The sequence below is a fragment of the Nocardioides conyzicola genome (genome assembly GCF_039543825.1).
Lineage (GTDB): Bacteria > Actinomycetota > Actinomycetes > Propionibacteriales > Nocardioidaceae > Nocardioides > Nocardioides conyzicola.
The window spans coordinates 1,750,075-1,806,560 of sequence record NZ_BAABKM010000002.1; the positions used below are offsets into that span (position 1 = coordinate 1,750,075).

The 56,486-nt window shown below is 71.1% G+C and carries 53 protein-coding genes and 3 tRNA genes (2 of these 56 only partly in view); 27 read left to right on the forward strand and 29 right to left on the reverse strand.

Features of this window, described 5'->3' with window-relative positions; translation table 11 throughout:
* The 4 genes from ABEA34_RS11570 to ABEA34_RS11585 all read left to right on the forward strand — a co-directional run.
* Positions 1 to 1,210, forward strand: the 3' portion of a protein-coding gene (locus tag ABEA34_RS11570; protein ID WP_345521412.1) for a LuxR C-terminal-related transcriptional regulator. 1,424 nt of this gene lie to the left of the window's left edge; the window shows 1,210 of its 2,634 coding nt (coding positions 1,425-2,634); its start codon lies off the left edge, out of view; it ends in the stop codon at positions 1,208 to 1,210.
* Between the two features lie 136 nt (positions 1,211 to 1,346).
* Positions 1,347 to 3,938: a helix-turn-helix transcriptional regulator gene (locus tag ABEA34_RS11575; protein WP_345521413.1), complete on the forward strand. Its 2,592-nt coding sequence runs from the start codon at positions 1,347 to 1,349 to the stop codon at positions 3,936 to 3,938.
* 54 nt (positions 3,939 to 3,992) lie between these two features.
* A complete protein-coding gene (locus tag ABEA34_RS11580) occupies positions 3,993 to 4,589 on the forward strand; it encodes an HdeD family acid-resistance protein (protein ID WP_345521414.1) in 597 nt (198 codons plus the stop codon).
* A 10-nt stretch (positions 4,590 to 4,599) separates the two neighbouring features.
* Entirely contained in the window at positions 4,600 to 5,925 is a 1,326-nt protein-coding gene (locus ABEA34_RS11585) for a hypothetical protein (protein WP_345521415.1), read from the forward strand.
* Here the strand turns inward: ABEA34_RS11585 and ABEA34_RS11590 are convergent.
* Positions 5,834 to 6,757, reverse strand: a complete 924-nt coding sequence (locus ABEA34_RS11590) for a YhjD/YihY/BrkB family envelope integrity protein (protein WP_345521416.1) — start codon at positions 6,755 to 6,757, stop codon at positions 5,834 to 5,836. The two genes, ABEA34_RS11585 and ABEA34_RS11590, sit on opposite strands and share 92 nt — an antisense overlap.
* A gap of 125 nt (positions 6,758 to 6,882) precedes the next feature.
* Between ABEA34_RS11590 and ABEA34_RS11595 the strand changes: the two genes are divergently transcribed.
* Complete coding sequence (locus ABEA34_RS11595; RefSeq protein WP_345521417.1) at positions 6,883 to 7,452, forward strand: potassium channel family protein; 570 nt, start codon at positions 6,883 to 6,885, stop codon at positions 7,450 to 7,452.
* Here ABEA34_RS11595 and ABEA34_RS11600 read toward each other — a convergent pair.
* From ABEA34_RS11600 to ABEA34_RS11610, 3 genes are read right to left on the reverse strand one after another with little or no spacing between them, the layout of a single operon-like run.
* The gene (locus ABEA34_RS11600; RefSeq protein WP_345521418.1) at positions 7,419 to 8,336 is read right to left on the reverse strand and encodes a formylglycine-generating enzyme family protein; all 918 of its coding nucleotides are present in this window, start codon (positions 8,334 to 8,336) and stop codon (positions 7,419 to 7,421) included. The two genes, ABEA34_RS11595 and ABEA34_RS11600, sit on opposite strands and share 34 nt — an antisense overlap.
* A gap of 18 nt (positions 8,337 to 8,354) precedes the next feature.
* The gene (locus ABEA34_RS11605) at positions 8,355 to 9,038 is read right to left on the reverse strand and encodes a GAP family protein (protein WP_345521419.1); all 684 of its coding nucleotides are present in this window, start codon (positions 9,036 to 9,038) and stop codon (positions 8,355 to 8,357) included.
* Between the two features lie 6 nt (positions 9,039 to 9,044).
* Positions 9,045 to 11,369: an arylsulfatase gene (locus ABEA34_RS11610; RefSeq protein WP_345521420.1), complete on the reverse strand. Its 2,325-nt coding sequence runs from the start codon at positions 11,367 to 11,369 to the stop codon at positions 9,045 to 9,047.
* Between the two features lie 111 nt (positions 11,370 to 11,480).
* On the opposite strand from ABEA34_RS11610, the gene ABEA34_RS11615 reads away from it, so the two are divergent.
* Entirely contained in the window at positions 11,481 to 13,148 is a 1,668-nt protein-coding gene (locus tag ABEA34_RS11615; protein WP_345521421.1) for a SulP family inorganic anion transporter, read from the forward strand.
* 37 nt (positions 13,149 to 13,185) lie between these two features.
* Here the strand turns inward: ABEA34_RS11615 and ABEA34_RS11620 are convergent, their stop codons facing one another.
* Both ABEA34_RS11620 and ABEA34_RS11625 read right to left on the reverse strand, forming a co-directional pair.
* Positions 13,186 to 15,396 carry a SpoIIE family protein phosphatase gene (locus tag ABEA34_RS11620; protein ID WP_345521422.1) on the reverse strand — a complete coding sequence of 737 codons (2,211 nt, stop codon included), beginning with the start codon at positions 15,394 to 15,396 and terminating at the stop codon, positions 13,186 to 13,188.
* Positions 15,375 to 16,616, reverse strand: a complete 1,242-nt coding sequence (locus ABEA34_RS11625; protein ID WP_345521423.1) for a D-arabinono-1,4-lactone oxidase — start codon at positions 16,614 to 16,616, stop codon at positions 15,375 to 15,377. Before ABEA34_RS11625 ends, ABEA34_RS11620 begins: the two co-directional genes overlap by 22 nt.
* A 68-nt stretch (positions 16,617 to 16,684) precedes the next feature.
* Here ABEA34_RS11625 and ABEA34_RS11630 point away from each other — a divergent pair, with 68 nt between their 5' ends.
* Entirely contained in the window at positions 16,685 to 17,083 is a 399-nt protein-coding gene (locus ABEA34_RS11630; protein WP_345521424.1) for a DUF7144 family membrane protein, read from the forward strand.
* Between the two features lies 1 nt (position 17,084).
* Here ABEA34_RS11630 and ABEA34_RS11635 read toward each other — a convergent pair whose 3' ends face one another.
* From ABEA34_RS11635 to ABEA34_RS11645, 3 genes are all read right to left on the reverse strand, one after another.
* The gene (locus ABEA34_RS11635) at positions 17,085 to 18,578 is read right to left on the reverse strand and encodes a sulfatase family protein (RefSeq protein ID WP_345521425.1); all 1,494 of its coding nucleotides are present in this window, start codon (positions 18,576 to 18,578) and stop codon (positions 17,085 to 17,087) included.
* A 70-nt stretch (positions 18,579 to 18,648) separates the two neighbouring features.
* Positions 18,649 to 19,299 (reverse strand): hypothetical protein, encoded by a 651-nt coding sequence (locus ABEA34_RS11640; RefSeq protein ID WP_345521426.1) that lies wholly within the window; start codon positions 19,297 to 19,299, stop codon positions 18,649 to 18,651.
* A gap of 112 nt (positions 19,300 to 19,411) precedes the next feature.
* The gene (locus tag ABEA34_RS11645; RefSeq protein ID WP_345521427.1) at positions 19,412 to 19,645 is read right to left on the reverse strand and encodes a hypothetical protein; all 234 of its coding nucleotides are present in this window, start codon (positions 19,643 to 19,645) and stop codon (positions 19,412 to 19,414) included.
* 84 nt (positions 19,646 to 19,729) lie between these two features.
* On the opposite strand from ABEA34_RS11645, the gene ABEA34_RS11650 reads away from it, so the two are divergent.
* From ABEA34_RS11650 to ABEA34_RS11660, 3 genes are all read left to right on the forward strand, one after another.
* A complete protein-coding gene (locus ABEA34_RS11650; protein ID WP_345521428.1) occupies positions 19,730 to 20,110 on the forward strand; it encodes a helix-turn-helix domain-containing protein in 381 nt (126 codons plus the stop codon).
* A gap of 118 nt (positions 20,111 to 20,228) precedes the next feature.
* Positions 20,229 to 20,633: a M78 family metallopeptidase domain-containing protein gene (locus tag ABEA34_RS11655; protein ID WP_345521429.1), complete on the forward strand. Its 405-nt coding sequence runs from the start codon at positions 20,229 to 20,231 to the stop codon at positions 20,631 to 20,633.
* Positions 20,634 to 20,735: 102 nt separating this feature from the next.
* Positions 20,736 to 22,307, forward strand: a complete 1,572-nt coding sequence (locus ABEA34_RS11660; protein WP_345521430.1) for a hypothetical protein — start codon at positions 20,736 to 20,738, stop codon at positions 22,305 to 22,307.
* 40 nt (positions 22,308 to 22,347) lie between these two features.
* Here the strand turns inward: ABEA34_RS11660 and ABEA34_RS11665 are convergent, their stop codons facing one another.
* Together ABEA34_RS11665 and ABEA34_RS11670 are read right to left on the reverse strand one after the other, a co-directional pair.
* Positions 22,348 to 23,478, reverse strand: a complete 1,131-nt coding sequence (locus ABEA34_RS11665; protein ID WP_345521431.1) for an RNA polymerase sigma factor — start codon at positions 23,476 to 23,478, stop codon at positions 22,348 to 22,350.
* A 5-nt stretch (positions 23,479 to 23,483) separates the two neighbouring features.
* The gene (locus ABEA34_RS11670) at positions 23,484 to 23,894 is read right to left on the reverse strand and encodes a YciI family protein (RefSeq protein WP_345521432.1); all 411 of its coding nucleotides are present in this window, start codon (positions 23,892 to 23,894) and stop codon (positions 23,484 to 23,486) included.
* A 195-nt stretch (positions 23,895 to 24,089) separates the two neighbouring features.
* Here ABEA34_RS11670 and ABEA34_RS11675 point away from each other — a divergent pair, with 195 nt between their 5' ends.
* Both ABEA34_RS11675 and ABEA34_RS11680 read left to right on the forward strand, forming a co-directional pair.
* On the forward strand, positions 24,090 to 25,655 hold the full coding sequence (locus tag ABEA34_RS11675) for a T9SS type B sorting domain-containing protein (protein WP_345521433.1): 1,566 nt from the start codon (positions 24,090 to 24,092) through the stop codon (positions 25,653 to 25,655).
* 293 nt (positions 25,656 to 25,948) lie between these two features.
* The gene (locus ABEA34_RS11680; protein ID WP_345521434.1) at positions 25,949 to 27,127 is read left to right on the forward strand and encodes a DUF4062 domain-containing protein; all 1,179 of its coding nucleotides are present in this window, start codon (positions 25,949 to 25,951) and stop codon (positions 27,125 to 27,127) included.
* A gap of 55 nt (positions 27,128 to 27,182) precedes the next feature.
* On the opposite strand, the gene ABEA34_RS11685 is transcribed toward ABEA34_RS11680, so the two are convergent.
* Positions 27,183 to 27,686 (reverse strand): hypothetical protein, encoded by a 504-nt coding sequence (locus ABEA34_RS11685; RefSeq protein WP_345521435.1) that lies wholly within the window; start codon positions 27,684 to 27,686, stop codon positions 27,183 to 27,185.
* A 199-nt stretch (positions 27,687 to 27,885) separates the two neighbouring features.
* A complete protein-coding gene (locus tag ABEA34_RS11690; RefSeq protein WP_345521436.1) occupies positions 27,886 to 28,200 on the reverse strand; it encodes a hypothetical protein in 315 nt (104 codons plus the stop codon).
* Positions 28,201 to 28,835: 635 nt separating this feature from the next.
* Here ABEA34_RS11690 and ABEA34_RS11695 point away from each other — a divergent pair.
* Complete coding sequence (locus tag ABEA34_RS11695) at positions 28,836 to 29,270, forward strand: hypothetical protein (RefSeq protein ID WP_345521437.1); 435 nt, start codon at positions 28,836 to 28,838, stop codon at positions 29,268 to 29,270.
* Positions 29,271 to 29,572: 302 nt separating this feature from the next.
* The gene (locus tag ABEA34_RS11700) at positions 29,573 to 30,298 is read left to right on the forward strand and encodes a YfbU family protein (RefSeq protein ID WP_345521438.1); all 726 of its coding nucleotides are present in this window, start codon (positions 29,573 to 29,575) and stop codon (positions 30,296 to 30,298) included.
* A 217-nt stretch (positions 30,299 to 30,515) separates the two neighbouring features.
* Here ABEA34_RS11700 and ABEA34_RS11705 read toward each other — a convergent pair.
* Positions 30,516 to 30,598 (reverse strand) — tRNA-Leu (locus ABEA34_RS11705).
* A 141-nt stretch (positions 30,599 to 30,739) separates the two neighbouring features.
* Between ABEA34_RS11705 and ABEA34_RS11710 the strand changes: the two genes are divergently transcribed.
* From ABEA34_RS11710 to pknB, 7 genes are read left to right on the forward strand one after another with little or no spacing between them, the layout of a single operon-like run.
* Positions 30,740 to 31,447, forward strand: a complete 708-nt coding sequence (locus tag ABEA34_RS11710) for an FHA domain-containing protein (protein WP_345521439.1) — start codon at positions 30,740 to 30,742, stop codon at positions 31,445 to 31,447.
* A 13-nt stretch (positions 31,448 to 31,460) separates the two neighbouring features.
* Positions 31,461 to 31,937 carry an FHA domain-containing protein FhaB/FipA gene (locus ABEA34_RS11715; RefSeq protein WP_345521440.1) on the forward strand — a complete coding sequence of 159 codons (477 nt, stop codon included), beginning with the start codon at positions 31,461 to 31,463 and terminating at the stop codon, positions 31,935 to 31,937.
* Positions 31,938 to 31,943: 6 nt separating this feature from the next.
* Positions 31,944 to 33,248 (forward strand): PP2C family protein-serine/threonine phosphatase, encoded by a 1,305-nt coding sequence (locus tag ABEA34_RS11720; protein ID WP_345521441.1) that lies wholly within the window; start codon positions 31,944 to 31,946, stop codon positions 33,246 to 33,248.
* A 1-nt stretch (position 33,249) separates the two neighbouring features.
* Complete coding sequence (locus tag ABEA34_RS11725) at positions 33,250 to 34,677, forward strand: FtsW/RodA/SpoVE family cell cycle protein (RefSeq protein ID WP_345521442.1); 1,428 nt, start codon at positions 33,250 to 33,252, stop codon at positions 34,675 to 34,677.
* A complete protein-coding gene (locus ABEA34_RS11730; protein WP_345521443.1) occupies positions 34,674 to 36,149 on the forward strand; it encodes a peptidoglycan D,D-transpeptidase FtsI family protein in 1,476 nt (491 codons plus the stop codon). The genes ABEA34_RS11725 and ABEA34_RS11730 overlap by 4 nt, the downstream gene beginning before the upstream one ends.
* Positions 36,146 to 37,573 (forward strand): serine/threonine-protein kinase, encoded by a 1,428-nt coding sequence (locus ABEA34_RS11735; RefSeq protein WP_345521444.1) that lies wholly within the window; start codon positions 36,146 to 36,148, stop codon positions 37,571 to 37,573. The genes ABEA34_RS11730 and ABEA34_RS11735 overlap by 4 nt, the downstream gene beginning before the upstream one ends.
* Before the next feature lie 12 nt (positions 37,574 to 37,585).
* Entirely contained in the window at positions 37,586 to 39,337 is a 1,752-nt protein-coding gene (pknB, locus tag ABEA34_RS11740; RefSeq protein ID WP_345521445.1) for a Stk1 family PASTA domain-containing Ser/Thr kinase, read from the forward strand.
* Here pknB and ABEA34_RS11745 read toward each other — a convergent pair.
* Positions 39,334 to 40,119, reverse strand: a complete 786-nt coding sequence (locus tag ABEA34_RS11745; protein WP_345521446.1) for a DUF881 domain-containing protein — start codon at positions 40,117 to 40,119, stop codon at positions 39,334 to 39,336. The two genes, pknB and ABEA34_RS11745, sit on opposite strands and share 4 nt — an antisense overlap.
* Positions 40,120 to 40,223: 104 nt before the next feature.
* Between ABEA34_RS11745 and ABEA34_RS11750 the strand changes: the two genes are divergently transcribed.
* Positions 40,224 to 40,679, forward strand: coding sequence for a cell division protein CrgA (locus tag ABEA34_RS11750; RefSeq protein WP_345521447.1), 456 nt, complete (start codon positions 40,224 to 40,226; stop codon positions 40,677 to 40,679).
* A gap of 182 nt (positions 40,680 to 40,861) precedes the next feature.
* Here the strand turns inward: ABEA34_RS11750 and ABEA34_RS11755 are convergent, their stop codons facing one another.
* Positions 40,862 to 41,776, reverse strand: a complete 915-nt coding sequence (locus tag ABEA34_RS11755; RefSeq protein ID WP_345521448.1) for a rhomboid family intramembrane serine protease — start codon at positions 41,774 to 41,776, stop codon at positions 40,862 to 40,864.
* 19 nt (positions 41,777 to 41,795) lie between these two features.
* Positions 41,796 to 42,308 carry a peptidylprolyl isomerase gene (locus ABEA34_RS11760; protein WP_345521449.1) on the reverse strand — a complete coding sequence of 171 codons (513 nt, stop codon included), beginning with the start codon at positions 42,306 to 42,308 and terminating at the stop codon, positions 41,796 to 41,798.
* A 160-nt stretch (positions 42,309 to 42,468) separates the two neighbouring features.
* On the opposite strand from ABEA34_RS11760, the gene ABEA34_RS11765 reads away from it, so the two are divergent.
* Entirely contained in the window at positions 42,469 to 43,143 is a 675-nt protein-coding gene (locus ABEA34_RS11765; protein WP_345521450.1) for a hypothetical protein, read from the forward strand.
* 3 nt (positions 43,144 to 43,146) lie between these two features.
* Here ABEA34_RS11765 and ABEA34_RS11770 read toward each other — a convergent pair whose 3' ends face one another.
* From ABEA34_RS11770 to ABEA34_RS11790, 5 genes are read right to left on the reverse strand one after another with little or no spacing between them, the layout of a single operon-like run.
* Positions 43,147 to 44,175, reverse strand: a complete 1,029-nt coding sequence (locus ABEA34_RS11770; protein WP_345521451.1) for a 1-acyl-sn-glycerol-3-phosphate acyltransferase — start codon at positions 44,173 to 44,175, stop codon at positions 43,147 to 43,149.
* Complete coding sequence (locus ABEA34_RS11775) at positions 44,172 to 45,002, reverse strand: patatin-like phospholipase family protein (protein WP_345521452.1); 831 nt, start codon at positions 45,000 to 45,002, stop codon at positions 44,172 to 44,174. The genes ABEA34_RS11770 and ABEA34_RS11775 overlap by 4 nt, the downstream gene beginning before the upstream one ends.
* A gap of 7 nt (positions 45,003 to 45,009) precedes the next feature.
* Entirely contained in the window at positions 45,010 to 45,354 is a 345-nt protein-coding gene (locus ABEA34_RS11780) for a DUF3817 domain-containing protein (RefSeq protein ID WP_345521453.1), read from the reverse strand.
* Between the two features lie 9 nt (positions 45,355 to 45,363).
* The gene (locus tag ABEA34_RS11785) at positions 45,364 to 46,113 is read right to left on the reverse strand and encodes an SURF1 family protein (protein ID WP_345521454.1); all 750 of its coding nucleotides are present in this window, start codon (positions 46,111 to 46,113) and stop codon (positions 45,364 to 45,366) included.
* Between the two features lie 51 nt (positions 46,114 to 46,164).
* Complete coding sequence (locus ABEA34_RS11790) at positions 46,165 to 47,208, reverse strand: Ig-like domain repeat protein (protein WP_345521455.1); 1,044 nt, start codon at positions 47,206 to 47,208, stop codon at positions 46,165 to 46,167.
* 186 nt (positions 47,209 to 47,394) lie between these two features.
* On the opposite strand from ABEA34_RS11790, the gene ABEA34_RS11795 reads away from it, so the two are divergent.
* From ABEA34_RS11795 to ABEA34_RS11805, 3 genes are read left to right on the forward strand one after another with little or no spacing between them, the layout of a single operon-like run.
* The gene (locus ABEA34_RS11795; RefSeq protein ID WP_345521456.1) at positions 47,395 to 48,114 is read left to right on the forward strand and encodes a FadR/GntR family transcriptional regulator; all 720 of its coding nucleotides are present in this window, start codon (positions 47,395 to 47,397) and stop codon (positions 48,112 to 48,114) included.
* Positions 48,111 to 48,836, forward strand: a complete 726-nt coding sequence (locus tag ABEA34_RS11800; protein ID WP_345521457.1) for a sterol desaturase family protein — start codon at positions 48,111 to 48,113, stop codon at positions 48,834 to 48,836. The genes ABEA34_RS11795 and ABEA34_RS11800 overlap by 4 nt, the downstream gene beginning before the upstream one ends.
* Positions 48,837 to 48,855: 19 nt before the next feature.
* Complete coding sequence (locus ABEA34_RS11805) at positions 48,856 to 49,656, forward strand: MBL fold metallo-hydrolase (RefSeq protein WP_345521458.1); 801 nt, start codon at positions 48,856 to 48,858, stop codon at positions 49,654 to 49,656.
* Here ABEA34_RS11805 and ABEA34_RS11810 read toward each other — a convergent pair.
* Positions 49,653 to 50,057, reverse strand: coding sequence for a MarR family winged helix-turn-helix transcriptional regulator (locus ABEA34_RS11810; protein ID WP_345521459.1), 405 nt, complete (start codon positions 50,055 to 50,057; stop codon positions 49,653 to 49,655). The genes ABEA34_RS11805 and ABEA34_RS11810 overlap by 4 nt on opposite strands.
* A 161-nt stretch (positions 50,058 to 50,218) precedes the next feature.
* Between ABEA34_RS11810 and ABEA34_RS11815 the strand changes: the two genes are divergently transcribed.
* On the forward strand, positions 50,219 to 51,622 hold the full coding sequence (locus tag ABEA34_RS11815; protein WP_345521460.1) for an MFS transporter: 1,404 nt from the start codon (positions 50,219 to 50,221) through the stop codon (positions 51,620 to 51,622).
* A gap of 82 nt (positions 51,623 to 51,704) precedes the next feature.
* Here the strand turns inward: ABEA34_RS11815 and ABEA34_RS11820 are convergent, their stop codons facing one another.
* The 6 genes from ABEA34_RS11820 to gyrA form a co-directional block, all read right to left on the reverse strand.
* A complete protein-coding gene (locus ABEA34_RS11820) occupies positions 51,705 to 52,730 on the reverse strand; it encodes a hypothetical protein (RefSeq protein ID WP_345521461.1) in 1,026 nt (341 codons plus the stop codon).
* Positions 52,731 to 52,812: 82 nt separating this feature from the next.
* Positions 52,813 to 52,885, reverse strand: a tRNA-Ala gene (locus tag ABEA34_RS11825).
* Positions 52,886 to 52,910: 25 nt separating this feature from the next.
* On the reverse strand, positions 52,911 to 53,036 hold the full coding sequence (locus tag ABEA34_RS11830) for a DLW-39 family protein (protein ID WP_345521462.1): 126 nt from the start codon (positions 53,034 to 53,036) through the stop codon (positions 52,911 to 52,913).
* A 34-nt stretch (positions 53,037 to 53,070) separates the two neighbouring features.
* Positions 53,071 to 53,147 (reverse strand) — tRNA-Ile (locus tag ABEA34_RS11835).
* Positions 53,148 to 53,229: 82 nt separating this feature from the next.
* The gene (locus ABEA34_RS11840; RefSeq protein WP_345521463.1) at positions 53,230 to 53,814 is read right to left on the reverse strand and encodes a DUF3566 domain-containing protein; all 585 of its coding nucleotides are present in this window, start codon (positions 53,812 to 53,814) and stop codon (positions 53,230 to 53,232) included.
* Positions 53,814 to 56,486, reverse strand: partial view of a DNA gyrase subunit A gene (gene gyrA, locus ABEA34_RS11845; protein WP_345521464.1) — the 3' portion only. Its footprint extends 27 nt past the window's final position; only the last 2,673 of its 2,700 coding nucleotides appear in the window; its start codon lies beyond the right edge, outside the window; its stop codon occupies positions 53,814 to 53,816. Before gyrA ends, ABEA34_RS11840 begins: the two co-directional genes overlap by 1 nt.

Genomic DNA, 56,486 nt, shown 5'->3' on the forward strand with positions numbered 1-56,486 from the left:
CCACGACCTGACGGGCCTGTCGCCGGTGACGGCCGCGTGGCTGACGCTCGAGATGGCCTACTTCCAGACCTGGCTCGGCGAGCTCGAGCTCGCGGCCATCCACGTCCAGGACGTGACGATGTACGCCCAGCAGATCGACCTCCCGGTGCTCACCCGGTCGACACTCGCCGGCCGTGCGGTCCTCGAGATGGTCGCCGGCGCCTACCAGAGCGCGCTCGCGACCGCCGACGCGGCGCTGCTCGTCGACGTCGAGGCGCTGCCCGACGCCGCCGCAGCGCGCATCCACCTGTCGCGGGGCTGGGCGCTGCTCCAACAGCTCCGGCTCCCCGAGGCGGAGGAGGCGCTCGACCGATTCCACGAGACCCCCAGCGGGGTGATGGACCCGCTGCTGCTCGCGTTCGGGCGGCTGCTCCGCGCCTGCGTGCTGACGGCCGTCGGCGAGGCGGCCGAGGCGCGACGGGTCCTGGACACGCGCGGCGACGTACCGGAGCGGCTGCCGCGCTACCTCGCCCGCCTCGACCGGCTGGTGCGGGTGCTGGTCGCGGTGGCGATGGGTGACCTCACCACCGTGGACGCCCTGGGGCACTCGATGCACGCCATCGGCGCGCCGGTCGAGGCCCGCCTCGCCGAGGCGCTGAGCGTCGGGCTCAGCGGCGACGAGCCGCGCGCCGTCCGGATGCTGACCGAGGTCATGCCGACGACGCCGGACGCTGCCGGGCTCAGCTCCGCGGTCGCCCGGGCCGCCCTGCTCCACCGGATCGGTACGCCGGGGGCGGTCCAGGCCGCGCGCGACCTGGTGCCCGACCTGCTCAGCCGGGCGGCACCGCAGGAGCTGGTGTGGATGCTCGCCCTGGGCGCGCTGGTCAGCCCGGGGTTCGTCGACCTCGTCGCCGGCCACGCGGAGGGTCCCGATCCGCATCCCTTCGCGGCTCCCGCCGCGGCCGCGCTCCGCCGGATGCGCCGGTCCTACCCGGACGTCGGCCGGCACCGCGACGCGGGGTTCGGCGACGACGCGCGGGCACCGTTGACCGCACGCGAGCTGGAGGTGCTCGAGCAGCTGTCGCTCGGGGGCGGCAACGCCGATCTCGCCCGCGCCCTCTTCGTCAGCGAGAACACGGTCAAGACCCACCTCGCCTCGATCTACCGCAAGCTCGAGGTCGACCGCCGCGTCGACGCGCTCCGGGTCGCGCGCGCCCACGGCCTGCTCTGACGCGATCTCACCCGACGCTCACCCCAGACGGGTGACGCCGAGCCGGGAGGTCGCGCCATACTGTCTCAGTCCAGGACAGGACGCCATCTCGGGCACTGTCGGCGGGTCGAGCCGAAGCAGTCGTATGTCGAAACCGATGCCGAAGCGGGAGCACCAGGACTCGATCGCGCGCATCGGCCACCTGCCCGCGCTGCCGCGTGCCTACGTCCCCCGCGAGCGGCTGTGGGACCGCCTCGACGACGCGACCGAGTCCGCCGTGACCCAGCTGGTGGGACCGGGGGGCTCCGGCAAGACGCTCGGGATCGCCGGCTGGCTGCGCCGCACCGGCCGCGCGGCCGACACGACCTGGGTCACCGCCGACGCCGGCTGGCACGCCGAGCGGCTGCTGACCCAGCTGGCCCGTCGCACCGGCGGCGCGCCGGCGCTGGTGGTCGTCGACGACGCCCACCGCCTGCCCCTCGCCACGATCCAGGCCCTCGACGGTCTCCTCGACACCCGCCCGGACTCGTTCCGGGTGCTCCTCGCGTCGCGCTGGGACCTGCCGTTCAGCCGCTTGGCACCCCAGCTCCTCGGCGACCTCACGTTGCTGCGCGGTGACCTGCTGCGGCTCGACGAGCAGGAGTCCGGCGCGCTGGTCGCGGCGCACGCACGGACCGACTCGGCCGAGGTCGCCCGGGCGGTCGCGGAGCGCACCCAGGGCTGGTGCGCCGCCGTCGTCCTCACGGCCCGCGCGGTCGGGGCGGCCCCCGACCCTCTCGAGGTCGCCGGCCGGTACGCCGAGATCGGCCCCTCGGTCGCCGACCGCGTCGCCACCGAGGTGTTCGCCACCCTGCGCCCCCGCGAGCGCCACCTGCTGCTGTGCGTCGCGAGCGAGCCGGTCGTCACGCCCACGCTCGCCGCGCACCTGTCCCACGACGCGGGCGCCGGTGCGGTGCTCGCCGACCTGGAGGCGACCGGCCTGCTCGTCACCCGGGTCGCCTCCCACGACCGCGACGCCGACACCACGTGCGGGGACCGCTACACCATCCACCCACTGCTCGCCGAGGTCGTGCGGCGGCGCATCTCCTCCGGAGGCGAGGACGTGGCGCGTGCGTCCGCGACCGTGCAGCGTGCGGTCCGGCTCGACGTCGGCCGCGGCGCCACCGAGGACGCCCTGCACCGCCTCGAGGCGGTCGGGGAGTACGCCGTGGCCGCGGCGCTGGTCGCCGACGAGGGACCGAGCCTGCTGCTGCGCGGCCACGGCGGCCCGGTGCGGGACTTCGCCCTGGCGCACCCGTCCGCGATCGAGGTCAACCCCGGGTCGTGGTTCGCGGTCGCGCTCGAGCGCTGGTTCGCCGGCGACGTGACCGCGGCGGCGCAGTGGCTCGACCGGGTCCTGCGCGAGCCGCAGCCGGACGCCGAGCGGACCGTGGTGGTCCACGCGTGCGCCCGGGTGATGCGCTCCCGGCTCGGCCTCGAGCCGATGGGTCCCGCCGTGGCGCACGGGCAGCGGGTCGTGAGCGACCCGGAGCTGACAGCGGCCGCTGCCTGCGTCGTGCCGATCCTGCTGTGCGAGCTGGCCGTCACCCAGAGCTGGACCGGCGACCTGGACGCGTCCGAGGAGAACCTGACCGCCGCGATCCGGCTCAGCCGCGCGCACGACCTGCCGCTGCTGACGGTCGTCGCCCTGTCCCACCTCGCCGTCACCGAGTACATGCGCGGACGGGAGAGCGCCGCCGAGGAGGTCGCCGGGCAGACGCTCGCCCTGATCGTCGAGCGCGACCTCCCGGCGCCGTACTCCCTGGCCCGCGCCTGGCTGGCCCGCCAGCTCGCCGACATGAGCGGGCTGCCGCTCAAGCTCGGGTCGGAGGCGCTCCGGGACGTCCCCGCGACCGCGCACGCCGCCGACCTGACGACCCGGTTCTGGATGCGCACCCGGCGCTCGCGGCTCCACCTGGCCCACGGCTCGGTGTCCGAGGCCGAGCTGGCGCTGGAGGTCCCGCTCGAGACCCCGCCACTCCCTGCCCACCTGGCCGTGGCCCTGCTCCTGGAGCGCGCGTTCCTCGCCAGCCTCTCCGGCGACAGCGCCCTGCTCGGCCAGCTCGGTGAGCAGCTGACGGAGCTGGGCGCGGTGGCGGAGGCGGCGCTGGTCGCCGGCCTGCGCGCCGACCTCACCGGGGACCGACGCGCCGCCGTGCGCCACCTCGGCGAGGCGAGCCGGAGCCCGGCGACCCCGCAGCCCGCCGTACGCGGTCTGGCCCTGGTGACGCAGGCGCAGCTGGTCGACTCACTGGGTGACGGCGAGCAGGCGCTGAGCCTCCTGCACGGCGCGGTGCTCGAGACCAAGGTGCGCAAGAACGCCGTGCCGTTCCTGGGGTGGAGCCGGCACGGCACTCCCGTGCCGGAGCTCCTGCAGCGCCTCGGCGACACCCACCCGGACCCGTGGCTGCTGGAGGTCGATGCCGACATCTCCAGCCTGTCCGGGATCGCGACGTACTTCGGCCCCACCACGGCCCGGCCGCGCGAGCGGGAGCAGCAGGCGCCGGGAGCGATCCGGCCGACGCTCAGCCCCCGCGAGCGTGACGTGCTCTACGAGCTGGCGCGCGGGTCGACGTACGCCGACATCGCCGCCAACCTCTTCGTCTCCGAGAACACCGTCAAGACGCACGTCTCCAGCCTCTACGCGAAGCTCGCGGTCAACCGCCGCAGCGCCGCCCTCGCCACCGCTCGCTCGATGCGACTGCTCTAGCCACCCGATTCGGGTGTAGGCAGGCCCCCGCCGGTCGCGGAAGGCTGGTGGACCATGAGCGACGCAACCGACACCGTGACGGGCCACCGGACTCGTCCCGCCTCACCCGGCCTGGCCGAGCTCGCCGAGCACTGGGGCGTGGTGCTCGCCTACGGCCTCGTCACCCTCGGCCTCGGCATCGCCCTGGCCGTCTGGCCCGACGCGAGCGTCACGGTCTTCACCGTGCTGCTCGCGATCCAGCTGGTCGTCGCCGGCATCTTCCGGATCAGCGCAGCGCTCTCGCACAGCCGCAGCGAGGGCGGCGTACGAGCCCTGCTCGGCCTCAGCGGCGGGCTGGCGCTGATCGTCGGGCTGCTCATCCTGCGCGACCCGCTGCAGAGCGTGCTGGTGCTAGGGATGATTCTCGGCGTCTTCTGGGTGCTCGCCGGTGTCATCGACATCATCGGCGCCTTCATCGCACCGCCTCCCTCCGGTCGCGGCTGGGAGCTCCTCGCCGGCGTTGTGTCCGTGCTGGCCGGTGGGTTCCTGCTCGAGTACACCGACCTGTCGCTCCGGCTGCTGGTCGTGTTCGTCGGGATCTGGCTGGTCGTCGCCGGCGTCCTCGCGCTGGTCGCGGCCCTCCGGCTCCGGTCACTGCGCCCGACCGCCTGAGGAGGCACGGATGAGCGAGCACGAGGACTCCGAGGTCGAGCAGCTGCGGGCCGAGGTCGAGCGCCTGCGCACCGAGGTGCAGCGGGCACCCCGCACCGGCTGGTGGCGCCCCGTCGTCGCCACGATCCTGATCATCCTGATGGCCGTGCTGGCGCCCCTCTCCGTGGTGGCCCGCTGGGCCCACGACACCGTCTCCGACACCGACCGGTACGTCGAGACCGTCGCTCCCCTCGCCAGCGACCCGGCCGTCCAGCAAGCGGTGATCGACCGGATCACCCAGGAGATCGTCACCCGGCTCCAGCTGGACCAGGTCACCGGAGACGCGGTGGACGCCCTCGCCGACCGTGGCCTGCCGCCGCTCGCGGCCGGCAGCCTGCGAGCACTCTCGGGCCCGCTGTCCGACGCCGTCGAGGGCTTCGTCGAGGAGCAGGTGACCACCCTCGTCGAGTCCGACCAGTTCGAGGACGCCTGGATCGAGGCCAACCGGCAGGCCCACACGCAGCTGGTCGCGGTGCTGACCGGCAAGGACACCGACACCGTGCAGGTCAGCGACAACGCGGTCAGCATCAACCTCGCGACCCTGATCGACACCGTGAAGCAGCGCCTGGTCGACCGGGGCTTCACGCTCGCCGAGCGGCTGCCCGCGGTGAACGCCCAGTTCACGATCTTCCAGTCCGAGGACATCACCAAGGCGCAGACGGCGTTCCGACTGCTCGACGCCGCCAACACCTGGCTGCCGATCCTGGCGCTGCTCTGCCTGCTCGGCGCCGTCGCGGTCGGCCGGTCCCGGCGGACGACGCTGATCGCCGCAGCGCTGGCCCTCGCGTTCTCGATGGTCGCACTCGGCGCGGGCCTCAACCTCTCCCGCGAGATCTACCTCGACGCCGTCCCGACCGACCAGCTGCCCTCGGCCGCCGCGGCCGCGATCTACGACACCCTCGTCCACTTCATCCGCCTCAACCTCCGGGCCGTGCTGGTGGTGGCGCTCGCCATCGCGTTCGTCGCCTGGGTCACCGGGTCCGAGGGCGCCCCCGCCGCGCTGCGCAGGGGCACGTCGCGCGCGGTCGGCGTCGCCCGGCGGGGCGGCGACCGGGTCGGGATCGACACCGGCGCCTTCGGGATCGCGCTGCACACCTACAAGACCCCGATCCGGATCGGGGTGCTGGGCCTGGCACTGCTGCTCTACGTGCTCCGCGACCACCCCACCGGTGGGTTCGCCGTGGAGCTGCTGGTCGGCGCCGCGGTCATCCTGCTCGTGGTCGAGGCGCTGTCCCGTCCGCCGGGCGCCGACGCAGACGACCCCACACCGGTCGCGTCAGGTCCACCGTCCTCGTAGCCAGCCGGACCACGGTCGGGTCCTCCGAGACGATCCGGCCGACCAGCGCCGAGCCGACCATGATCGCCGCGAACCCGATCAGCCACGTCGAGACCGCGAGGATCACGCCGAGGGTGCCGAACTGCTCCGCGTTCGCCCGGACGTACGGCGGCATCAGGAACGACGCTCCCCGGTTGTAGACGATGCCGAGCACCCCGGTCAGCACCGCGCCGAGCGCCAGTGCCCGCCACGGCACGCGGCCGAAGAGCAGGACCCAGCTGGTCGCCCACCAGAGCATCGAGAGCAGCGCGGCCTGCACCACGAAGCCGACGCTGTCGCCGAGGATCCCGCCGACGCCGTCGCCGATCCGGCGCAGCGCACCGATGATCTGGAGCGTCAGCATCCAGCCGAGCAGCCACAGCAGGCACCGTTGGGCGCCCGAGAGGCCGCCGACGTGGGGCTGGTCCCAGATCCGTTCGTACATCCGCTGGATCGCCCGGGCGAAGCTGGTGGCCGAGAACAGCGTGATCAGGAAGCCGAAGACCCCGGTCTGGGTGCGCACCTGCCCACTGGTGACCTCGCCCTCGAGCAGCCTCGTGCCGTCCTGGCCGACGCCGGACGCCTGGGAGAAGGACCGCACCAGGTCGGAGGTCGCGTGCGGGAAGAAGGCGGTGAGGACCACCAGCATCGGGATCAGGGCGAGCAGCCCCTGGGCCGCGATCAGCATGCACCGGTCGATGAACTCGATCTTGACGAAGTCGCGGATCAGTCGGCCCAGGATCGGGACCCGGTCGACCAGCGCCTGTGCCTGCTCCTTGCGCAGCTGATACGTCGCGGTGAGGCGCTCGCGCATTCCGGCGACGTCCAACGCCCGTGACCTCCCGTGCTCTGACCGACCGATCCGGCAGGATGAGGACCAGCGTGGGCACAGCGGCCACGCGGTCGATCACCCGTAGCGGGTGAAACCAGGAGGTGCCCGTGACGGGGTGGAAGCGCTGGTTGCGGCTGGCGGCCGTGCTGGCGATCGTGCTCGTCCTCTACTTCACGGTCCCGGTCTCGTTCGAGATCAGCTCCAACGACCTGGTCCAGCTGGTCATCAGCCTGACGGCCCTCGGCCTGCTCGCCGCCACGGTCCTCGTGGAGGTCCGCCACCAGCTCGTGGAGGACGACCGGCGCATCGACGGCCTCGTCATCGCGCTGATGGTCGCGGTGCTCGGCTTCGCCCTCGGCTTCTACGTCCTGGCGCAGCGCAACCCGGACCAGTTCGTCGACCTCGACACCCGCATCGATGCGCTCTACTTCACGATGGCCACACTGCTGACGATCGGGTACGGCGACGTGCACGCGACCGGCCAGGCGGCCCGGACCCTGGTGCTCATCCAGATGGTCTTCAACGTCGTCATCCTCGCGACCGCGGCATCCACGATCACCACGCGGATCCGGACCCAGGCCGAGAAGCGGGTCGAGGCCCGGCGTGCTGCCGAGGCCGACGGCTCGCTACCCCCGCGTCGCCGTCACGAGCGCCGGACGCACCGGAACCCGACGTGAGACGTGGTGTCGTTGACGCCGTGACCCTGGCGGGCGGCCGGACGGTAGCGCTGGCAGTAGTGCGGCGAGCACAGGTGTGACCCGCCCTTCGTGACGAACCGGTCGGTCTCGACGAGGCGGATGCTCCCGCCACAGCAGGGGCTCGCGGTCGCCGCGGCCGGCACCGCCTCCCCGGCGGCGTGGTGGGTGTCCGTCCAGCGGCTCGACGTCCACTCCCAGACGTTGCCGATCATGTCGTGCAGGCCGTGCCCGTTGGCGGGATAGCTGCCTACGGGCGCCGTCCGGTGGTGCCCGTCGGGGTCCTCGCTGCGCCACGGGAACGGGCCCTGCCAGGTGTCGGCCAGCACGGCGCCGCCGGGCGACAGCTCGTCGGCGTACACCGCGTCCCAGCCGTAGTCGCGGCCGACCAGGCCGCCCCGGGCGGCGTGCTCCCACTCCGCCTCGGTCGCGAGGTCCTTGCCGGCCCAGCGGGCGTAGGCCGTGGCGTCCTCCCAGCCGACGTGCACGACCGGGTGGTCGGGGATCGCCTCCCAGCTCGACCCGGGACCCTGCGGCGCGCGCCAGGACGCGTCCGGCTGCCAGCGCCACCACTGCGTCCAGTCACCGAGGTGCACCGGGCCGCGGGTCTGGGTGAACACCTGGGAGCCGGGCACGAGCAGTGCCGGGTCGGCGCCCGGGAAGTCGGCGGGGTCAGGAGCGACCTCGGCCACGGTGACGTGGCCGGTCTCGTCGACGAAGCGGGCGAACTCGGCGTTCGTCACCGGGCGCGGGTCGAACCACACGTCACCCACGGTGACGTCCCGCAGCGGCCGCTCCTCGGGGTAGAAGTGGTCGTTGCCGATCGTCGTCGTGCCGCCGGGCACGAGCACCATCGCGTCGCTCACGTCCACTTGTCTAGCAGGTCAGCCGAGCAGCCCGCCGAGCCCCTTCCCGATGTTGGAGAGCGCGAGGACCGCGAAGAGGACGACCATGATCGCCGTGTTGTGGACCTGCATGACGTCCTTCAGGCCGGTCAGCGGACCGGCCATCCGGTCCCCCGCGACGAGGAAGGCGACCACCGGGCCGGCGACGAGCAGGCTCGCGATCACCACGAAGACCACGACGGAGACGACCGTCTGCGTCGTGGACAGGTCGTTGGACGCGATGGCGACGCCGCCGGTGACGGCCAGCGCGAGGTTCTTCGGGTTGGCCGCCGAGAGCGCCGCGCCCAGGCCGAGCGCGACCAGCGGCGTCGTCCGGTCGAGGCTCGCCATCCACTTCGGGGGCTCCGCCGCCACCCCGGGCCGGGGCCGGCTGTGCCAGGTCCGCAACGCCAGCAGCGCGAACAGGAGACCGAGGACCAGCTTGACCCAGGAGGTGAGGTCGGACGACCCGCCGGTGTCCACCCCGTCGGGCCCGGCGACCAGGAGCACGACGACCAGGACCGCCGTGATCCCCAGGACCCACCCGACGGCAAATGCCGGAGCCGTCACCCGGGCGCGCTGCGAGAGCAGCATCAGCACGGTCGCGATGATCGGCAGGGGGCTGATCGCGACGCCGAGCGCGGCGGGGAGGAGGTCGCCCAGGGCGGCCGCGAGACCGTTCACGGGAGGTCAGTCCCGGGACATGGCCGCGTGGAAGTCGCGCTCCCGGTCGACGTACAGGTCGTCACCGATGTTGATCTCGACCACCTTGATCCGCCCGCCCGTGAAGGCGTACGGCGCGGCGTACTCCTGCGTCACGGGGTCGGACGAGTCGCGGCCAACCGTGAGCCCCTCACCGCAGAGCGCGAAGTGGCCCGGCTGCGTCTTCCACTCGCTCTTGGCGACGGCAAGGTCGTCGACGTAGAGCGTCGCGGTGCCGAGCGCCTCGCCGTGCCCGCCGTGGCTCTCCTTGGAGAACTCCACGCCGAGGACGTGCGCACCGGTCGGCAGCACGTCCGGTGAGACCAGCTGCTGCTCGGGCGGGATGCCCAGGAAGTTGTTGACGTACCAGAGCCTGCGGTCCTTGACGAAGAGCGTGTGCCCGCCGAAGCGGGCCCCGTTGGCGATCAGCACCCCCTCGGCGTCTTCGGTCAGCTCGACGTCGGCCAGGATCTTGAACGACCGACCCCGGATCTCGGCCGCGTTGAACTCGGGCAGCGGTGAGGTGTCGGCGTAGTAGCGGTAGATGCCGCCCTCCGGGATGTCCGCGACCGGCATCTCCTTGACCAGGTCCTCCAGCGACCGGTTGTCGAGCGGCAGCACGTCGTACTTGCCGGCCTCGACGTACCAGAGGTTGACCAGCTCCTTGACCTTGTCCGGGTGCTCGGCGGCGAGGTCGTGGGCCTCGGCCCGGTCCTCCTCGGAGTGGTAGAGCTCCCACGTCTCATTGACGAAGTCCGCGGCCGTCGCACCCTGTTGCGGTGCGCGCTGGGCGACGACGTGCCAGCCCTCGTGCCACAGCGCGCGGGTGCCGAACATCTCGTAGTACTGGATCTTCTTCTCGGTCGGGCCGTCGGCGTCGAAGGAGTACCTCATCGAGACGCCCGGGAGCTCGGTCTGCGCGTAGCCCAGCACCTGGTCGGGCATCTCCAGCCCGATGCACTCGAGGATGGTCGGCACCACGTCGACGGCGTGGTGGTACTGCGTGCGCACCTCGCCGCGGGCCTGGATGCCCTTCGGCCAGGAGATCACCAGCGGGTCGGCGACGCCGCCCTGGTAGGTGTAGCGCTTGAACATCTTTAACGGCGTGGAGAACGCCGTCGCCCAGCCCGTCGGGTAGTGGTTGTACGTCGTGGGTGAGCCGATCTCGTCCAGCTGGGCGAGGTTCTCGGCCATCTCGTCGGGCCAGGCGTTGAAGAACTTGTTCTCGTTGACCGACCCGTTGGGCGTGCCCTCGCCGGAGGCGCCGTTGTCCGCGCAGTAGAGGACGATCGTGTTGTCGAGCTGGCCGGTCTCCTCGAGGTAGTCGATGATCCGGCCGACCTGCGCGTCGGTGTACTCCGAGAAGCCGGCGTAGGTCTCGGCCATCCGAGCGAAGAGCCGCTTCTCGTCCTCGCTGAGGCTCTCCCACGGGCGGACGTGGTCGAGCGGCATGGCCGCGTCGCCGGGCAGCGGGTTGATGTCGGTCAGCGCCGTGCCCTCCGGCAGGATGCCGCGCTCGACCATCCGGGGCAGCACCCACTCGCGGTAGGCCTCGTAGCCGTCGTCGAACTGCCCGGCGTACTTGGCGATGTACTCCTCCGGCGCGTGGTGCGGCGCGTGGTTGGCGCCGGGGCAGAACCACAGGTACCACGGCTTCTTCGGCGCGGAGCTCCTGCTGTCCGCGATGAACGAGATCGCCTTGTCGGCGAGGTCCTTGGAGAGGTGGTAGCCCTCCTCCGGCGTCGACGGCTGGTCGACGTAGTGGTTGTCCTCGGCGAGCGTGGGATACCAGTTGTTGGTCTCGCCGCCGATGAAGCCGTAGAAGCGGTCGAAGCCGCGGGCCAGCGGCCAGTTGCGCTTGCTCGCGCCGACCGCCCACTCGTCGAGCGGGATGTTGTGGTTCTTGCCGACCCAGAAGGTGTTGTAGCCGTTCTCGCGCAGCACCTCGCCGATGGTCGCGTTCTCCATCGGGATGTGGCCGGTGTGGCCTGGGAAGCCTTGCGCGCCCTCGGCGATCTGGGCGAAGCCGTTCTGGTGGTGGTTGCGGCCGGTGAGCAGGCACGACCGGGTCGGCGAGCAGAGCGCCGTCGTGTGCCACTGCGTGTAGGTCAGCCCGTTGTCGGCCAGCCGCTGCATGGTCGGCATGTTGATCCGGCCGCCGTACGGCGACCAGGCGGCGAGCCCGGTGTCGTCGTAGAGCACGAGCAGGACGTTGGGTGCGCCCTCCGGCGCCGGCGGCTCGCGGAACGGCGTCCAGTCGGCGACGGAGTCGCGCACGTCGAGGTTGACAACACCCTTGAACTGCTTGGCCACGGTGACCCTCCCGGACAGTCGGCTCGGACCTCCACGCTTCCCGCTGGCTCTCGTGGCTGGATCACCCTCATCGGGTGAGGTTGGCCGGTGACCGGCGCGGTTGGGTGAGGCGTGCCCGCCGGACTGCTGCCGACCCTGTCCGGCTACCGGCGCGGGTGGATCCGGTACGACGTGGTGGCGGGTCTCGCGGCCGGGACCGTCGTCATCCCGCAGGCGATGGCGTACGCGACGATCGCCGGGCTGCCGGTCGAGGTCGGGCTCTACACCTGCATGCTGCCGATGGTCGCCTACGCGCTCCTCGGCGGCTCCCGGTCCCTGAGCATCTCGACGACGTCGACGATCGCCATCCTGACGGCGTCCACCCTGGCGACCCTGCCTGCGGACCGGTCCGGTGACGACCTGCTGCGGAGCGCCTTCACCCTGACCGTGCTGGTCGGTCTCGCGCTGCTGGTGATGCGGCTCTTCCGGCTCGGCTCGCTGGTCGAGCAGATCAGCCCCGCGACGATGACCGGCGTCAAGGCCGGTGTCGGCCTCACGGTCGCCGCGACCCAGCTCCCGACCCTGCTGGGCGTCGCCGGCGACGCCGAGGACGAGGGCTTCTTCGGCAAGCTCGGCGACACGATCTCCAAGCTCGGCGACCTCAACACGGCGACGGTCGCGGTGTCGGCGGGCGCGATCGCGGTGCTCTACGCGCTGCGCCGCCTCGCCCCCCAGGTCCCGGGCCCGCTGGTCGTCGCGGTGGGCGGGATCCTGCTCGTCGCCGCGACCGACATCGAGTCGCACGGGCTGGCGCTGATCCCCGACGTCCCGTCCGGACTGCCGACGCCCACGATGCCGCTGTGGGGCGACATCGGCGCGCTGCTGCCGGGCGCGCTCGCCATCGCGGTGATGGCGTTCATGGAGACCGTCCTGGTCGCCCGGGCGCAGCGCCAGCGGTCGGAGCCGGCCATCGACAGCGACCAGGAGCTGCTCGCCAACGGCGTGGCCGCGCTCGCCGGCGGCTTCAGCCAGTGCCTGCCGCCGGCCGGCGGCTTCTCGCAGAGCGCGGTCAACCAGCGGGCCGGCGCCCGCTCGCAGCTCGCCGGGATCGTGACGGCCGTCCTCGCCGTGCTGGTCGCACTCTTCCTCGGCCCGGTGCTCGACGACCTGCCCGAGGCGATCCTCGCCGCGATGGTGATGGTGGCCGTGCTCGGTCTGGTGTCACCCGCCGAGTTCGCGCGTCTCCGTCGCATCGACCGCGCGGAGTTCTGGGTGGCGCTCGCCGTCGCGGTGGTCGGCCTGACCGCCGGGCTGCTGCTGGCCGTCGGTCTCGGCGTCGCGCTCACGCTGGTGCTCGTGCTCCGCGCCTTCAGCTCCAACCGGGCCCGTCCGCTCTACCCGCGTGCCGGCGGCGGGTGGACGCTGGTGGCTCCCGCGCCCGGGGACGTCCTCCCGGCGTACGACGACGTGCTGCTGCTCCACCTCGAGTCCGGCCTCTACACCGGCAACGCCCGCCCGACGCAGGACGCGATCCTCGCGGCCGCCCTCGCCGCCCGGCCCCGCGCGGTGGTCCTCGAGGGGGCCCAGGTCACCCGGGTCACGGTCCCGCTGCTCGAGGTGGTCCAGGGGCTCGCCGCCGACCTCCAGGAGGAGGGCATCGGCCTGCTGCTCGCCGGCTTCCCCGAGTCGACGGTCGAGGCCGCACGTCACTCGCACTGGTTCGCCCGCTTCGACGAGGGCGGCCGGGTCTTCCGCACCGTCGACGAGGCGGTCGAGAAGGTCCGGACGACCGGGCCCTGACGTCAGGCGAAGGCCTGCGCGATCGGGCGCTCGGCCACTAGGACAGCCTGAGCGCCAGCACGGTGGTGTCGTCGTCGCCGTCGTCGGCGTGGAGCTCGATCAGGCGGTCCACCCAGGACTGGAGGTCCGAGTCGGCGTAGGTGTCGGCCGCGAGAGCGCGCAGCCGGTCGGTGCGCTCGTCCATGTCGACGCCCCGACGCTCGACGAGGCCGTCGGTGTAGAGCAGGAGGGCGGCCCCCGGCGGGAGGTCGAGCGTCACGGTCTCGGCCTCGCCGAGACCGACCCCCAGGAGCGGGCGGACCGGGAGGTCGACGACGTCGGCAGCGCCCCGCGTGATCACCAGCGGCGGCGGGTGGCCGGCGCTGGCGAGCTCGACCCGGCCAGTGGTGGGGTCGAGCACGGCGAGCACGGCAGTGGCGACCCGTTGGTCGATCAGCCCCGCCATCAGCAGGTCCAGCTTGTCGAGGCACGTGGCGGGGTCGTGGCCCTCGAAGAGGTAGGCCCGCAGGGCCGTCCGCACCTGGGTCATGGCGGAGGCCGCGGAGACCCCGTGCCCGGCGACATCGCCGACGACGAACACGATCCGGCCGTCGGAGAGGGGAAAGGCGTCCCACCAGTCGCCGCCGAGCTGGAAGGTGGACGCCGGCTGGTAGCGCGCGGCGAGCTCGATGCCGTCGAAGCGCGGCGGATCGTCGGCGACCACGCTGCGTTGGATCGACTCGGCCATCGCGAGCTGGTCCCGCGACCGGCTCAGCAGAAGCCCGATCAGGTGCTTGCCGAGCGCGTCGGCGACCTCGAGCTTCCACGGCGCCCACGGGGTGCTGCGGCCCCGCACCACCTGCCGCCACTTCTCGAAGGACCGACGGGGGCTCAACCGGACGTGCGGGCCCTCTTCCGCTGCGAGCTGCTTGTTGGTCGGGTCGCCGCCCCAGTCGACGACGCGCTCCTGCTCCGGGCGGAACCACAGCAGCCACCGGTCCGAGTCGGACCCGATGCGCAGCACCCCGGCTGCCGAGGAGGCACCCGCGAGTGCCGGCACGAGCGCGGCAAGGTGGTCGGTCGAGGTCGCGTAGCTCGCCGGGTCCTCGAGCGCCGTGGCGATCAGCTGGAGCTGCGCGGCGTCGAGGTCGACGTCGCCGCGCACGGTCACCACGCCGTCGTACGACAGCACCGCTCCGGTGGCGTCGACCAGCGACAGCAGCTCGGGGTCGTCCATGATGCTGACGAGCGGGGACTCCGGGCTGGTCGACGTACGCGCGGCGATCCGGCCGAGCACCGCCTGCGCAGCGAGGGTGCGCTCGCGACCATCGGCGCGCTCGCGGTCGCCGGCGAGCTGGGAGGCGACCTGCCCCAGGAACTCCGCCGCCGAGCGGGCGTCGTGGCTGGGCCGGTGCGGCCCGGAGTAGTGGTGGCACGCGACCAGCCCCCACAGCTCGCCGTCGACGACCAGCGAGATCGACATCGAGGCGGTGACGAACATGTGGGAGAGGTACTCGATGTGGATCGGCGAGACGCTGCGCAGCGTCGCGTGGGAGAGGTCCAGGGGTGCGTTGGTACCGGGGTCGAACACCGGGTGCAGCGGCACCGGGGTGTACCCGATGTCGGCGATCAGGCGGGTCCAGTTGACCGTGTAGAGCCGCCGGGCCTGCGCGGGGATGTCGCTGGCCGGGTAGTGGAGCCCGAGGAACGAGTTGAGGCCGTCGCGCCGCTCCTCGGCGATCACCTCGCCGTTCCACTCCTCGTCGAAGCGGTAGACCATCACCCGGTCGAACCCGAGCAGGGCGCGTACCTCGACGGCCAGCTGGGCGCCCAGGTCCGCGACCGACGGCGCCTGGGCCAGGCGAGCCATTGCCCCGCGGGTGGACTTGTAGGTCAGCCGCATCTGCCCGACCGTGCTGACCGGTTCGATCTCGACGATCTGCCGGTCCCCGGAGCGGTGCTGACGGATCTCGACCTCGCCACCGCGCAGCGTCGCGCTCTCGACCCCGTCGGTGATCGCGATCGCCAGGCCCGGACCCACGAGCTCCGCCAGGGTGCGACCGATCGCGGCCGTCGGCGCGACCCCGAGCATGCTCTCGACGTTGGCCGAGACCATCACCGCACGCTGCTCGTCGTCGAGCGCGAGCAGGACGCCGTGCGGCTGGATCGCGCCGGGGATGTGGATCGGCTCGCGGTCGCAGGTGGTCAGGTCGACCTCGCCGTACGCCGGCGTGTGCACGGCCGCGCTCATGCCCCGAGCTCGAGGCATCGTTCGAGGAAGGCGTTCTGGAACTTCCGAGACGGGTCCACCCCGCTAACGAGATCACGGAAGTCGTCGAAGCGTGGGTAAAGCGGCCGCAACAGGTCCGCGCTCGCGGCGAAGCACTTGCCCCAGTGCGGCCGGCCGCCCAGCGGCAGGAGAGCCTCCTCGATGGCGGGCAGCGCGGCGTACACCCCGGACACGTCGCGCAGCCAGGTGAAGTGGAACGCGACGACGTCCTGGTCGTAGGCACCGCTGAGCCACAGTGAATCGGCCGCGATCGTGCGGATCTCGGCAACCTGCAGCAGGGCGGCGTACGACGGCGCGAGGGCGCGCAGCCGCTCGATCGCCGCCGGCGCCTGCGGGCGCGGGACGAGGTACTCGCTCTGCAGCTCCTCGCCCCGGCTCGGCGTGAACTCGAGGCGGAAGTGCGGGAGCCGCTGGTGCCACGAGCCGCTGACACCGCCCTGCCGGGTCACGGCCTCGACGTCGGCGCCGGCCAGCATGTGCAGCGTCGCGGCGGCCGGTGCGGATCCGAAGAGGTCGGCGGGCGGGACGGTCCCGCGGCTCTTGAGCCAGACCTGCTGGACCGTCCCGCTCAACCAGTCCGTGAAGAGGCTCACGCTGTAGGCGCTCGCGGTGATGGCGTCGAGGTGCTCGACCGCCACGTCCCACGGGAGGTCGGTGTAGAGGTCCTGGCGCACGTCGTACGACGGCTCGATGTCGAGGGTCACGTGCGTGGTGACGCCCAGCGCGCCGAGCGAGACGACCGAGCCGTCGAAGTCGGGCTCGCCGCGGCTGACGGTCCGCAGCTCGCCGTCGGCCCCCACCATCTCGAGGGCGGCCACGGCCGCGGCCAGCGACCCGGTGCGGTCGCCGGACCCGTGCGTGCCCGTCGCGATCGCGCCGGCGACCGAGATGTGCGGGAGGGACGCCATGGTGGCGAGGGCCCAGCCCGCCTCCGCGAGCCGCCCGGCGAGCACGCCGTAGCTGACGCCGCCCGACACGCGCACCACGCGTCGTACGGCGTCGATGTCGATGTCCTGCCCGAGGTCCTGGGTCGAGACCAGGTCGCCGATCGAGTCGGCCAGGTCGGTGAACGCGTGCCGGGTGCCCAGCGCTCGCACCCGGTCGCTACGGGCGACGATCTCGCTCAGCTCGTCGACGCTCGTCGGGTGGTGGACCCGCTCTGCCACGTAGGTGTGGTTGCCCGCCCAGTTTCGCAGCACACCCCATCTTCGCGCACTCACCCGCTCCGGGTGATTCGAGGGCCCGCTCCACGCGAGACACTCCGGCCATGTCTCCTGCCACCACCGAGAACTCGTGGGCCAGCGGCCTCGGCATCTTCGCCGGTGCCGCCCTGCTGACCGTCGGCGTCTTCCAGTTCCTGGAGGGCGTCGCCGCTGCTGCCAAGGACGACGTGTTCGTCCGTACGACGAACTACGTCTTCTCCTTCGACCTCACGACCTGGGGCTGGGTGCACATCGTCGCCGGCATCGTGATCGCCGTCGTCGGTGGGTCGATCCTGGCCGGGCAGCGGTGGGCGCTGCTCGCCGGTGTCGTGCTGGCCATGCTCTCGGCGCTGCTGAACTTCGTCTGGCTGCCCTACTACCCGGTCTGGGCGGTCGTGGTCATCGCCTTCGACATCGCCGTGATCTGGGCGCTCAGCACGATCCTCGGCAACAGCCGCCACTGACTCAGCCCGCCGCCTCGAACCCGCGCGGGCAGCTCGACCCGGCGCAGTCGCGGTACCTCCGGTCCCACCTCCGCAGTTGCTTCAGGGTCGAGCGGTACGCCGGCCGCCGCGCGACGTTGACCAGCTCGCCGGGGTCACGGGCGCGGTCGTACAGCTCCTCGAACCCGTTGCGGGAGCGGACGTAGGTGAGGTCGCCGTACCGGATCCCCGAGTAGAGCCGGCGGTGGCCGCCCTTGACCGGGTAGGCCTCGATCGGCACCGCTCGGCGCTGGTCGGGGCGGTCGAGCCAGGGCAGCAGGTCGACCCCGTCGACCTTCCGGGTCGGCCGCGCCCGGGCGAGCCCGGCGATCGTCACCGCCAGGTCCGGGTTGGTGATCGGGGTCGAGACCCGCTTGCCGGCGGGGATCCCGGGACCACGCATCACGATCGGGATGCGCACCGACTTGTCGTAGAACCAGAGCTTCCCGACCAGGTCGTGCTGACCGACCATGTAGCCGTTGTCCGAGGTCAGGATGATGACGGTCCGCTTCAGCTCGCCGCTGCGGCGCAGGGCCGCGACGGTCCTCCCGACCGCCCGGTCCACGGCGAGCAGCGACTCGAGGCGCTGCTGGTAGACCTCGCGGATCGCCGCGCGATAGCTCCGCGGGGCGACCGGCCCGGCGTGCGGGTTGCCGCGGAGGTCCTGCTCCCACATGTCCGGCTCGCGCGGCAGGGCCCTGTGGCGGAAGTGGTTGCGGTCCCGCGGCGCCGGCGTGGTCGTCGGTGGCCGCCGACCGTCGGACGTGCGACCGGGGTCGTCGGACTCCCGCGGCCCACCGTGGTGCGGTGCGACGTAGTTGACCCACAGGAAGAACGGGTCGTCGCGGAGCCGACCGTGGCGGTGCTGGGCCAGCAGGTCCTCGGTGTAGCGGGCCAGGATGTCGCTGCTGTAGCCCGGCGGCTTGACCACCTTGCCGTCGACGTTGAACTTCGTGTGCAGGAACGAGTACGTCGTGAAGTCGATGCTCGCCCGCCACCGGTCCCAACCCGGCGGGATGTAGCGCGGGTTGTTCACGCCGTACCCGTTGAGGTACTTGCCGGCGAACATCGTCTCGTAGCCGGCCTTCTTCAACCACGTCGGCAAGGTGCGTCGGTCGTTGAAGGACCTGAAGCCGCCGGCCTCGCCCTCGATCGTCAGGACCCCGTGGTTGTGGGCGTACTGTCCGGTCAGCAGGGACGCTCGCGCCGGCGCGCAGATCGGGGTGGGCGCGATCCCCTGGGTCATCGTGGTGCCCTGGTCGGCGATCAGCTCGCGGGTGCGGGGCATGACCGCGAGGTCCCCCTCGGCCAGGTCGTCGAGCGTGATCATCACGACGTTGGGGCGCTCGTCCGCGGCCGGCGGCGGCGCCGGCTGTGCGTGCACGCTCGACGCGGCCGCCCATCCGGCGAGGGCCGCCGTGGCGGTGATGACGGCGGTCAGCCGCCTCCTGCGTGCCTGTCTCCCGGGTCCACTCACGGGAAGGACATTAACTCGATCGAGTTAGTTGTCTTTCATGTGGTCTCGCACTTCAGACGCGCAGGCTCTGCTACCAGAGTGGCTCGGTCCCGCTCAGGATGGCGCTCTGCTTGGCGACAGCGCGCTGGGCTGCGACTCGCCAGTCGAGGTCGATGTCGAGCTCGAAGGCCTTGATGGCGACCATGCCCCACAGACAGCCGAGCGCCCCCTTGCCCGCGCCGGCGGCGCCACCTCCGGCGAGCGCTCCGACCGCGGCCGTGCCGCCGCAGACGACCTCGATCTTCATGAGGCCTTCGGAGAACTCCTTGTTGTGACGGGCCGCGGCGTCGCAGTTGACCTTGTAGCCGGCGCCGGCGATCGGGGTGCACATCATGGCTTCCAGCGGGAACTTCCACCAGTCGCCGCGCTTCTTTGCCAGCCGTTGCCGGGCCGCGCGGTGGTGGGCGAAGTAGGTGTTGAACGCCTTTCGCCAGACCGCTGGCAGGCGGTAGCCCTTGGCGTTGCCCAGCTTGCCGTCCTTGAAGGCCTCGGCGTGGTTGCTGGCCCACCGGTGTGCCCATTGGTCGCAGGTGAGGTCGGGATTGCCGGGCGGGATGCAGCGCTTGCGCTGCACGCCGTCGGCCTTGGCGCCGGCCGGCGCCGAGGACGGTGCCGTGGCGCCCTCCGCGTGCTGGAGGTAGGTGAGGGTCAGGGCGAGGACGAGCCCGATCACGAGGGGCACGACGCCCCATTCGACGATCAGTCTCCGTGTGGTCTTGCGTCGGGCCGTTGACTGCACGCGATTCTCCATCTGTTGGGACCACCCCGAGACGGGGCCCGCACCGCGGTGGTCATCACGAGACCTCGGCTCGATCCCTCAGGGCGAGCCGCTCGACGGGTACGTCGAGCCAGGTGGCCACGAGCAGCAGCTCGACGACGTCGAAGACGACGGCGCCGGACATCCGGCTGCGCGCGGTCGTGGTCGAGACGCCCAGCACGACTGCCAGCTCCTTGGCCGTCCTGCCCTGCCGGCCCATCTCTGCGCGCACCTCGGCGGCCACGGCCGCGCCGTACTCCGCAGGGGTCATGACAGGACGGTGCATGGTTTTTCATGCACTGTCAACCCTCTCATGCAGATTGACGCTATTTCATGCATCTGTCAGCCTTTCGCCGTGACCATCCCTTCCGGCCCGGCGCCCAGCCCCGACTACCTCCAGCGCTTCTCGGACGCGCTGGTGTCCGAGATCAAGGCGGAGATGGGGCGTCGCGGGCTCTCGTCACGGGCCCTGGGCCGGCAGGTGCAGCGGTCCTCGCAGTACATGTCCGACCGTCTCGACGGCGGCAACTCGACGACCGGCCGACGGGTGACGCTCACGGTGAAGGACCTGGCCGCGATCGCGGCCGTGTTCGGACTCCACCCCGCCGAGCTCATCGAGAGGGCGAAGTCGGCGGTCGACGGCGAGGACGCCGCACGCCCGGTCGGGCTCGAGATCGCCGCGCACGACTCGGCCGCCCCGATCACCCAGGAGCAGGAGGCGCCCGAGACCCCCTGACGCCGGACGTGCCCGGCACTGTCGGAGGCGGCCTGTACAAACGGAGGCGCGTCGACGTCGCAGCGCTCCGACCGGGCGGACGCAGGGAACGGGGGTGCCGGGCGGCCATGACCCAGTGGTGAACGAGCAGCGTCTCGCGGAGCTCATCGAGCTCTGCACCTCGCAGGGCGTGCGGGTCGAGTGGGTCGACCTGGGCGCCCACCGGCACGGCCAGTACCAGCGCCGACTCCGCCTGATCGAGCTCAACCCACGGCTCGTCCTGCGCCAGCTCGTCCCGGTGCTCGCACACGAGTACGCCCACTTCGTCTACGACGACGGGTGCTCGTCGGCCGCCCGCGAGAGGAGGGCCTGGGAGCACGCGGCCCTCATGTTGATCACGCCCGCGGACTACGCCCGGGCCGAACGCCTCGTCGGCTCGCACCCCAACGCCATCGCGACCGAGCTCGACCTGACCCCCGTGGTCGTCCGCGCCTGGCGCCGTCAGCACCGTGCGGCCGCGCTCGCGCGCGACGACTGCGCCTAGGGAGACGAGAAGTCTCGAACGCCAGCGCGCGACCCACCTCGCTTGGCACCATACGAGGTGCGTCGCAGCTCGTGCGTCCGCGACTCGGAGCGAGAGGCCCGCGTGAAGATCCCCACTGCCGTCATGGCCCTGCTCCTGATGATCGCCGGACTGCTGGCCGCTGCGCCCGCGGCCACCGCCGACCCCGCGTCCGAGGTCACCGTCACGTGGCCGGAGTACACCCGCTTCAACCCGACGCTGACGACGTACGACATCAGCACCACCAGCCCCGGTGACCGGCACCTCTTCTACACCTGGGGCCGAGCCGGTGACAGCTATGCGCTCGGTCAGGCCCCGGTGCCCGACTCGGGGCAGCTCGATCTGGCGCAGGCGCCGGAGGGCGGCGTCCAGGTGCGGATCTGGTCGTGCGCCACCGCACAATGGACGGTGGGAAGCTGTCCGCACGTCGCGGACTCGCCGGCCCTCGAGCTGCGGTCCAGGATGGCCGTGACCTCCCATGCCTGGGAGACCGAGGTCGTCGGTGTGGGTCAGAACCACTTCTTCTTCTCCTACGCGCCACAGCCGCCCGCCGTGGGCTACCCCCAGATCACCTGGGAGCTGCTCGACACCGACAGGACGTCGTTCGACACCCCGATCCACGGAAGCCTCACGCCGCAGCAGCTGGAGGAGCGGGGCCAACTGACCGTCGGGATCTCCTACGTGGTCCCCGCCGACATTCCGACGGGCACGTACTACATGGACGTGCGGGCGAGCCTCGACACCGTCGACTACGGGCACCTTGAAGGTCACATCAACGGCGGCGACGCTGTCTCGGACGGCCTCGCCGAGATCAGGATCGACACCGATCCGCCGCACCTCACGGTGGACGAGTCGGAGATCCCCGCCACCATCTACCCCGCGGACGACAACTACCTCGACTACGCCGAGATCCCGGCTTCCACCGACGTCGAGACCGAGGGCACCCTCGAGGTCACCGACGCATCCGGCGCCGTCGTCCACCGCGAGGGCGAGCTCCTCGTCGACGGGGACGGGTACGGAGACGAGATCAGCTGGACCGGCCGCACCACGACCGGGAAGATCGCCCCCGTTGGCTCCTACACGATGACGCTGACCGTGGCCGACTACGCCGGCAACACCGCGACCTGGTCGCGTTCCATCGCGGTCTCCGACAAGAAGCTGCAGTGGACCGTCTTCGAGCAGAACGTATCGGCAGCAGCGTCGCGCACGGGCAAGCCGCTCGTGGGGAGGTGCTCGACGCTGGCATCGCCCGCCCGCGGCGGCCGTCGCGGTTCTCTCGGCTACTACTCCCAGAGCCGGTGCGTGGGCAACGACAAGGCCAACACCGTGGCGACCAACCACGGCATGTACCTCCCGAAGGCGTTCCGGCACCAGTACTCGTGGTCGCAGGTGACCCTGAACGGCGGGCCGGCGACGAGATCGCGGGACAACTACATCGTGCTGGGCTACGTGGAACCGCGGCGCGGCAGGCTCATCGGAACCAAGGTCCTGCTCCGCGGCAACGGCGCCCACGACGGCCGTCGCCTGGACAGCAGCGGCATCTGGGACCTCAAGACGGACAAGCCGTACATCATCTGGTCCAACGGGCTCACCGCCGGCAGCCGGTACGACGTCCGCAGCTACACGGTCAGGGTCCGCTACCTGGCCCTGCGCTGAGGACAACAGCTGCTCGTGGTCTCTCAGGTGGTCTCGCAGCTCAGCGGTGCAGCCGGGCGGCCTGCCGGGTGAGGTGGTCGCGCTCGGCGGCCGACGTCGCGCGGCTCGCGGCCACGACGTAGAGGTCGTGCGCGAGCTCGCGGTTACCCGCCTGCTCGTGGAGGTAGGCGCGGACCGCAGCGTGCCGGGGTACGTCGTCCGGCACCTGCTCGACGGCGCGCAGCCCGGCGAGCGGGCCGTCGACGGCGCCCACCGCGACCGCCCGGTTGAGGGCGACGACGGGGCTGTCGGTGAGGCGCGCCAGCTCGTCGTACCACTCCAGGATCTGGCTCCAGTCGGTCTCCTCCGCCGTCCGTGCGTCGGCGTGCAGCGCGGCGATCGCCGCCTGGGCCTGGTACTCCCCGAGCCGGTCGCGCGCCAGCGCCGCCTGGAGCACGACGACGCCCTCGGCGATCGCGTGCCCGTCCCAGCGGGACCGGTCCTGCTCCGCGAGCGGCACCAGGGAGCCGTCGGCCGTGAAGCGGGCCGCGCGCCGGGCGTGGTGGAGCAGCATCAGTGCGAGCAGCCCCCCGACCTCGGGCTCGTCGCTGGACCCGGCGAGCTGGCGGGTCAGCCGGATCGCCTCCGCGGCCAGGTCGACCTCGCCGGAGTAGCCCTCGTTGAAGATCAGGTAGAGCACCTTCAGCACCGTGCCCAGGTCACCGGGCGCGCCGATCCCGACGTCGGCGACGGCCCGCTTGGCGCGGCTGATCCGCTGCGCCATCGTCGCCTCCGGCACCAGGTACGCCTCGGCGATCTGCCGGGTCGTCAGCCCGCCGACCGCGCGCAGCGTGAGCGCGACCGACGACGCCGGGGTCAGCGACGGGTGGCAGCACAGGAAGAGCAGCAGCAGCGTGTCGTCGTGCTGCTCGGTGGGTCCGGGTGGTGGCGTCTCCACCTGGGCGAGCTCGCGGCGCTGCCGGGCGCTGTCCGAGCGCTGGGCGTCGAGGAACCGCCGCCAGGCCACGGTGACCAGCCAGCCCTTCGGCTCGGCGGGCGGGTCGTCCGGCCAGCGGCGTACCGCCTCGACCAGCGCCTCCTGGACGGCGTCCTCGGCCGCCGCGAAGTCGGCTCCGCGGCGGACGAGGACACCCAGGACCTGAGGACCCAGGTCCCGCAGCAACGTGTCCATCGGGGTCAGTCCGTGCAGGTCTTCGGCTCCTCGAGGAAGGGCCGGACCTCGATCCACTCCCGCAGCGGCTGGCTGTCCTTGCCCGGGGCGGAGGAGAGGTACGCCGCGGCCTCGTGCGCCCGCGCCTCGGACTCGACGTCGATGACCATCCAGCCGGCGATCAGGTCCTTGGTCTCCGCGAACGGCCCGTCGGTCACCGGCGGACGGCCGGGCCCGTCGTACCGCACGAACGTCCCCTCGGGCGACAGCGCCTGCCCGTCGACGTACTCGCCGCGCTCCCGCAGGTCGTCGGCGACCCTGCCCATGAAGGCGATGTGGTCCGACACCTCCTCGGGCGTCCAGTCGCTCATCGGGACGGTGCCGTAGTCGGTCCGCTCGGGTCCGCCGCGGTAGTGCTTCAGCAGCAGGTACTTCATCGTGGTGCTCCTTCGGTGTCCGAGGCGGCCATTGTGGCCGCCGTCGAACCCAGGACGGAGCCGTCACACCGTTCTCGACATCACCCTCCGAGATCTCCGGAGGAACTCTCGAACGCCAGCGCGCGACCGGTTCGCTTGGCACCATACGAGGCGTGTCGCAGCTCGTGCGTCCGCGACTCGGAGCGAGAGGCCCGCGTGAAGATCCCCACCACCGTCATGGCCCTGATGATGCTCGTGGCCGGCCTGCTCACCGCGGCGCCCGCGGTCGCCGACCCCGCCTCCGAGGTCACCGTCGTGTGGCCCGAGGTCACCCGCTTCAACCCGACGACGTACTCGTACGACGCCGTGGTCTCCAACAGCGGCGCCGGGCACCTGTTCTCCACGTGGGGGTACGACAGCCAGATGCCCTGGCTGACCGTCGCCACGCCCGTCCCCGAGTCCGGGCACGTCACCCTGGGCGAGGACCAGGAGGGCATCGGGCGTCTGCTGGTCTGGTCGTGCACGACGGAGCAGTGGAACGCCTTCGACGGCACCTGCACACAAGCAGCGTCGTCCCCGGACCTCCAGGCCTGGTCACACATCGCCGTCGTGAACATGGACAACGCGGACGTCCGGGGGCCCGGCCTCAACCACGCGAGGATCTACTACGGGCCGCAGCCTCCGACCGTCGACACGCCCGAGGCGACCTGGGAGCTGCTGGACGGCGACCGGCTCCCGTTCGCCGTACCGGTGACCGGGGAGCTGGGACCAGCGGACCTGGTCGTCAGCGACTTCGACGGGCTCACGACGATCCCGTTCACCGTCCCGGCCGGCCTACCCAACGGCCACTACTACCTCGACGTGCGGATGACGGTCGACAGCGCCGACTTCGGCCCGCTCCAGGGAAGCATGGGCGCCGCGGACGGACGGCTCGTCGACGTCATCGTCGACAGCGTGGCCCCCCAGCTGAAGGTGACGAAGCCCCCGACGCAGGTCTACCCGGTCCGTGACAGCTACCTCGACGCCGTCGTGCTCAGGGCCTCCACCGACGAGCAGGCCACCGGCACGCTCGATGTCACCGACAGCGCCGGCAAGCGGGTCTTCCACACCGGCAACCTGCGGCTCGCCAACGCGGACTGGTCGGGGGACTCCGTCTACTGGAACGGTCGCACCTCCGGCGGCGCCCTCGTCCCCGAGGGGACCTACACGATGGTGCTCACCGCGACCGACGCGGCCGGCAACACGGACACCTGGTCGGGGCGGATCGCCGTCTCGCACAAGAAGGTGCAGTGGACCGTCTTCAAGCGCACCGTCACGGCAGCCGCGTCCCGCTCGGGCAAGCCGTTCGTCGGCCGCTGCTCGACCCTGGCGTCCCCGGCCCGCGGCGGACCGCGCGGCTCCCTGGGCTTCTACTCGCAGACCAAGTGCGCGGGCGACAGCAGGAGCGGCACGGTCGCGACGAACCACGGCATGTACATCCCGAAGGCGTTCGACGACCGCTACGCCTGGGCGAGGGTCACCCTCAACGGAGGGCCCGCGACCGCCTCGGCGGACAACTACCTGGTGCTGGGTTACCTGAGCCCGCGCAACGGCCGGCTCGTCAACACCCGGATCCTGGGGAAGGGCCACCGAGCGCACCCCGGCCTCAAGGTCGACGTCGGGAGCATCTGGGACCGCAAGAAGGACAAGCCCTACATCCTCTGGTCCAACGGCCTCACCGCGGGCAGCAGGTACGACGTCCGCAGCTACACCGTCGAGGTTCGCTACCGCATGCTGCGCTGAAATGGCATCAGGCCCCGGATCTCTCCGGGGCCTGATGCTCACGTGCGCGAGGGGGAGTCAGCGCGCGCAAAAGCGGAGATCTCCCGTTTCAGGGGGTTAAGGGCGTGGCGCGGGCCCAGTTCTGCACGGTGCCGCGCCCAGGCGTCACACCCGTGCACTCCCGCGCCGGACGGCCCTGAGCGGTCGCCGGGCGACCACGTCCTCGAGGTGTCGCTGTCGGTCTGCGCCTCTACGCTTGGTGTCGTGTACACGGCCGGCTTCCACTACAACCGGATCTCCAGGAGTGCGACGCGATGAAGGTGTTCATCTCATCCGTGACGCATCTGCTCAGCGACGAGCGGGCCGCGCTGCCTCCGTTCCTGCGGCTTCTCCATCACGAGGGTCTGCGCTTCGAGGACTTTGAGGCGCAGAACCGGTCGAGCAGGGAGGCGTGCCTCGCCGGCGTCGAGGAAGCTGACGTGTACGTGCTCCTGCTGGGCCCGAAGTACGGCACCCCGCTCCCTGACACCGGCCGGGCGCCGACGGCGGAGGAGTTCACCCGGGCAAGGCAGCGGGGCATCCCGATCCTGGTGTTCAACAAGGTCGTGGACGAGCCCGACGAACCCGAGCAGCGTGCGTTCAAGGCCGAGGTCGGTCACTACGTCAACGGACGCCTGTGGCGGTCGTTCATGGACCCGCTCACCTGCAACCAGGCGGTCGGGGAGGCGTTGGAGCAGGTCAGCGTGTCCCAGGGTCCCCTCCGGAAGGAGAACCCCACGGGGGCGATATCGGTCCCGTGGATCTCCGAGGTGTCGGCCGACGACGGGTCGGGCCAGACGCTCGCGAACTGGTCGCAACGCCGCGGCGGCGGTCTCGTGCCCTCCTCGGTGTACGCCCCGGTCCTCGAGCTGCACGTCGTCCCCGACGGCACCGTGCCCTACCTCGGGGCGGCCGACATGGCACGACGAGCACAGTCGCTCGCGGCAGACGTGCGGACGTCGAACTTCGTGGGCAACGCAGACCCGCTCGACGTGAACTCCTCCGACGACCTGGCCTGGGCAGTGCGACCACCACACAGCAACCGAACCTTCGGCAACGAGGTCACCGTCGAGGAGTTCCGTGGCGCGCTCGCGACCCGTGCCGGTGCCGCCGGGGCCTTCCGGGCGCTAGACACCGACACGATGGGAGCGCTGGTCGACCAGGCGTCTCTGCAAGAGGCCCTGGCGCTTCTCTTCGGGCTGGCATCTCCGCACGTCGTCGAGACGGAGAACGTCGCGGTCGCGGTCGGCCTCGTCAATGCCGACCGCGTGTGGGAGGGCGACCCCCGACGCATGGGAGGGCGGAACTCCGGCCACATGAGGACCACCCTGGGGGCCGCCGTCCGGGTAGGCGGCGACTTCGTGGTCGCGAAGGACAGGCTGTCGGGTGGGTTCGGCGACCTGGGCGCCGACCTCGCTCACACGCTCCTGCAACGGCTCCGCGACCTGAGGTAGCGCATCAACAGCCTTGCCGCCGTCCCCTAACCAGGGTCGAGGCGGCGCATGCCAGTCAAAGTCCCTCGCAGAGCACGTCGATGATCGCCGACAGGTCTTCCCTGCCGTGCCGGCCAAGTCGGCCCGGAACTAGCGGCAGGTCCAGAGTCGTTCCGTCGCGGAACACGATCTGCGCCCGCTCGGTGTCCCACTCGCGGGTTTCGATGTAGCGATGCTTGCGCGTCGCCAGGTTCGTGAGCTCCACAGCGACGATGTCGGTTCGCCTCCGTGCCCAGACGCTGGCACGGTCCGGTTCTTCGTCCGGGTCGTATGCGTCCCAGTCCGGCGCATCCTTCGAGGCGAACCCGACGACGGCCCGGGATGCTGTCAGCCACAGAGCACGCCAGTCGGTCACCCTGTTCTCCACGTGGACCTGCACGAGGTGGGCTTCGACGGGCGCGCCGTTCGCGAGACGCAACATCGCATCCCAGATGACCGCAGGCGCGAGCAGGTTCTTGTCCAGGTCGGCCAGTCTCGCCTGGGCGGCCTGGAGGTCTTCCGCGGTGAAGCTCTTCGTCATGCAGTCACGCTAGCGATGGAGCGCCCACCACGGTCGAGATCGTTGCCGTCATGACCGGCACCGAACACCCCCTCGCCGCCGGCGGTGGTGACCCGATACGCCCCCAAGTCACCGAACGGAGTCGACAACGACTATGACTACCGAGAACGAAGCAAGGCCCGCCGACAGATGTCGGCGGGCCTCGCCGCTGTCGGTCGAACTACAAGGTGGCGCTGCCGGCGTTGTCCCGGACGTTGTCGGCCGCCGTCTGCGCAGCCGACTTGCTGGAGAACGACTCGCCGGACGACGCGACCTTGTCCGACGACTTCCACGCTCGCCACCGGTACTTGTCGCCGTCGTCGAGGTACACCTCGTACCGGGCGGCCTTAGCGCCAGCCTTGAACGCGGCCGCCGCACGCTGAGCGTTCGACGTGGACGCGAACGACTCACCCGCCCACGCGACCTCTCGGTCGTTGTCGGCGTACAACTTCCAGGTGGAGCGCCCACCTGCGTCATTTTCTACAGAGAACCTCACGGCTCTCTCCCTTCTGTTCCGGATCTGATGGAGAGGTGGGTGTCGGCGACATCTCGGGACGTGTAGCCGACACCCAGAGCCGGCGGACCAGGCGGCCCGCCGGCCCTTACTTCCCGCGACGCTTAGACGGCGTCTGGGACAGGGCAGAACCAGCTGCCGTCTTCGCAGCCTTCGGCGACTTCGAGCTGTTCAGCGTCTTGCTTGCCGCCTTCGCGGCCTGCGCGCTGGTCTGTCGCGTGTTCTTGCTCATCCACACCACCTCCTTCCTCGTTCGCTTGCGCGGAGCACGAGGAGGTGGTGGTATCCGGAGTGCATCACCCCGCATAGAGACCTTCACCTGTCTCGTGCGCCTCAGCGCCCGGCCGGCCAGCCGGGCGTTTTGGCTTTTCCGCTCTTCTTTTCGCGGACCCACTGTTGCGGACCAATGTCAGTGAACACCTCTCGGACCCCGCTCCCGTGAAGCGCTACTGGCGTGTCTCGCCAATTTCCGCGTCAATTCGCGCTTAAACACGCCGATGTAGTTCGGCGTTTCTGCGCCTATCGACCGCACTCTTCCCGGAGAATTGTCAGCACTTGAAGCGAAGTGGGCGAACGTCACTGACCTTCTTCGCGCGTACAACCGGACGGAAGCGGACATGGCTGAGATCGACGAAGACACCGAGTTCGAGATCGCCGAGTACTGCGCACGGCTGTCGTGCAAGAAGCTCATCGTTCAGACACCAGGGCGGGGACGACGACGTGAGTACTGCTCCGAGACGTGCCGGCGAGGCGCGGATCGTGAGTACAAGCGTGCGAAGAACCTCGTCGAGCACTTCGAACGAGTGCTCCGCAAGACCCGCTACGAGGTCGCCGCGTACGGGCGCAACGGGGAGGACGAGATGCTCGAGACGGTGGACGCGGCTGCGCACCGACAAGCAACGGCGCGGTCAGCAGTCAGCCGGGCGCAGGGCGTGTTGCAGTACACCAGCGAGGTGGAGGACCGGTTCCGCGACGAGCTACGCATGCTGGTCGAGGCAGTAGAGCCACTCACGTCGGACCCGGGTGCCGACGGGGTTGCCCGGAGCGCCTGACAGCCTGGACATGGGGCGCTTCCTGTGGCCCCACTCCCCCGAAGCAAGACACGTGGAGACCCACGACTCCGCGGTTGGTCCTGATCGGACGGGTCCCAAAGACCCGTTGCTGGCCCGTTCACGTCGACCCAAACGCGTTCCGCAGCCGGAAGTGACGGGGCCGTTCTTGCAGCAGTCTCGTTGGTGGCAATGCGCTGACCATGCCAAGCCATCCCGACACACCAGGACAGGTTCGTCATACTGACCTACAATGTGTGTACTGTACGACACGCCGAACACTGTACGACAGCACGGAGGTCAGAATGCCCACGATCACGATCCGCGTCAGCGATGACGTTCGCGACGACATAGAGGACCTGGCGACCGCACGGGGCATGACGGTCAGCGAGCTGCTGCGCACGCAGATCGACGCGCTGCGCGGACGCGGCGAAGAAACGGACGGTCCCACCACCCCACTCGCGCTCGGGGACGTCCAGCGCCTCATCCTGAGCCAGCAGCACGAGATCCTCGCCGCGCTTCGCGCTGATGACCCGGGCGACGTCGAGTACCACCAGAAGCGGATGGCGGCACTCCAGGGGGGCTACACGCTCGAGTACTCCGACGAGTTCGCGTCGATCTCGCCGGAGTTGTCCCGCGAGGACTGTCGACTCGTGATGGACATCCTCGACATGTTCCGACTCACCAGCCACGCCCTCACCCAGCTCAGCGACGACGAACGAGTCGCTCTGGGCGAGGACGTCCGCGAGACGCTCGAGTTCAACGGCTTCGACCTCAATGACACGCTCGAGGGACACATGCTCGAGTACGTCCGGTACTTGGTGAGCAACCGACGGTGGGCTGAGGTCGAGCCGCGGCTCAGCGACATGTACGACGGAGGGAACTCCCACTGCCCGATGCTCCCGATGTACAAGCGGATGCTGACAGTCCACCAGCAGATCCGCGCACAGCGGCGAGCCGACCGCGGCGCTTCTCGAAGCGTCTACGAGTACGACGCCGACGACCTGCGCGCCATCGCCGCTGCCGGTTAGGCCATACAGCCTCAACGGCCTCCACGAGCTGTTGCAGACGAGGTGCGGTGTCGCTGTCTCGTCCCGATGGACGCCGGATCGGGTTGGTGACACGCACACGGCGAAACTGCCTGGTCCGAACTATCGCGTCGGGACTTCGGCCGGACACAGTAAGGGCCAGGTCTCATAGACCTGGCCCTTCTCTGTACAACCAAACGGGAGAAATCCCGCTTACACGTGCGCGAGGGGGGATTTGAACCCCCACGCCCTTTCGGACACTGGCACCTGAAGCCAGCGCGTCTGCCGTTCCGCCACTCGCGCGTGAAGCGGGCCAAGGTTATCCCAGCGCTCGGGTTTGCCCCAAACCGGGGCGAGGGCATACCTCGTCGGGATCGTCGACCCCGATACGATCGTCGGAGCCCGGCCGGGCCGGACTGGTGACAGCGAAGGAAGGGGGGCGACGTGGGTGGACTCCAGCGTCTGGAGAACAGGCTCGAGCAGATGATCTCGGGCGCGTTCGCCCGGGCCTTCCGCTCGGCGGTGCAGCCCGTCGAGATCGCCGCCGCGCTCCAGCGCGAGTGCGACAACAACGCCCAGATCCTCTCCCGGGACCGTCGGCTGGTCCCGAACGACTTCCACGTGGAGCTCTCGGGGACCGACCTGGACCGGCTGGCGCCGTACGACAGCGCGCTCGCCGACGAGCTCGTCCGACAGCTGCGCGACCACGCCGACGAGCAGAGCTACGTCTTCCCGGGGCCGGTGAGCATCGCGTTCGACCCGGCCGAGGACCTCACCACCGGCCGGTTCCGGATCCGCAGCCGCGCGCAGGCGAAGGTCACCAGCGACGCCACCGCCACCCAGGTCGGCCGCGCGCGGGCGTTCCTCGAGGTCAACGGCACCCGGCACCCGCTGCAGCCCCCCGGGCTGGTCGTCGGCCGCGGCACCGAGGCGGACCTGCGCATCAACGACCCGGGCGTGAGCCGGCGGCACATCGAGTTCACCGTCACCGGTGGCGGCGAGCGCGGGATCGCGCTCGAGGTCCACGACCTCGGCTCGACCAACGGCATGCTCGTCGATGGCCACCGGATCACCCACACCGGGCTGCGCGACGGCTCCGAGGTGCGCATCGGCACCACCACGCTCGTCGTCCGTGTCCTCGAGGAGCGGTGAGGATGGTCGCCCCATGTCTGAGCTGACGCTGTTCCTGATCCGGATCGCCTATCTCGCGATCCTCTGGATCTTCGTGCTGTCCGCCATCTCGGTGATCCGCTCGGACATGTTCGGCGCACGCGTGCCGGAGGCGGCGCGCGGCGGCGGCGGCAAGGCCCCGAAGCCGGCCAAGCAGCCCAAGCCCGGCAAGCGGCGCACCGTCCCCACCCACGCGATCGTCACCGAGGGCTCCAACGTCGGCGAGCGCGCCGAGCTCTCGCAGGGCCCGGTGCTGATCGGGCGCGGGAGCGACGCCGCCATCCGCCTCGACGACGACTACGTCTCGACGCGGCACGCCCGGATCGCCGCGTCCGGCGACCAGTGGTTCGTCGAGGACCTCGGCTCGACCAACGGCACCTTCGTCGGCACCGTCCGGATCACCCAGCCGACCACGATCACCATGGGCACCCAGGTACGGGTCGGCAAGACGATCATCGAGCTCAGGAAGTAGCCGGGGATGTCCGACCAGCCGCCTGAGGCAGCGCTGCCACGGCTGCGCCTCGACTACGGCGCCGTGTCCGACGTCGGCCGGGTCCGTCGCGACAACCAGGACTCCGGGTACGCCGGGCCGTGGCTCCTCGCCGTCTGTGACGGCGTCGGCGGCGCCGCCCGCGGCGACATCGCCTCGGCCACCGCCATCACCCAGCTGCGGCGCCTCGACGAGCCCCCCGGCAGCGACTCCGCCGAGGAGCTGCTCGGACGCGTGGCAGGTGCCATCCACCGGGCCCACGACCGGCTCGTCGAGCTCGTCGACGAGGACCCCGCCCTCAGCGGCACCAGCACGACCGCCACCGTGCTCGCCTTCGACGGCACCCGCCTCGGCATCGGGCACGTGGGCGACAGCCGGGCCTACCTCTACCGCGACGGCGCGATCCGCCAGCTGACCGTCGACCACACCTTCGTGCAGACCCTCATCGACGAGGGCCGGATCACGGAGGAGGAGGCGCGGGTCCACCCGCACCGCAACCTGATCATGCGCGCGATCGACGCGGTCAGCGACAGCGAGCCCGACCTCTTCGTGCTCGACATCGGGCCCGGCGACCGGCTGCTGGTCTGCAGCGACGGCGCCTGCGGCGTCCTGACGGACGGTCGGATGGCCGACATCCTCTCCTCCGGCAGCCCGGAGTACGCCGCGGTCGAGCTGGTCCGCGCCAGCCTCGAGGCCGGCAGCAGCGACAACGTGACCTGCGTGGTGGCCGACGTCCTCGCGGCCGACGACGCGGCCCCCGTGGCCGAGGCGCTGGTCGTCGGCGCCGCTGCCGAGCGCCGCCTGCAGCGCGGCCGCACCGGCGGCCTCTTCCGCGGGCACCGCTCGGGCGACACCGGTGAGCTCGACCCGGTGCCGGCCGACCTGCCCGAGGGCGCGCCGTACGACGCCATCGACTCCGACCCGGAGGCGGTGCGCTACGCGCCCCGGCCGCCGCGCCGCTACGCCTGGGCCAAGCGCCTCTTCGCCGCGGCCGTCGCCGTCGGCATCGCCTGGGTCGGGCTGGCCGCCCTGTGGTCGTGGTCCCAGCACCAGTACTACGTCGGGGAGCAGGACGGCGCGGTCGTCATCTTCCGCGGCGTCAACGCCTCCGTCGGTGGCTTCGACCTCTCCGAGCCCTACCAGACCACCGACGTCGAGCTCGACCGCCTGTCCGACTTCGACGCGGGCAAGGTGCGCGACGGGATCGACGCGACCGACCTCGCGGACGCCCAGAAGGCGGTCCAGCGCCTCGCCAGCAACCAGCAGCCCGCCACCACGGCGACGGACGGCTGAGATGGCTCAGACCACGAGGAACCAGTCCTCGACCCTCATGGGGTTCGTGCACCGCCGACGCCGCGGTGCCGAGCTCTTCCTGCTGGTCCTGGCGCTCGCCGTCGGCATCGGTGCGTACGCCGCGGTCGGCATCGGCGTCCAGGGTGAGGTCCCGGCCGACCTCCTCGGGTACGGCGGCTGGCTGGCCGCCCTCGTCATCGGCGCGCACGTGGTGATCCGCCTGGTCGCGCCGTACGCCGACCCCGTGCTGCTGCCGGTGGTCGCGGCGCTCAACGGGCTCGGCCTCGCGGTCATCCACCGCATCGACCTCGCCAAGGAGGCCGCCGGCGACGCCGACGGGTTCGCCCGGCAGCAGCTCATCTGGATGACGCTCGGCGTCATCCTCTTCGTGGTCAGCCTCGTGGCGATCCGCGACCACCGCGTGCTCCAGCGCTTCACCTACACCAGCGGCCTCGCCGCCATCGCGCTCCTGCTGATGCCGCTGTTGCCGGGCATCGGCCGCACCATCAACGGCGCCCGGATCTGGATCCACCTCGGCCCGTTCAGCTTCCAGCCCGGTGAGCTCGCCAAGGTGCTGCTGGTGATCGCGTTCGCCGGCTACCTGGTGCTGCACCGCGACGCCCTGGCCCTCGCCGGGCGCCGCGTGCTCTTCGTCGACCTGCCGCGCGGCCGCGACCTCGGACCGATCCTCGCGATGTGGCTGGTCAGCCTCGGCATCCTGGTCTTCCAGCACGACCTCGGCTCGAGCCTGCTCTTCTTCGGCCTCTTCCTGATCATGCTCTACGTCTCCACCGAACGGCCCGGTTGGCTGGTCGTCGGCGGGCTGATGTTCGTCGGCGGCGCGACGCTCGCCTACTTCCTCTTCGGGCACGTCCGGATCCGCTTCGACATCTGGCAGCACCCGTTCGACTTCTACGGCCCGGGCACCAGCGACAAGGCCTTCCAGCCGGTCGAGGCCAGGTTCGGCATGGGCTGGGGTGGCCTGATCGGGCGCGGCTTCGGCGACGGTGACCCCAACCGGGTGCCCTACGCCAACTCCGACTTCATCCTCTCCTCGATCGGTGAGGAGCTCGGCCTGACCGCCGTCATGGCGGTGCTGATGATTTACGGCCTGATCGTCGAGCGCGCGCTGCGCACCGCGCTGATCTGCCGCGACGCCTTCGGCAAGCTGGTCGCCACCGGTCTCGGCAGCGCGATCGCGCTGCAGGTCTTCGTCGTCGTCGGCGGCGTCACCGGGCTCATCCCGCTCACCGGTCTCACCACGCCGTTCCTCTCGTACGGCGGTTCCTCCCTCGTCGCCAACTGGGTGATCATCGCGTTGCTGCTCCGCATCTCCGACCAGGCCAGGCGCCCGCTGCCGTCGATCTCCGACGACACCACCGCCATCAGCACCGACGACACCCAGGTGGTCAAGGTGGTGAACGCGTGAACAAGCCGATCCGCACGGTCTCGATCTTCTGCCTGCTGCTCTTCGTGGCGCTGATGGTCAACGCCACCTACCTGCAGTACTGGAAGGCCGGGGCGCTCAACGACAACCCGCTCAACCGGCGCGTGCAGGTGGCGGCCTACTCCCAGGAGCGCGGCGCGATCCTGCTGCCCGGCCGCAACCCGGTGGCCGAGAGCGTGAAGTCCCACGACGAGTACAAGTTCCAGCGCACCTACCCCAAGCCGCTGCAGTACGCGCCGATCACCGGCTACTTCTCCTACTACGGCGCCACCGGCATCGAGCGGTCCCGCAACTCGGTGCTCTCCGGCGACGACCCGCGGCTGTTCGTCAACAACTTCGTCGACCTGCTCAGCAGCGACCCGCCGAAGGGCGGCAACGTCACGCTGACGATCGACCCCAAGGCGCAGCAGGCGGCGTACGACGGGCTCGCGGCCCTCGGCGACGGCGTGCAGGGCTCCGTGGTGGCGCTCGAGCCGGCCACCGGCAAGGTGCTCGCGATGGTGTCTCTGCCGACCTTCGACCCCAACAAGCTGGCGTCGCACGACCTGTCGGCGGTCGCGAAGCGGGCCAAGCAGCTCAACGACGACCCGACCGAGCCGCTGCTCAACCGGGCGATCCAGACCCGACTGCCCCCCGGCTCGACGTTCAAGGTCGTCACCGCCGCGGCCGCGATCGACAAGGGCCTGTACGACGCCGACTCCGAGGTGCCCGGCGGCGTGACCTACCAGCTCCCGCTGACCAGCGGCGAGAGCGGCGTGATCGACAACGAGGGCCGCAGCTGCGGCGCCAACGGCGCCAAGATCCCGTTCGCCCAGGCGATGGAGCAGTCCTGCAACACCACGTTCGCCCAGCTCGCGGGCGAGGTCGGCGCCGAGGACATGGCCAAGACCGCCGACGGGTTCGGGTTCAACCAGCACTACTTCGACGACCTGTCGCCGCAGGCCATCTCGGTCTTCCCGGAGGACCTCAACAAGGCCCAGCTCGGCCAGACCGGCTTCGGCCAGTTCGAGGTGGCCGCGACCCCGCTGCAGATGGCCATGGTCGCCGCCGGCCTCGCCAACGACGGCTCCGTGATGAAGCCCTACCTGGTCGACGAGGAGCAGTCGGCCGACCTCAACGTGCTCAGCAAGACGGACCCCGAGAAGTTCTCCCAGGCCGTCTCGGCCACCACCGCCAACGAGGTCACCAAGCTGATGGTCAGCACGGTCGACAACGGCACCGCGTCGCCGGGTGCGATCCCCGGCATCTCGGTCGCCGGCAAGACCGGCACCGCCCAGAGCGGGATCGACGACGTGCCGCCGTACGCCTGGTACATCTCGTTCGCACCGGCCGACAACCCCGAGGTCGCCGTGGCCGTGATGATCCAGAAGGCCGACATCCCCCGCGGTGAGATCGCGGGTGGCGTCTACGGCGGCCCCATTGCCAAGGCAGTCATGGAAGCGGTGATCAGGTGAGCCAGACACCCCACGGGTTCGCGGACGACTCCCGGCGCTACCGGCTCGACTCCCGGATCGCGACCGGCGGCATGGGCGAGGTGTGGCGCGCGACCGACACCCTCCTCGACCGGCAGGTCGCGGTGAAGCTGCTCAAGACCGAGTTCGCCGACAACCCGACCTTCCGGGTGCGCTTCGAGTCCGAGGCGCAGCACGCCGCCTCGCTGCACCACCCCAACATCGCCACCGTGTACGACGTCGGCGAGGCGTCCATGACCGACGGCTCGCGCTCCCGCCGGCCCTACCTGGTGATGGAGCTCGTCGACGGTCAGCCACTGTCGGCCGTGATGCGCCCCGACGTACCTATGGACCCGCTGGCGGTCCGCGAGCTCCTCGCCCAGGCGGCCGACGGTCTCGGCGCCGCCCACGCCAACGGCATCGTGCACCGCGACGTGAAGCCGGCCAACCTGATCGTCACCCCCGACCGGCAGATCAAGGTGACCGACTTCGGCATCGCCCGCGCAGCCGAGGGGGTCGGGCTCACCAGCACCGGCGAGGTGATGGGCACCCCGCAGTACCTCTCCCCCGAGCAGGCCCAGGGGCTGACCGCGTCCCCGGCGTCCGACGTCTACTCGTTGGGCGTCGTGGCGTTCGAGTGCCTGGTCGGCCGCCGGCCGTTCGTCGGCGAGACCGCGGTCGCGACCGCGCTCGCCCACCTGCGCGAGCCCGTGCCGGACCTGCCGCCGTCGGTCCCCGCCGACCTCGCCGCCGTCGTACGCCGGGCGCTGGCGAAGGACCCCGCCGAGCGCTTCGCCGACGGCAGCGCCTTCGCGGCCGCCCTGCGCAGCCCGGCGACCGCCGCCACCCAGGTCGTCGCGCCGCGGGCCCCCGAGCCCGCCACCCAGGTGATCGCACCGGTGCCGCCGCCGGTCGCCCCGCCGCCGCCGATGACGTACGAGGAGGAGCGCTCCGGCTGGGGGTGGGCGATCGCTGCCGTGATCGCGATCGTGGTGGTCGTCGCCGTCATCATCCTGCTGCTGACGCAGAACGGCGACGACACGGGACCCGACGAGGAGCAGACCCCGACCCCGACGCCGTCGTCGTCGGCGCCCTCGTCGCCCAGCGAGCCCACCTCGAGCGCGACCGAGGACACCACGGTGCGCATCGACGAGAGCCAGTACGTCGACCGGCCGCTCGCCGACGTCCAGCGCGAGCTCGCCGACCTGGGCCTGCGCGTGAACACCGAGCGGATCGACAACCCCGGCGACCAGATCGAGGGCGACGTCGAGAGCGTCAACCCGACCGGTGCGTTGCAGGTCGGCGACACCGTCAACGTGACGTTCTGGGGACCGGTGCCGCCGGAGTCGCCGAGCGAGTCGGCATCGGAGTCGCCGAGCGAGTCCCCGTCCGAGTCCCCGTCCGACAGCACCTCCCCGAGCAGCTAAGGCAAGGTCACCGTGAACAACCAACAGCCGATCGTCGTCGGCGGGCGCTACGAGCTCGGCGAGCTCCTCGGCCGCGGCGGGATGGCCGAGGTCCGCAAGGGTGTCGACACGCGCCTCGGCCGGGTCGTGGCCGTCAAGCGGCTGCGCACCGACCTGGCCAGCGACGCGACCTTCCAGGCACGGTTCCGGCGCGAGGCGCAGTCGGCCGCGTCGCTCAACCACCCGGCGATCGTCGCCGTCTACGACACCGGTGAGGAGCCCGCGGCCGACGGCTCCGGGATCTCCCAGCCCTACATCGTCATGGAGTACGTCGCCGGCCGCACCCTGCGCGACATCCTCCGCGAGGGCCGCAAGATCCTGCCCGAGCGGGCCCTCGAGATCACCAGCGGCGTCCTCTCCGCCCTCGACTACAGCCACCGCGCGGGGATCATCCACCGCGACATCAAGCCCGGCAACGTGATGCTCACGCCGAGCGGCGACGTCAAGGTGATGGACTTCGGCATCGCCCGCGCGATCAGCGACGCGTCCTCGACGATGACCCAGACCGCGGCCGTGGTCGGCACCGCCCAGTACCTCTCCCCCGAGCAGGCCCGCGGCGAGACCGTCGACTCCCGCTCGGACGTCTACTCCGCCGGCTGCCTGGTCTACGAGCTCCTCACCGGTCGGCCGCCGTTCGTCGGCGACAGCCCGGTCGCGGTCGCCTACCAGCACGTCCGCGAGCCCGCCGTACCCCCGTCGGACCACGACACCTCCCTCCCGCCCGAGGTCGACGCGATCGTGCTCAAGGCACTCGCCAAGCGCCTCGAGGACCGCTACCAGTCGGCCGCGGCGATGCGCAGCGACATCGAGCGCTACCTGGGTGGCCGTCCGGTGCAGGCGCCGATCCCGCCGCCGGTCGTCGCCGCGCCCCCGATCCCGCCGCCCACCGCGACGACCGCGGTCGTGACGTCGTACGACGAGGAGGAGCCGCGCAGCCGCACCGGCCTGATCATCGCGCTCGGCCTGCTGCTGGTGGTGCTGATCGCCGGTGCCGCCTACCTGCTCCCGCGGCTCTTCGAGCGCGCGCCGGACCAGGTGCCGACCCCCAACGTGATCAACAAGACCGAGAAGCAGGCGCGCGCGCTGATCGGCGACGCCGGCCTCGCGGTCGGGTCCATCGACCGGGAGAACAGCAGCGAGGTCGCCGCCGGCCGGGTGATCCGGCAGGACCCGGACCCCGACACGTACGTCGACCCGGACGCCAAGGTCGACCTGGTGGTCTCGCTCGGCAAGCCGCAGATCGAGGTGCCGTTCCTGATCGGGCAGGACAAGAAGGACGCCGAGGCCACGCTCGTCTCCCAGGGCTTCGACGTGGAGCTCAAGAAGGAGGAGTCGGACGAGGACAAGGACACGGTGACCCGCACCGAGCCCGCGCAGGGCACCACGGTGGCCGAGGGCACCCGGATCGTCGTCTACTTCTCCGACGGGCGCGAGAAGGTGCCCGACGTGGTGGGCAAGCAGCAGGCCGCGGCCGAGACCGCGATCCGCAACGCCGGCTTCGAGCCTCGGGTGATCGAGCAGTCCGACACCACCGAGCCGGCCGGCACCGTGATCGACCAGAGCCCGCGCGCCGGCGAGACGCCGTCCGAGGGCTCGACGGTCACGATCGTCGTGTCCAGCTTCGTGGAGCCCACCGAGACGCCGACCCCGAGCGACACCCCGACGGTGGACCCGACCGAGACGCCGGTGATCCCACCGGTGCAGCGGTCGGCGCGACCTCGTTAGCTCGTGGACCCCTTCAGCGGGGTCGCGTAGTTGAGGTCGGTCAGGCCGTCGTACGCCGGCGCTGTCAGGAGCGCCTCGACCGTGAGGTTCCAGCCGACGGCGATGTCGGGGTCGTCCGCGTCGTCGCGGTAGGCCTGGACGTAGGAGTCGTCGTCGACGGCGGCGAGCAGGGCGGTCTGGTCGCCGACGGCCTGGATGACGTAGGGCTGGGGGTAGGGCACGCCCTGCAGCTGCACGGAGTTGCCCTCGCACTTGATGCCGGTCGTCGAGACCACGCGCTGGCCCTGGATGGTCACCGCGGTGGCGCCGCCCTTCCAGAGCGCGTTGACGACGGCCTGGATGTCCTGCTGGTGCACCAGCAGCGGGTTGACGTTGCCGGTCGTCGAGTTGATGACGTCCTCGGGCGCGTCGGACAGCACGATCGTCACGCCCGGACCGCGCCGCGCGACGAGTCCGGCCGGGTCGCTGAGCGACGAGATCTCACGCTGGTAGCGGGAGAGCTCGCGGTCGCTGACCTTGGTGCTGAGCATGGTCACCTGGGCGTTGAGCGCCGCGACGCGGTCGCGCAGGTCGGCGTAGCTGTCCGCCTCGTCCTGGACCAGCGAGGCCAGGTCGGTGTAGCGGCCCGGCCGGAGGTCCGTGCCCTCGCTGTTGTTGGCGGAGACCACGAAGAGACCTCCGCACGCCAGCACCACCAGCGGCGTACCGAGGCGCCAGAGACGGTGGCGACGGCGCACCGGGTCGCCCGACCCGGAGGACCTCGCGTGGGATCCGGTGCTCACGTTGACTAAGGTATCCCGGAGTCCGTCCCAGCCCGGTACGGACGAGAGCATGGCCTCCACCACGCGAGGCCCCGCACGACCTCACGAACCATCCAGGAGCACCCGTGTCCAAGCTCAAGGCCAAGGACCCCCTCGCCCCCGACCGGGGCCCGATGGCGGCGCCGCGCTTCATCGTCGCGCTGGTCCTGATGGTGCTCGGCATCGCCTGGATCGCGTACTACTACATCGTCTTCGACCCGACGGCGTTCCCGGCGAAGGACGGCGGCTCGCCGACGTTCATGGGCGACCTCGGTGACTGGAACTACCTGATCGGCTTCGGGCTGCTCTTCGTCGGCCTGATCGTGTCGGCGCACCCGTCGACCCCGCTGGGCCGCGGCCGCGGCGTCGTGGTCGGCATGCTCGGCTGCTTCATCGTGGGGCTGCTCTGGATCTGCACCTACTACGTCTTCAGCAACGACCTCAGCAGCATCCCGGTCTTCGACGACCTCGGCCAGAAGAACCTGGTCGTCGGCATCGCCTTCATGGCGGTCGGCTTCACCTTCGCCACGCGCTGGGAGTGAGGGCGCGCCGTACCTGTCTCCGACGCCGGTCGGTCCGCGAGGACCGGCCGGCGTCGCTCATTTCTCCACAGCTGTGTGCACAGCTGTGGAGGAACTACAGGCGTGTAGTTCTCCACAGGTGAGTGCACAGCTGTGGACAACTGTCCCGGCTGCGCCGGGGTCGTCGAGTGGGGCGGCGGCCCTCAGGCCAGCGCAGCCGTCCGGGCCACGATCGCCAGGAGCGTCACGACGGTGAGGGCGACCAGGCCCGCGGACTGGTACGCCGTCCGGTGCCGGCGCGGGGCGTAGACCAGGACCCCCGCCACCAGGACGCCGCCGACGAAGCCGCCGACGTGGCCCTGCCACGAGATGTTGCTGATCGTCGCGGTCATCAGGAAGTTGATGGCGAGCAGGACCACGATGCCCTGGACGTTGACCCGGATCTTCAGCGAGACGACGAGCATCGCGCCGAGCAGTCCGAAGATCGCGCCGGACGCACCGACGGTCGGGGTGTACTCGGGGGCGGCCCAGTAGACGAGGGCCGAGCCGGTGAGGGCGCTGATGAAGTAGAGCGCGAGGTAGCGGACCCGGCCGAAGTAGATCTCGAGCTGCGGGCCGAAGAGGTAGAGCGCGAACATGTTGAACGCGATGTGCAGCAGCTGCACGTGGGTGAAGGCGCCGGTGATCAGCTGCCAGTAGGCGCCGTCCGAGACGCCGGGCATCCAGGTCCCGTTGCACGCCGCCTGGCTGACGTGCAGCTGGACGAAGCCGTTCTGCAGGTCGCAGAACCCGCTCGGCCGGAGCGCGAGGAGGTCGACCAGCCGGCTCGACGCGGCCCCGGTGGCCAGGATCGCGATCCACACGGCGACGTTGAGCCCGATCAGGACGAGGGTCGTCGTCGAGGCGTTGGTGGGCCGGAGCCCGCCGTACGCCGTCCGCCCGCTGCGGGTGGACTTCTTGCCCTCGGCCACGCACTCGGGGCACTGGAACCCGACGGCCGCGTCGCGCATGCAGTCGGGGCAGATCGGCCGCTCGCAGCGCTGGCAGCGGATGTGCGACTCCCGACCGGGGTGCCGGTAGCAGGTGGGCACCCCGGCGGGAGCCGGTTGATCGGTCATCGGGAGGTGGTTCGGTCGATCAGGCGCCGACGATCTCGACGGTCTCGATGACGACCGGGTCCTTGGGCTTGTCGCCGGGACCGGTCGGGGTCGTGCCGATGGCGTCGACGACGTCGCGCGACGCCTGGTCGGCGACCTCGCCGAAGATCGTGTGCTTGAAGTTCAGCCACGTCGTCGGTGCGACGGTGATGAAGAACTGCGAGCCGTTGGTGCCCGGCCCGGCGTTGGCCATCGCCAGCAGGTAGGGCTTGTCGAAGGTGAGCTCGGGGTGCGGCTCGTCCTTGAACGTGTAGCCCGGGCCGCCGGTGCCGGTGCCGGTCGGGCAGCCGCCCTGGAGCATGAAGCCCTCGATGACGCGGTGGAAGATCAGGCCGTCGTAGAACGGGCCCGTCTTGCCGTTGCCGGCGTCGTACTCCTTGGTGCCCTGGGCGAGCCCGACGAAGTTGTCGACCGTCAGGGGGGCGTGGTTCGGGAACAGGTTGATCGTGATGTCGCCCCGGTTGGTCTTCAAGATGGCCTGCTGGTCCGCCATGACTGCCTCTCACGTTTGGTGGGTACACCACGGACGTACGCGGTGCTGTTGCCGTCCGATCCTCGCACGGTCGACAAGCAGCCCCGCCGCTGGCCGGGCCTCTGGTTCGGTCACCAGTGACATGATCGAACCAGCCAGAGACACGACGAGAGGAAGCCTCATGGGTCTGCGGAAGAACAAGTCGATCCTCGACCAGGCCGGTGACACGGTCAGCGAGTACGTCGAGCAGGTCAAGCCCCAGCTCGAGGCCGCGTTCGCGACGGCCCGGGACAAGGCCGGGCCGGTCCTCGCGGACGCACGTGACAAGGCCGGGCCGGTGATCGCCGACGCACGAGCGAAGGCGGCGCCGTACGTCGCGGACGCGCGTGACAAGTCCGGTGCCTACATCTCCGACGCGCGCGACAAGGCGGGTCCGGCCATCGCCGCCGGCGCCGCCGTGGCCGCCGAGAAGATCGCGGCCGGTGCGGCCGCCGCTGCCGAGTTCGCGGCGGACGCCGCGGAGTCCGCGGCCGACAAGGTGGCCGAGGTCGCCGAGCCGAAGAAGAAGGGCAGCAAGCTCAAGAAGCTGGTGCTGATCACCGGCCTCGCGGCTGCTGCGGCCTTCGTGGTCTCGCGGCTCAAGGGTGGCAAGCAGAGCGAGAACTGGCAGTCGTCGTACACGCCGACGCCGGCTCCCGCACCGACCCCGGCCCCCACGCACGCAGCCGTGGTGACCGAGGACGACGAGGCCGGCGCCGCGCCCGGCGAGGCGCTCGCCGACAAGGCGGAGTCGCCCCACCCGGTGACCACCCCCGACGACCCGGCCGACGTGGTCGAGGTCGACGACAAGGCGTAGCCGCTAACGCGGACGGGACCGGCCGGTGGCGATGTCCACCGGCCGGTTCTCGTCTATCCAGGCATCGATCCGCTCCCACCACCCGAAGAGCCACTCGATCCGCTCCTCGCGGCCGACCGGGATGTCCGAGCGCGGGATTTGCCACCAGCGCATGATGATCCGCTTGTCCATCGGCAGCTCGCGCCACACCTCACCGACGGTGACCATGTGGTCCAGCCCGGTGTGCGCCACGAGCACGACGTCCGCGTCGGGCGCGGCGTCCAGCGCCGCGAGGAAGCCACCGGGACGCGGCGCCAGCACGTGGATCATCCGCTCGGCGCGCTGCGCCATCCGCTCCATCCCCAGCTTGCGGAGTCGGTCGATCGCCTTCTCCCGGCGGTGCGGGGTGAAGTTGCCGCCCTCCGGGAAGATCACGAACGCGTCGTTGGCGTCGAGCCCGGTCGCCAGGTCGGCGATCTGGGACTCGAGGTCCTGCTCCGGCCCCGGGTTGGGGGTGATGAAGCGGGCGGGGATCCGGCTGAGCACCACCGAGATCATCGGGTCCCACGCCAGGGTGTCCTTGAGGACCACCCGCGGCTCGCGGTCGTACCACGCCATCAGCGTGTGGATCAGCACGAACGAGTCGCCCGGGCCGGCGTGCCGGCAGCAGACCAGGATCGGCCGGCCGGCGTGCTCGAGGGGACCGGGACCCTCGGACTCGATGGTCAGGCGCAGCACCCGCCGGGCCTCGCGGAAGAACACCCACATCGTGCCCTGCACCAGGTCGTAGTGGATGCCCTCGAAGTACGGCGTCCGCAGCCGCCACCCGAAGCCGGACGCGATCCACAGCCCGAGCATCACCACGAGCAGCAGCGCCTCGCAGGTGAGGTAGACGATCACGATCCACAGGAAGCGCAGCGGGCGCAGCCGTCCGGCCACGACGGGCGAGAGCGCGGCCGCGCCGATGAGCCAGAACGGCAGCGTGACCCAGACCAGGACGGCCAGGGCGACCACGGCCGGCGCGACCACGCAGCGCCGCAGCACCCAGATCACGGGCTGAGGTGCTCGTCGAGGTAGGCCACGGTCGCCTCGTAGGTCAGGTCGATCCGCTCCTGCATGCCGGAGAAGTCACGGGTCCCGAGCACGCTGTCGTCCTTGCCGGACGTGCCCCGGGCCGGCAGCACGTGCGCCTCGACGCTGGCCGGGAGCTCCTCGAGCTCGCGGTTGAACCGGTGCCGCCGGGCGATCTCGAAGGAGACCTTGGCGACCTCCCACGGACGCTTGGGCACCGTCAGCGGACGGTCGATCCGGCCGACCTGGAGCACGAAGACCCGCGAGGCACCGAGCTGGACGGCGCGACCGAGCGGGATCGAGTTCACGATGCCGCCGTCGAGGTAGTGCTCGTCACCGACCTTCGCCGGCGGCAGCAGCCCCGGTACGGCGGCGCTCGCGACGACCGCGTCGACGACCGGACCGGAGTCGAACCAGTGCTCGGCGGCCCGCTCGATGCTGGCCGCACACACCTGGAACCGGATGGGCAGCTCCTCGAAGGTGAGGTCGCCGAACTCGTCGACCAGCGCCTGCTTCAGGGGAGCGGACGACCAGAGGTGGGTGCCGGTCGACACGGCCCGGCGCACGGTCCGCAGCGGGCTGTCGCCGTACACGTCGGCGCCACCGGCGGCCGCGCCCTCCCAGAGGGCGGTGAGCTTGGGGATGACCGAGGGGTCGGGGTCCCGCGCGACCATCGCGCCGTTCAGGGCGCCGATGCTGGTGCCGAGGACCAGGTCGGGGGCGATGTCGCGCTCGAAGAGCGCCCGCAGCATGCCGACCTCGACGGCGCCGAGGACGCCACCGCCGCCGAGGACGAAGGCGGTGGTCATGGGCGGGTCACGCTGGAGAGGATGCCACGAGCTCCGGGTTCTCGGCTCGCACCTTCTGGGTGACCTTGTGCTCGACCCAGAAGATCAGCAGCGGGACCAGGCCGGCGATCAGCATCAGCAGCGTGAACGCGACCGACCAGCGCGCCCGGCGGGCCAGGAAGAAGGCCACCACGACGTACACCATGAAGAGCCAGCCGTGGAAGAGCCACATGATGCTGGCGCTCTCGCCGAACTGCTGCAGGCTGCTGCCCTCGGTGGCGAGGTACTTCAGCGGCAGGGCGACGAGCGCGCAGAAGGCGAGCAGCACGCCGACGACCAGGGCCAGCACGCGGTAGGCGTTGAACAGCTTCACGGGGCCAGCCTACGGATCGGTCGAGGCGGCCTCGGCGGACTCCGTCGCGAGCGCCCCTTCCGCTGTCGTGTCCGTCACCCACCGCCACCAGATGAAGGCGGCGAAGAGGCCGAAGAACCACCACTCGATGGCGTAGAGCAGGTTGCGGATCCCGGTGAACGCGCCGACGTCGGGGAGCTGGGAGACGCTCGCCGCGTCCATGCCGGTCTCCGGCTCGGAGGCGACGCCGTACGCACCGTAGAGGTCCTGGTCGACGTGCTGGATGAGGTCGGCGATGCGCAGCTGCGGGAGGACGTCGTCGCTGGGGTCCTGGTCGGTCTCGCCGGTGCCCTCGGGCGGCTGGAGCAGGGCGACCAGGCTGGTCTCGCCGCTCGGCGGCGCCGGGGCGTCGTCCGGGTCCGCGACCCACCCGCGGACGACGGGCAGGGCCGAGTCGCTGCCGTCGACGGTGAGCGGCGTGACCACCCAGTAGCCGTCGTGCCCGTCGTGCTCGCGGCCGGAGACGTAGACCGTGCCGTCCGGCACCCAGGTGCCCGACACCGACACCGGCTGCCCGACCCGGTTGCCGGGGAAGGGGTCGTCGGGTCCCATCACGTCCTCGAGCGGCATCGGGTCGGCGTGGGTGAGGTCGGCGGCCTCGGCGGCGCGATGGGCCTGCCACGCGTCGTACTGCCAGACGCCGAGGCCGCCTGCGATGGCGACGAGGACGACCGCCAACAGGTGCGCGCCCCAGTAGCGCGGGGCGAGCGGACTGGGCACGCCATCAGCGTACGCAGCCCACCCGCCCCGCTCCCGCGGTGGGTTCCGCGCCTACTTCTTGTGCTTCTTGGCCTTCACCACGACGGTCTTGGTCGCCTTGGCGGCGTTGTAGGCCCCCGCCGCCGCGAACGACACCGTCACCTTGTGCTTGCCGGGCTTGAGCTTCGGCAGCGTGAACGTGGCCAGGCCCGAGCGCAGCACGCCCTGCTGCGCGCGCAGCTTGTCCACCGCGAACGTCACCACGCCGCCGACCAGGGCGGTGCCGGACGTGACGTTGACGTACGCCTTCGGGCGCTGGCCCTGCAGGACCTTGCCGGGCAGCGACAGCTTGATGCGCGGGGTGAGCCTGTTGATCTTGACGGCCGCGGTCGTGAAGGGGGGCGGCGTGGCGCCGGCTCCCATGGTGGAGAACAACAGCGACAGGAGCACCGGGTAGGTGACCGTGGCGCTGATCGTGGAGCCCGCGTCGCCACCGGTCGGGGTGTACGACGGCCCGGTCACGCCGATCGGGCCGCCGTTGCGGTTCCACGTCACGACGGGGTCGGACGACAGGCCCAGGCCGAGGCCGCCCATGCCGCTCAGCGCCGCGCCCAGCTCGGTGAGCGAGCTGGGGACCGAGACCGTCAGCGCCCGGCCGACGCCCGGCGTGCCGTTCAGCTTCGGGGTCGCGATGGTGACGGTCAGCGGCGCCGTGGCACCGTCGCCGATGGTCAGGGCACCGGCGCCGACGGCGAGACCCGCCCCGCCCAACAGCGTCGTGATCGAGCAGGTGGCCAGGCCGACGCAGGTCAGTCCGGCCCAACCGCCCATGACCAGGACGCCGTACGTGCCGGCCGGGACCTCCTCCGCGAACGAGGAGGCCGCCACGGGAGTGCCGCCGCCGTCGGGGACGCCGAGAGAGACGGGTCCGGACCCGTCGGAGGGGACCAGCTCGACCGCGCCCGTCACGGGGTGACCCAGGTCGTCGACGAGGGTGAGGGCGATGATCCCGTTGCCCGGGTCGACCGCGTTCGCCGGCGTGGCGACCGCGACGGTACCCAGGATGAGCGCAGCGGCGGCGAACACAGCCGTCAGCCGCGGGAGACGTGAGCGCACAGTGGCTCCTTGGAACTAGGGATTCCCGAGAGGACAGAGTCCGTCCGATTCAATCGGAACCCCAAGGCGTTCCGGGTCAGAACGCCCTGATCCGTCCAGATGGTCCAGACCCGGGTCCGTGACGACGACTCTCATACTGGTCAGACCACTTGACCACCGCCGGTCGGCGTGCCTACGGTGCCTCCCATGCCTCTGCAGCCGGTCCACCGCCGCTCCGTGCCCGACGAGGTCTTCGACCAGGTGCTCGCCGAGGTCGTCGACGGCGGCATCGGCGCCGGCGAGACGCTGCCCAGCGAGCGGCGACTGGCCGAGGTGCTCGGCGTGTCCCGACCCGCCGTGCGCGAGGCCCTGCAGCGGATGACGCAGACTCGGCTGCTCGATGTCCGGCACGGCGGCGCCACCACGGTCCGCGACTTCCGGCGGTACGGCGGCCTCGACCTGCTCCCGCTCCTCCTGGTGCGCGGTGGGGTCATCGACCCGGCGGTCGCCCGCAGCATCCTCGAGGCCCGCCTCGTCGTCGGTCCGGGGGCCGCCGCCCTGGCGGCCGAGCGCGGCGGCCCGGCGCTCGAGGCCCTGCTCGCGGAGACCGTGGACGCGCTGGCCGCGACCGACGACGCCGTCGAGCAACAGCAGCACGCCCTGGCGTACTGGGACCAGGTGGTCGACGCCGCGGACTCGATCGTCTTCCGGCTGATGTTCAACAGCCTGCGCGCGGCCTACGAGCCGGCGCTCGAGGCGCTGGCGCCGCTGATGGCCGCAGAGGTGGGCCAGCCCGGCGCCTACCGGCTGCTCGCCACCGCGATCGGCGCCGGCGACCCGGAGACCGCACGGGCCGCCGCCGACCGGGTGCTGCGGCCCGCGACGACCACCATCCTGTCCGCCCTCGAGGCCCTGGAGGAGTCATGAGCGACGCATCCCCCGACATCGAGCGGCTGGCGGCGCAACGGCTGGCCGCCGACGAGCAGCGCATCACCGGCTCCCGCCGTACCCTCGTCTCCCTCGGTGGCGCCTGGCGGGCCTTCTGGCGGGCGCCGAGCCCCTGGATGATCTCGGCGTTCCTGGTGGCCGCCGTGATCGGGCGCGTCGCAGCGGGCTCCGGGGCGTGGTGGGAGCTGCTGGTCCCCGTCGGTCTGGTCGCGCTCTTCCCGCTGATCGAGTGGGTCATCCACGTCTGCATCCTGCACTGGCGCCCGCGCCGCCTCGGCCCGGTCGAGGTCGACTCGCTGCTCGCCCGCAAGCACCGCGCACACCACGCCGACCCGCGCGACCTGCCGCTGGTGTTCATCCCGTGGCCCGCGCTCGCCTGGCTGCTCCCGTCGTACGTCGTGGTCGCGTGGCTCGCGACACCGACCACGACGAGCATGCTCACCCTGCTGGTCTCCGTCTACGGGATCAAGCTCGGCTACGAATGGACCCACTACCTCGTGCACAGCGACTACCGGCCGCGCAGCCGGTGGTTCCGATCGGTGTGGCGCAACCACCGGCTGCACCACTACAAGAACGAGCACTACTGGTTCACGGTCACCACGGCCGGGACCGCGGACCGGCTGCTCGGCACCTACCCCGATCCCGCGTCGGTCCAGACCTCTCCCACCGTCCGGTCGCTGCACGCGCGCGAAGGGCTCTGAGGGCGGCAGGATCGCGGGCATGACCATCCGTCACCTCAACTGCGCGACCATGCACCCTGTCGGGTCGTTCGGTGGCCGGGTCGCGCCGACCTCGATGGTCGCCCACTGCCTGCTGGTCGAGCGGCCCGCCGGCCTGCTGCTCGTCGACACCGGGTTCGGCACCGCCGACGTCGCCGACCCGCGCCGGCTCGGCCAGCCCTTCCGCGCGATCGTGCGCCCCGAGCTGCTCGCCGCGGAGACGGCGCTCGCGCAGGTCACCGCCCTCGGGTACGCCGCCGCGGACGTCACCGACATCGCGCTGACCCACCTCGACCTCGACCACGTGGGCGGCATCTCGGACTTCCCCGGCGCCCGAGTCCACGTGTTCGCCGACGAGCACGACGCCGCGCTGCACCCGACCTTCCAGGAGAAGGCCCGCTACCTGCCGGTGCAGTGGGCGCACGGTCCCGACTGGGTGCGCCACGACGTGCCCGGCGACGCGTGGTTCGGCTTCGGGTCCGTCACCGCGCTCGACGACGACGTGCTGCTGATCCCTCTCCAGGGCCACACCCGCGGGCACTGCGGCGTCGCCGTACGCCGTCCCGACGGCGGCTGGCTGCTGCACGCCGGCGACTCGTACTTCCACGCGTCGGAGAAGCTCACGCCGCCGGCCCCGCCGTTCGGGCTCAAGGTCTTCCAGCGGCTGATGGGCGTCGACGACAAGCGGCGGCTGGCCAACCAGGCCCGGCTCCAGGAGCTGCAGCGGGCCCACTCCGACGAGGTGACGATCTTCTGCGCCCACGACGCCGACGAGCTCGCGGCGTTCGGCGGTGGCGCCTAGCTGCCCCAGGTCCGGCTCAGCACGAGCCGGTGAGTGGGCAGCGCCTGCTGGTAGACCTGCGTCCCCTTCTTCGTGAGGCAGACGAAGACGGCGCGCCGGTCGTCGGCGCACATGCTGCGCTCGACGAGTCCGTCGCGCTCGAGCCGCGCGACCGCCCGCGAGAGAGCACTCTGGCTGAGGTGGATGTCGCCGGCGAGGTCGCTCATGCGGTACTGCCCACAGTTCGCGTCGACCACCCGCTCGAGCACCTCGAACTCACTCAGCCCGATCTCGTGGTCGTCCTGGAGAGCCTTCTCCAGGGCGCAGCTCACGGCCGCGTGTCGCTCGAGCAGCTCGCGCCACTCGTCGACCAGCCCCGCCGACGGGTCGTCGGAGGTCGACGTTGTGGTGGGACGAGCCATGACCGGATGGTAACGCGCGCGCTACATCAATGCAAACACATTAATTGTGCTTGCATTGAATGCACACGCATGGAAGTGTTCTACGGGTGACTTCATCCACCACCTCATCTCCTCCCCCTGCTACCGCGGGCTCCCTCACCTGGGCTCCCCGCGTCTGGGCGATGCTGATCACCCTCTGCATCGTCCTGTTCCTCGACGGTCTCGACGTGTCGATGATCGGGGTGGCACTGCCGTCCATCGGCGAGGAGCTCGACCTGTCGACGTCCTCGCTGCAGTGGCTCGTCAGCGGCTACATCCTCGGCTACGGCGGTCTGCTCCTGCTGGGCGGGCGCACCGCCGACCTGCTCGGTCGCCGCAAGGTCTTCCTCGTCGCCCTCGCGGTCTTCGCGCTCGCCTCGCTCGCGGGCGGCCTGGTCAGCACCGGGCCGCTGCTGATCCTGACGAGGTTCGTCAAGGGTCTGGCCGCGGCCTTCACCGCACCGACCGGGCTCTCGATCATCACGACGAACTTCGCCGAGGGCCCGGCGCGCAACAAGGCGCTGTCGATCTACACGGTCTTCGGCGCCGGTGGCTACTCCTCCGGCCTGCTCTTCGGCGGCCTGATGGCGGGCGTCGGCTGGCGGTGGACCTTCCTGCTGCCCGTGCCGATCGCGCTGGCCGCGCTGGCCGCTGCCTTCCTGCTGCTGCCGAAGGACGAGCCGGTGGAGGGCGGTGGCCACGACCTGCTGGGTGCCGCACTCTCCACGGGAGCCATGTTGCTGCTCGTCTACACCGTCGTCACCGCACCCGAAGTCGGGTGGGCGTCGGCGCGGACCGTCGTCTCCTTCGTCCTGGTCGCGATCCTGATGGCGCTCTTCGTGCTGGCCGAGAGCCGGGTCCGGCACCCGCTGGTCCGGCTGGGCATCCTCCGCAAGGCGTCGCTGGTCCGCGCGAGCCTGGCCATCATCGCCGTCGCGGGCTCCTACTTCAGCTGGCAGTTCATCGTGACCCTGTACCTCCAGGACACCCTGGGCTGGTCGCCGTTGAAGCTGGCGCTCGCGCTGCTGCCCGTCGGCGTGATGGTCGCGGCCTCGGCGGTGTTCTCCGACAAGCTCGTCAACCGGTTCGGCACCGCACGGATCATCGCGGTCACCATGGCGGTGATGGCCGTCGGCTACCTGCTGTTCCTCCGGCTCGACACCACGCCGTCGTACCTCACGATGATCCTTCCGGCAGTCCTGCTCATCGGCGTCGGCTGGATCGGCTTCCCCGCGATCAACATCCAGGCGACCTCCGGCGTCGACGACGACGAGCAGGGCCTGGCGGCGGGCGTCCTGCAGACCTCCATGCAGGTCGGCGCGGCCATCGTCCTCGCGGTCACGACGGCCCTGATCGCGTCGAGCGCAGACGGCTCGGCGTCGCAGGAGAGCGTCCTCGACGCCTTCCACCCCGGTCTCGTCTTCGCCGCGGCGGTGTCGATTGCCGGTGCCGCGGTGGCAGCGCTCGCGCTGCTGCCCCGTCGTCGCGCCGCGTCCCCCGTCGAGCCGGAGCTGCCCCAGCCCGTGCTCGCGGCCACCGGCGACTGACCGCTCCGACAGCACAACGGCCGGGCCCCTGTCGGGGCCCGGCCGTTCTCGCGTGTGGAGCCCAGGGGCGGCGAGTCAGGTGTCACCTGCCGCGGGCGGCCCCGATCTTCAGCTTCTTCGCCATGACACGGGACGCCACCGTGGCACTTCCGGCGTACTCGACCCGCAAGCGGTAGGTCCCTGGGCGGAAGTCCCCCACGGGGATCCGCACCGACCCACCGCGGAGCACGGCGTGCCGGCGCCAGCTGCCGAGGGCCAGCTCGACGGCACCGGTCGGCTTCGCGCCCCGGGCGGTGACGCGGACCAGGATCGCGGGACGGGCGCCTCGCTTGAGCCGGGCGGTGATCGACGCCCGTGCCAACGGGGTGGTGGGACCGGGCGGCGTGGTCGTGGCGGGCGCGGTGACGGCCACGGATCGCATGTCGTAGGAGGTGGGTGCGTCCACGACGACGTGGTTCATCATCGAGGTCCCGGTGTAGTCGCGACTGATCCGGGCGCTGATCGACCGGTCGGCGTCCGCAGCCGACGGGACATAAGTGGTGCCGGTCGCGCCCGTCGGGACGCCGTCGCGCAGCCACAGGACCTGCAAGATGCCGGTGTACGGCGTCCCGGTCGACTGGCTCGCTGCGACGAGGCTCTGCTCGACCGCGGTGAGCTGCGGCGGCACGCTCACGGTGAGCGGAGCACCGACCACACCGGTGCCCGCGATCGACGGCAGGGTCACGGTCAGGTGCACGGCCTTGGTGTCGGTGCCCACATCGACTGCCGTCGCCGGGTCGAGCTCGAAGGTCGCGACGTTCGGGTCACAGACCGCGATCCCGTGGCACGCCAGTCCGCCGAACGACGTCATCGCCGCGACGCCGTACGTCCCCGGCGGCAGGGGAACGGCGCGCAGCGCGGTGGCGGGATCTCCGGCGTCGACGAACGAGTCGCCCGACGCGTCCCAGATCCGCAAGGCCGCGGGGACCGGGTCGCCGTACTGGTCGCTGATGGAGACGACCAGGAAACCGTCGCCCGGGTCCGCCTGAGCCGACACGGTGAGACCACACACAGCGGCGACGACCGTGGCCAGGACGAGCGCGATCGAGCGGCCGAGACGAGTGAGCACGAGCATCCTCCTGAGAATGGAGCCGGTGCCCCCATTCTGACGGAGGTGCCTGGCTCGCGCCGGAGAATGGTCGAGGATCGGGTGGAGCCTAGGGGACTCGAACCCCTAACCCCCTGCTTGCAAAGCAGGTGCGCTACCAATTGCGCCAAGGCCCCGATGCGGTCAGCGACCGCCGGTGGATCAGGACCGGGTGACGCTGTCCGTCGCCTCGGCCCAGAGAGCCTGCTCGTGCTTGCCCTCGTCGAGCTTCTTCTTGACCACGACGGCCGTGGCGGCCGCGAGCACGAGGAGCAGGATCTTCTTCATGGTGACTCCCATGGAGCTGGGTTGCGTACCGGGTTGGTGGGCCTAAGAGGACTTGAACCTCTGACCTCTTCCTTATCAGGGAAGCGCTCTAACCGTCTGAGCTATAGGCCCCGGACCGAGAGGGAACGTTACCCCACCCTCGGAGTGCCCGACAAAACGGCGTCGGGCGTTGTGGGTTGCGGTGCGTACGGCGTCAGCGCTCGTCCTCGGCGAGGGTGAGCTCCACCCCGCCGAGCAGCGCCGCTGCCATGTTGTAGAGGAAGGCTCCGAGCGTCGCGATCGCGGTGATCAGGATGACGTCGACGACCGAGACCAGGATCGTGAAGCCCATGACGCGGGACATCCCGACGTACTTCTCGACGTCCCAGGTGCCGGCGTCCTCGCCGCCCACGACGTCCTGCACCGTCTGGTTGATCGAGTCCCAGACGCCGGCCGCGGACAGCACGGACCAGATGATGAAGACCGACACCACGGTCACGACGCCGAAGGCGATCGCGAGCAGGAAGGACGTCTTCATGACCGACCACGGGTCGATCCGGGTGAGTCGCAGCCGCGCCCGGCGCGGCGGCTTCCGGTTGGGGGAGGCCTTCTTGGCGGCCGCCTTCGAGCGCGGGTCCGCGTTGGCCCGGTGCTCGTCGGTGGCCTTGCCGACCGCTGAGGAGATGCGCTCGCCGAGCCCGCGCGTCGCCGGCTTCGAGCCTGGTGCCGGCGTCGTGCCGGTGCTCGAGCGGTCTGCGGCGGTGCGAGTGGCGGTGCTCTCGGTGGACCGGTCGGTCATCAGGCCTCACTCTCCCCGTCGGTGTCGGGGCCGGGTGCGTCGACGGCGTCAGACGCCGCCTCCTCGTTGACTGTTCCCTCGATTGTTGCACCCGGGACCTGATCGGACGATTCGACCGCTCCGGACTCGTCGTCGACCTCGGCCTCCTCGTCCTCACGCGACTCGACGGAGCGGGCCACGACGGCGACCGAGTCCCCGGCCTTCGGGCCGACGAACTTCACGCCCATCGTGGAGCGCCCGGTCGGCCGGAAGTCGGCGTTGATCGGGCTGCGCACGACCTGGCCGTTCTGGGTGATCGACAAGACCTCGTCACCCTCCTCGACGATGAACGCACCGACCAGCTGGCCGCGGTCCTCGTTGGCGAGGGCCATGGCCTTGATGCCGAGACCGCCGCGGTTGGTGATGCGGTACTCCGAGATCCGGGACCGCTTCGCGAAGCCGCCGTCGGTGATCGTGAAGACGTACTGCTCCTTGACGTCGGCGGCCTCGCCGGCGGCGGCAGCCTCCTCGGCAGCGACCTGCTCGGCGCGGATCACGGACATCGAGAGCACGGAGTCCGCGTCGCTGCGGAACTTCATGCCGGTGACGCCGGACGTCGCGCGACCCATCGGCCGCAGCTGCGAGTCGGCCGCCTGGAAGCGGATGGCCTGGCCCTTGCGGGAGACCAGCAGGATGTCGTCCTCGGCGTTGACCAGCTCGGCGCCGATCAGCTCGTCGTCGTCCTCACGGAAGTTGATCGCGATGACGCCGGCCTGGCGCGGGCTGTTGTAGTCGCCGAGGCGGGTCTTCTTGACCAGGCCGTTGCGGGTCGCGAGCACGAGGTACGGCGCCTGCTCGTAGTCGCGGATCGCCAGCACCTGGGCGATGTTCTCGTCGGGCTGGAAGCTGAGCAGCCCGGCCACGTGACCGCCCTTCGCGTCGCGCGACGCCTCGGGCAGGTTGTAGGCCTTCGTGCGGTAGACGCGACCGGCTGTCGTGAAGAACAGCAGCCAGTGGTGGTTGGTGGTCGCGATGAAGTGCTCGACGACGTCGTCGCCGCGCAGCGTCGCCCCGCGCACGCCCTTGCCGCCGCGCTTCTGGATCCGGTACTGCTGGCGCTGGGTGCGCTTCGCGTAGCCGCCGCGGGTGATCGAGACGACCAGCTCCTCGTCGGGGATCAGGTCCTCCATCGAGAGGTCGCCGTCGGCCGCGATGATCTGGGTACGCCGCTCGTTGCCGTACTTCTCGACGATCTCGGCGAGCTCGTCGATCACGATCTGCCGCTGGCGGGCGACGTTGGCAAGGATGTCGCGGAACTCCGCGATCTCGAGCTCGATCTCGGCCAGGTCGTTGATGATCTTCTGCCGCTGGAGGGCCGCCAGCTGGCGCAGCTGCATGTCGAGGATCGCGGTCGCCTGGATCTCGTCGATGTCGAGCAGCTCGATCAGGCCCTCGCGCGCCTCGGCCACGTCGGGCGAGCGGCGGATGAGGGCGATGACCTCGTCGAGCTGGTCGAGCGCCTTGACCAGACCGCGCAGGATGTGGGCCCGCTCCTCGGCCTTGCGCAGCCGGAACTCGGTGCGCCGGCGGATGACCTCGATCTGGTGCTCGACCCAGTTGCTGATGAACTGGTCGATCGACAGCGTGCGCGGCACCCCGTCGACCAGGGCGAGCATGTTGGCGCTGAAGTTGGTCTGGAGCTCGGTGTGCTTGAGCAGGTTGTTGAGCACGACCCGGGCGACGGCGTCGCGCTTGAGCACGACGACCAGGCGCTGGCCGGTGCGGTCGGACGTGTCGTCGCGGACGTCGGCGATGCCCTGCACCCGGCCGCCGTCGGCGAGCTCGGCGATCTTCAGGGCGAGGTTGTCCGGGTTGACCATGTAGGGCAGCTCAGTGATCACCAGACAGGTGCGCCCGCGGGCGTCCTCGTCGACCTCGATCACCGCGCGCTGGGTGACCGAGCCGCGACCGGTGCGGTAGGCCTGCTCGATGCCCTGGTGGCCGACGATGAGCGCGCCGTTGGGGAAGTCGGGGCCCTTGATCCGCTCGAGCAGCGCGTCCTGGAGCTCCTCGCGGGTGGCGTCCGGGTGCTCGAGCGCCCAGGTGGCGCCGGCGGCGACCTCGATCAGGTTGTGCGGCGGGATGCTGGTCGCCATGCCGACCGCGATGCCCGCGGAGCCGTTGACCAGCAGGTTGGGGTAGCGCGCCGGCAGGACGACGGGCTCCTCGGAGCGGCCGTCGTAGTTGGGCTGGAAGTCGACGGTCTCCTCGTTGATGTCGCGGACCATCTCGAGGGCCAGCGGCGCCATCCGGCACTCGGTGTACCGCATGGCGGCGGCCGAGTCGTTGCCCGGCGAGCCGAAGTTGCCCTGCCCGTTGATCAGCGGCGCGCGCATCACCCACGGCTGCGCGAGCCGGACGAGGGTGTCGTAGATCGCGGTGTCGCCGTGCGGGTGGTACTGACCCATCACGTCGCCGACCACGCGCGAGCACTTCGAGAAGCCGCGGTCGGGGCGGTAGCCGCCGTCGTACATCGCGTAGAGCACCCGGCGGTGCACCGGCTTCAGTCCATCGCGTACGTCGGGCAGCGCGCGCCCGACGATGACGGCCATCGCGTAGTCGATGTAGGCGCGCTGCATGGAGGTCTGCAGCTCGACGGGCTCGATCCGGCCGCCCGGGCCCAGGGGAGGAGT

Excerpts from the sequence above, each read along its gene's own strand:
- ABEA34_RS11725 (WP_345521442.1), top strand. The coding sequence starts at position 33,250 with ATGGCTCAGACCACGAGGAACCAGTCCTCGACCCTCATGGGGTTCGTG.
- ABEA34_RS11685 (WP_345521435.1), bottom strand. The coding sequence starts at position 27,686 with ATGACGAAGAGCTTCACCGCGGAAGACCTCCAGGCCGCCCAGGCGAGA.
- ABEA34_RS11670 (WP_345521432.1), bottom strand. The coding sequence starts at position 23,894 with ATGAAGTACCTGCTGCTGAAGCACTACCGCGGCGGACCCGAGCGGACC.
- ABEA34_RS11815 (WP_345521460.1), top strand. The coding sequence starts at position 50,219 with ATGCTGATCACCCTCTGCATCGTCCTGTTCCTCGACGGTCTCGACGTG.
- ABEA34_RS11665 (WP_345521431.1), bottom strand. The coding sequence starts at position 23,478 with ATGGACACGTTGCTGCGGGACCTGGGTCCTCAGGTCCTGGGTGTCCTC.
- ABEA34_RS11630 (WP_345521424.1), top strand. The coding sequence starts at position 16,685 with ATGTCTCCTGCCACCACCGAGAACTCGTGGGCCAGCGGCCTCGGCATC.
- ABEA34_RS11795 (WP_345521456.1), top strand. The coding sequence starts at position 47,395 with ATGCCTCTGCAGCCGGTCCACCGCCGCTCCGTGCCCGACGAGGTCTTC.
- ABEA34_RS11585 (WP_345521415.1), top strand. The coding sequence starts at position 4,600 with ATGAGCGAGCACGAGGACTCCGAGGTCGAGCAGCTGCGGGCCGAGGTC.
- ABEA34_RS11700 (WP_345521438.1), top strand. The coding sequence starts at position 29,573 with ATGCCCACGATCACGATCCGCGTCAGCGATGACGTTCGCGACGACATA.
- ABEA34_RS11590 (WP_345521416.1), bottom strand. The coding sequence starts at position 6,757 with ATGCGCGAGCGCCTCACCGCGACGTATCAGCTGCGCAAGGAGCAGGCA.
- ABEA34_RS11580 (WP_345521414.1), top strand. The coding sequence starts at position 3,993 with ATGAGCGACGCAACCGACACCGTGACGGGCCACCGGACTCGTCCCGCC.
- ABEA34_RS11720 (WP_345521441.1), top strand. The coding sequence starts at position 31,944 with ATGTCCGACCAGCCGCCTGAGGCAGCGCTGCCACGGCTGCGCCTCGAC.
- ABEA34_RS11575 (WP_345521413.1), top strand. The coding sequence starts at position 1,347 with ATGCCGAAGCGGGAGCACCAGGACTCGATCGCGCGCATCGGCCACCTG.
- ABEA34_RS11760 (WP_345521449.1), bottom strand. The coding sequence starts at position 42,308 with ATGGCGGACCAGCAGGCCATCTTGAAGACCAACCGGGGCGACATCACG.
- ABEA34_RS11765 (WP_345521450.1), top strand. The coding sequence starts at position 42,469 with ATGGGTCTGCGGAAGAACAAGTCGATCCTCGACCAGGCCGGTGACACG.
- ABEA34_RS11810 (WP_345521459.1), bottom strand. The coding sequence starts at position 50,057 with ATGGCTCGTCCCACCACAACGTCGACCTCCGACGACCCGTCGGCGGGG.
- ABEA34_RS11830 (WP_345521462.1), bottom strand. The coding sequence starts at position 53,036 with ATGAAGAAGATCCTGCTCCTCGTGCTCGCGGCCGCCACGGCCGTCGTG.
- ABEA34_RS11755 (WP_345521448.1), bottom strand. The coding sequence starts at position 41,776 with ATGACCGATCAACCGGCTCCCGCCGGGGTGCCCACCTGCTACCGGCAC.
- ABEA34_RS11645 (WP_345521427.1), bottom strand. The coding sequence starts at position 19,645 with ATGACCCCTGCGGAGTACGGCGCGGCCGTGGCCGCCGAGGTGCGCGCA.
- ABEA34_RS11840 (WP_345521463.1), bottom strand. The coding sequence starts at position 53,814 with ATGACCGACCGGTCCACCGAGAGCACCGCCACTCGCACCGCCGCAGAC.
- ABEA34_RS11775 (WP_345521452.1), bottom strand. The coding sequence starts at position 45,002 with ATGACCACCGCCTTCGTCCTCGGCGGCGGTGGCGTCCTCGGCGCCGTC.
- ABEA34_RS11800 (WP_345521457.1), top strand. The coding sequence starts at position 48,111 with ATGAGCGACGCATCCCCCGACATCGAGCGGCTGGCGGCGCAACGGCTG.
- ABEA34_RS11695 (WP_345521437.1), top strand. The coding sequence starts at position 28,836 with ATGGCTGAGATCGACGAAGACACCGAGTTCGAGATCGCCGAGTACTGC.
- ABEA34_RS11620 (WP_345521422.1), bottom strand. The coding sequence starts at position 15,396 with ATGCCTCGAGCTCGGGGCATGAGCGCGGCCGTGCACACGCCGGCGTAC.
- ABEA34_RS11805 (WP_345521458.1), top strand. The coding sequence starts at position 48,856 with ATGACCATCCGTCACCTCAACTGCGCGACCATGCACCCTGTCGGGTCG.
- ABEA34_RS11680 (WP_345521434.1), top strand. The coding sequence starts at position 25,949 with ATGAAGGTGTTCATCTCATCCGTGACGCATCTGCTCAGCGACGAGCGG.
- ABEA34_RS11715 (WP_345521440.1), top strand. The coding sequence starts at position 31,461 with ATGTCTGAGCTGACGCTGTTCCTGATCCGGATCGCCTATCTCGCGATC.